Annotated in this window: 42 protein-coding genes, 1 tRNA gene, 1 pseudogene, 1 riboswitch and 1 other annotated feature; of the genes and pseudogenes, 24 read left to right on the top strand and 20 right to left on the bottom strand. The window is 28.7% G+C overall.

Going from position 1 to position 46,442, the window contains the following annotated elements; all coding sequences use genetic code 11:
* The 8 genes and pseudogenes from CHL78_RS21465 to fsa form a co-directional block, all read left to right on the top strand.
* Positions 1-134: pseudogene (locus CHL78_RS21465) on the top strand (thioredoxin); the annotation flags it as partial.
* A gap of 110 nt (positions 135-244) precedes the next feature.
* The gene (locus CHL78_RS02045) at positions 245-1,531 is read left to right on the top strand and encodes a glycine/sarcosine/betaine reductase component B subunit (protein ID WP_094369330.1); all 1,287 of its coding nucleotides are present in this window, start codon (positions 245-247) and stop codon (positions 1,529-1,531) included.
* 37 nt (positions 1,532-1,568) lie between these two features.
* A complete protein-coding gene (gene grdA / locus CHL78_RS02040; RefSeq protein ID WP_094369331.1) occupies positions 1,569-2,048 on the top strand; it encodes a glycine/sarcosine/betaine reductase complex selenoprotein A in 480 nt (159 codons plus the stop codon).
* A 25-nt stretch (positions 2,049-2,073) separates the two neighbouring features.
* Complete coding sequence (grdB, locus tag CHL78_RS02035) at positions 2,074-3,417, top strand: glycine reductase complex selenoprotein B (RefSeq protein WP_116041174.1); 1,344 nt, start codon at positions 2,074-2,076, stop codon at positions 3,415-3,417.
* A gap of 170 nt (positions 3,418-3,587) precedes the next feature.
* A complete protein-coding gene (grdC, locus tag CHL78_RS02030; RefSeq protein ID WP_094367605.1) occupies positions 3,588-5,120 on the top strand; it encodes a glycine/sarcosine/betaine reductase complex component C subunit beta in 1,533 nt (510 codons plus the stop codon).
* Between the two features lie 10 nt (positions 5,121-5,130).
* Positions 5,131-6,276, top strand: a complete 1,146-nt coding sequence (grdD, locus tag CHL78_RS02025; protein ID WP_094367606.1) for a glycine/sarcosine/betaine reductase complex component C subunit alpha — start codon at positions 5,131-5,133, stop codon at positions 6,274-6,276.
* A 131-nt stretch (positions 6,277-6,407) separates the two neighbouring features.
* Positions 6,408-6,509: riboswitch (purine riboswitch) on the top strand.
* A 145-nt stretch (positions 6,510-6,654) separates the two neighbouring features.
* Positions 6,655-7,227, top strand: a complete 573-nt coding sequence (locus CHL78_RS02020; protein WP_094367607.1) for a xanthine phosphoribosyltransferase — start codon at positions 6,655-6,657, stop codon at positions 7,225-7,227.
* A gap of 247 nt (positions 7,228-7,474) precedes the next feature.
* Positions 7,475-8,125: a fructose-6-phosphate aldolase gene (fsa, locus tag CHL78_RS02015; RefSeq protein ID WP_094367608.1), complete on the top strand. Its 651-nt coding sequence runs from the start codon at positions 7,475-7,477 to the stop codon at positions 8,123-8,125.
* Between the two features lie 65 nt (positions 8,126-8,190).
* On the opposite strand, the gene CHL78_RS02010 is transcribed toward fsa, so the two are convergent.
* Entirely contained in the window at positions 8,191-9,459 is a 1,269-nt protein-coding gene (locus CHL78_RS02010; protein ID WP_330408563.1) for a dicarboxylate/amino acid:cation symporter, read from the bottom strand.
* 401 nt (positions 9,460-9,860) lie between these two features.
* Between CHL78_RS02010 and CHL78_RS02005 the strand changes: the two genes are divergently transcribed.
* A complete protein-coding gene (locus CHL78_RS02005; RefSeq protein WP_094367610.1) occupies positions 9,861-10,436 on the top strand; it encodes a hypothetical protein in 576 nt (191 codons plus the stop codon).
* A gap of 62 nt (positions 10,437-10,498) precedes the next feature.
* Here the strand turns inward: CHL78_RS02005 and CHL78_RS02000 are convergent, their stop codons facing one another.
* The gene (locus CHL78_RS02000; protein WP_094367611.1) at positions 10,499-10,843 is read right to left on the bottom strand and encodes a RidA family protein; all 345 of its coding nucleotides are present in this window, start codon (positions 10,841-10,843) and stop codon (positions 10,499-10,501) included.
* A 211-nt stretch (positions 10,844-11,054) separates the two neighbouring features.
* On the opposite strand from CHL78_RS02000, the gene CHL78_RS01995 reads away from it, so the two are divergent.
* Positions 11,055-12,341: a Gfo/Idh/MocA family protein gene (locus CHL78_RS01995; RefSeq protein ID WP_094367612.1), complete on the top strand. Its 1,287-nt coding sequence runs from the start codon at positions 11,055-11,057 to the stop codon at positions 12,339-12,341.
* A 50-nt stretch (positions 12,342-12,391) separates the two neighbouring features.
* On the opposite strand, the gene CHL78_RS21460 is transcribed toward CHL78_RS01995, so the two are convergent.
* Positions 12,392-12,802: a YrvL family regulatory protein gene (locus CHL78_RS21460; protein ID WP_243446352.1), complete on the bottom strand. Its 411-nt coding sequence runs from the start codon at positions 12,800-12,802 to the stop codon at positions 12,392-12,394.
* A 306-nt stretch (positions 12,803-13,108) separates the two neighbouring features.
* On the opposite strand from CHL78_RS21460, the gene CHL78_RS01985 reads away from it, so the two are divergent.
* Positions 13,109-13,699 carry a DUF3867 domain-containing protein gene (locus tag CHL78_RS01985; RefSeq protein WP_094367614.1) on the top strand — a complete coding sequence of 197 codons (591 nt, stop codon included), beginning with the start codon at positions 13,109-13,111 and terminating at the stop codon, positions 13,697-13,699.
* Positions 13,700-13,800: 101 nt separating this feature from the next.
* Here CHL78_RS01985 and CHL78_RS01980 read toward each other — a convergent pair whose 3' ends face one another.
* On the bottom strand, positions 13,801-14,442 hold the full coding sequence (locus tag CHL78_RS01980; RefSeq protein ID WP_094367615.1) for an isochorismatase family cysteine hydrolase: 642 nt from the start codon (positions 14,440-14,442) through the stop codon (positions 13,801-13,803).
* A 207-nt stretch (positions 14,443-14,649) separates the two neighbouring features.
* Positions 14,650-16,029, bottom strand: a complete 1,380-nt coding sequence (locus tag CHL78_RS01975) for a YjiH family protein (protein ID WP_243446351.1) — start codon at positions 16,027-16,029, stop codon at positions 14,650-14,652.
* Between the two features lie 56 nt (positions 16,030-16,085).
* Positions 16,086-16,319, bottom strand: a binding site (T-box leader).
* A gap of 304 nt (positions 16,320-16,623) precedes the next feature.
* On the opposite strand from CHL78_RS01975, the gene CHL78_RS01970 reads away from it, so the two are divergent.
* Complete coding sequence (locus CHL78_RS01970; RefSeq protein WP_094367616.1) at positions 16,624-17,436, top strand: SEL1-like repeat protein; 813 nt, start codon at positions 16,624-16,626, stop codon at positions 17,434-17,436.
* Positions 17,437-17,562: 126 nt separating this feature from the next.
* Here CHL78_RS01970 and CHL78_RS01965 read toward each other — a convergent pair whose 3' ends face one another.
* The 3 genes from CHL78_RS01965 to CHL78_RS01955 form a co-directional block, all read right to left on the bottom strand.
* Positions 17,563-18,075, bottom strand: a complete 513-nt coding sequence (locus CHL78_RS01965; RefSeq protein WP_158540617.1) for a GerMN domain-containing protein — start codon at positions 18,073-18,075, stop codon at positions 17,563-17,565.
* Between the two features lie 146 nt (positions 18,076-18,221).
* The gene (locus CHL78_RS01960) at positions 18,222-20,144 is read right to left on the bottom strand and encodes an ABC-F family ATP-binding cassette domain-containing protein (RefSeq protein ID WP_094367618.1); all 1,923 of its coding nucleotides are present in this window, start codon (positions 20,142-20,144) and stop codon (positions 18,222-18,224) included.
* 27 nt (positions 20,145-20,171) lie between these two features.
* Positions 20,172-20,888, bottom strand: coding sequence for a M15 family metallopeptidase (locus CHL78_RS01955; RefSeq protein ID WP_094367619.1), 717 nt, complete (start codon positions 20,886-20,888; stop codon positions 20,172-20,174).
* Positions 20,889-21,053: 165 nt separating this feature from the next.
* Between CHL78_RS01955 and CHL78_RS01950 the strand changes: the two genes are divergently transcribed.
* Entirely contained in the window at positions 21,054-21,839 is a 786-nt protein-coding gene (locus CHL78_RS01950) for a sugar phosphate isomerase/epimerase family protein (RefSeq protein WP_094367620.1), read from the top strand.
* Between the two features lie 32 nt (positions 21,840-21,871).
* On the opposite strand, the gene CHL78_RS01945 is transcribed toward CHL78_RS01950, so the two are convergent.
* Both CHL78_RS01945 and CHL78_RS01940 read right to left on the bottom strand, forming a co-directional pair.
* Positions 21,872-23,323, bottom strand: coding sequence for an aminotransferase-like domain-containing protein (locus CHL78_RS01945; protein WP_094367621.1), 1,452 nt, complete (start codon positions 23,321-23,323; stop codon positions 21,872-21,874).
* 21 nt (positions 23,324-23,344) lie between these two features.
* Positions 23,345-24,241 (bottom strand): D-alanine--D-alanine ligase, encoded by an 897-nt coding sequence (locus CHL78_RS01940; protein ID WP_094367632.1) that lies wholly within the window; start codon positions 24,239-24,241, stop codon positions 23,345-23,347.
* A 245-nt stretch (positions 24,242-24,486) separates the two neighbouring features.
* Here CHL78_RS01940 and CHL78_RS01935 point away from each other — a divergent pair.
* The 3 genes from CHL78_RS01935 (at position 24,487) to CHL78_RS01925 (ending at position 26,687) form a co-directional block, all read left to right on the top strand.
* Positions 24,487-24,560: transfer RNA gene (locus CHL78_RS01935), tRNA-Cys, on the top strand.
* 94 nt (positions 24,561-24,654) lie between these two features.
* A complete protein-coding gene (locus CHL78_RS01930) occupies positions 24,655-25,890 on the top strand; it encodes a competence/damage-inducible protein A (RefSeq protein WP_094367622.1) in 1,236 nt (411 codons plus the stop codon).
* 11 nt (positions 25,891-25,901) lie between these two features.
* Complete coding sequence (locus tag CHL78_RS01925; RefSeq protein WP_094367623.1) at positions 25,902-26,687, top strand: HAD family hydrolase; 786 nt, start codon at positions 25,902-25,904, stop codon at positions 26,685-26,687.
* A 17-nt stretch (positions 26,688-26,704) separates the two neighbouring features.
* Here the strand turns inward: CHL78_RS01925 and CHL78_RS01920 are convergent, their stop codons facing one another.
* Together CHL78_RS01920 and CHL78_RS01915 are read right to left on the bottom strand one after the other, a co-directional pair.
* Positions 26,705-27,292, bottom strand: coding sequence for a zinc dependent phospholipase C family protein (locus CHL78_RS01920; protein WP_094367624.1), 588 nt, complete (start codon positions 27,290-27,292; stop codon positions 26,705-26,707).
* 201 nt (positions 27,293-27,493) lie between these two features.
* Positions 27,494-28,879, bottom strand: a complete 1,386-nt coding sequence (locus CHL78_RS01915; protein ID WP_094367625.1) for a sigma-54 interaction domain-containing protein — start codon at positions 28,877-28,879, stop codon at positions 27,494-27,496.
* Positions 28,880-29,131: 252 nt separating this feature from the next.
* Between CHL78_RS01915 and CHL78_RS01910 the strand changes: the two genes are divergently transcribed.
* Positions 29,132-30,058, top strand: a complete 927-nt coding sequence (locus tag CHL78_RS01910; protein WP_094367626.1) for a DMT family transporter — start codon at positions 29,132-29,134, stop codon at positions 30,056-30,058.
* 106 nt (positions 30,059-30,164) lie between these two features.
* Here the strand turns inward: CHL78_RS01910 and CHL78_RS01905 are convergent, their stop codons facing one another.
* The gene (locus CHL78_RS01905; protein ID WP_094367627.1) at positions 30,165-31,103 is read right to left on the bottom strand and encodes a TIGR01212 family radical SAM protein; all 939 of its coding nucleotides are present in this window, start codon (positions 31,101-31,103) and stop codon (positions 30,165-30,167) included.
* Between the two features lie 155 nt (positions 31,104-31,258).
* On the opposite strand from CHL78_RS01905, the gene CHL78_RS01900 reads away from it, so the two are divergent.
* Complete coding sequence (locus CHL78_RS01900; protein WP_094367628.1) at positions 31,259-32,893, top strand: VanW family protein; 1,635 nt, start codon at positions 31,259-31,261, stop codon at positions 32,891-32,893.
* A 129-nt stretch (positions 32,894-33,022) separates the two neighbouring features.
* Here CHL78_RS01900 and CHL78_RS01895 read toward each other — a convergent pair whose 3' ends face one another.
* Both CHL78_RS01895 and CHL78_RS01890 read right to left on the bottom strand, forming a co-directional pair.
* Positions 33,023-33,568 (bottom strand): DUF308 domain-containing protein, encoded by a 546-nt coding sequence (locus tag CHL78_RS01895; protein ID WP_094367629.1) that lies wholly within the window; start codon positions 33,566-33,568, stop codon positions 33,023-33,025.
* Between the two features lie 184 nt (positions 33,569-33,752).
* Entirely contained in the window at positions 33,753-33,938 is a 186-nt protein-coding gene (locus CHL78_RS01890) for a hypothetical protein (protein ID WP_094367630.1), read from the bottom strand.
* Positions 33,939-34,091: 153 nt separating this feature from the next.
* Here CHL78_RS01890 and CHL78_RS01885 point away from each other — a divergent pair, with 153 nt between their 5' ends.
* Both CHL78_RS01885 and CHL78_RS01880 read left to right on the top strand, forming a co-directional pair.
* The gene (locus CHL78_RS01885) at positions 34,092-34,520 is read left to right on the top strand and encodes a DMT family transporter (protein WP_116041171.1); all 429 of its coding nucleotides are present in this window, start codon (positions 34,092-34,094) and stop codon (positions 34,518-34,520) included.
* Between the two features lie 30 nt (positions 34,521-34,550).
* A complete protein-coding gene (locus CHL78_RS01880) occupies positions 34,551-35,201 on the top strand; it encodes a Dph6-related ATP pyrophosphatase (protein WP_116041169.1) in 651 nt (216 codons plus the stop codon).
* A gap of 67 nt (positions 35,202-35,268) precedes the next feature.
* Here CHL78_RS01880 and CHL78_RS20950 read toward each other — a convergent pair whose 3' ends face one another.
* On the bottom strand, positions 35,269-35,415 hold the full coding sequence (locus tag CHL78_RS20950) for a hypothetical protein (protein ID WP_199533971.1): 147 nt from the start codon (positions 35,413-35,415) through the stop codon (positions 35,269-35,271).
* Positions 35,416-35,497: 82 nt separating this feature from the next.
* On the bottom strand, positions 35,498-36,835 hold the full coding sequence (locus CHL78_RS01875) for an MATE family efflux transporter (RefSeq protein ID WP_094366887.1): 1,338 nt from the start codon (positions 36,833-36,835) through the stop codon (positions 35,498-35,500).
* 81 nt (positions 36,836-36,916) lie between these two features.
* Between CHL78_RS01875 and CHL78_RS01870 the strand changes: the two genes are divergently transcribed.
* The gene (locus CHL78_RS01870) at positions 36,917-37,726 is read left to right on the top strand and encodes a MerR family transcriptional regulator (protein ID WP_094366886.1); all 810 of its coding nucleotides are present in this window, start codon (positions 36,917-36,919) and stop codon (positions 37,724-37,726) included.
* Between the two features lie 298 nt (positions 37,727-38,024).
* Positions 38,025-38,981 carry a SpoIVB peptidase S55 domain-containing protein gene (locus CHL78_RS01865; RefSeq protein WP_158540616.1) on the top strand — a complete coding sequence of 319 codons (957 nt, stop codon included), beginning with the start codon at positions 38,025-38,027 and terminating at the stop codon, positions 38,979-38,981.
* 12 nt (positions 38,982-38,993) lie between these two features.
* Here the strand turns inward: CHL78_RS01865 and CHL78_RS01860 are convergent, their stop codons facing one another.
* On the bottom strand, positions 38,994-40,409 hold the full coding sequence (locus tag CHL78_RS01860; RefSeq protein WP_094366884.1) for a CehA/McbA family metallohydrolase: 1,416 nt from the start codon (positions 40,407-40,409) through the stop codon (positions 38,994-38,996).
* Positions 40,410-40,553: 144 nt separating this feature from the next.
* Entirely contained in the window at positions 40,554-41,543 is a 990-nt protein-coding gene (locus tag CHL78_RS01855) for a zinc dependent phospholipase C family protein (RefSeq protein WP_094366883.1), read from the bottom strand.
* Positions 41,544-41,662: 119 nt separating this feature from the next.
* Between CHL78_RS01855 and CHL78_RS01850 the strand changes: the two genes are divergently transcribed.
* Positions 41,663-42,175, top strand: a complete 513-nt coding sequence (locus CHL78_RS01850) for a hypothetical protein (RefSeq protein WP_094366882.1) — start codon at positions 41,663-41,665, stop codon at positions 42,173-42,175.
* Between the two features lie 74 nt (positions 42,176-42,249).
* Here CHL78_RS01850 and pdaA read toward each other — a convergent pair whose 3' ends face one another.
* Positions 42,250-43,077 carry a delta-lactam-biosynthetic de-N-acetylase gene (gene pdaA / locus CHL78_RS01845; protein ID WP_094366881.1) on the bottom strand — a complete coding sequence of 276 codons (828 nt, stop codon included), beginning with the start codon at positions 43,075-43,077 and terminating at the stop codon, positions 42,250-42,252.
* A gap of 152 nt (positions 43,078-43,229) precedes the next feature.
* Between pdaA and CHL78_RS01840 the strand changes: the two genes are divergently transcribed.
* A complete protein-coding gene (locus CHL78_RS01840) occupies positions 43,230-46,331 on the top strand; it encodes a helicase C-terminal domain-containing protein (protein ID WP_094366880.1) in 3,102 nt (1,033 codons plus the stop codon).
* Positions 46,332-46,442: the final 111 nt, after the last annotated feature.

The following is a 46,442-nucleotide window of genomic DNA, read 5'->3' as shown; positions in this document are numbered from 1 at the left end:
GGTTAGCTATAAAAGAGAAAGTATTAGGTCTTCCAACTTTAGCTATATATAAAGATGGTCAAAAAATAGATGAAGTTACTAAAGATGATGCTACAATACCAAATATTGAAGAAATGATAAAGAGAAACCTTTAAGAGTACTTGGGGAATAGGTAATAGTTATGTTATAACTTTGAGATTAAACTCCATTTTGAGTTTAATCTCAGGTATATATAAATTAAGATTAAATATTGGGGGGTGCACTAATGCGTCTTGAATTAGGGAAAATATTTATTAAAGATGTACAGTTTGGACAAGCAACAGAGGTAAAAGATGGAGTATTATTCATCAACAAAGACGAAATGTTAGAAGCTATAGGTGGAGATGAGCATATAAAATCAATAGATTTAGAAATAGCTCGTCCAGGTGAAAGTATAAGAATAACACCTGTAAAAGATGTTATAGAACCTAGAGTAAAGGTTGAGGGAAACGGTGGAATATTCCCAGGGATAATATCTAAAGTTGACACTGTAGGGGAAGGAAGAACTCACGCATTAAAAGGTGCAGCTGTTGTAACTACTGGTAAAATAGTAGGATTCCAAGAAGGAATAATAGATATGACAGGTGCAGGAGCAGATTACACTCCATTCTCTAAATTAAACAATGTGGTTGTTATTGCAGAGCCAGTAGATGGATTAAAGCAATATGATCATGAAAGAGCTGTTAGAATGATAGGATTTAAGGCAGCTACATATTTAGGAGAAGCAGGTAGAAATCTTACTCCAGATGAAGTATCAGTGTATGAAACTAAGCCTCTTCTTGAATCTATAAAAGAATATCCAGAACTACCGAAGGTAGGATATGTATATATGCTTCAAACACAAGGATTACTTCATGATACATATGTATATGGAGTAGATGCTAAGCAAATAGTACCGACTTTATTATATCCAACAGAATTAATGGACGGAGCTATAGTAAGTGGAAACTGTGTTTCTGCATGTGATAAAAATCCAAGTTATGTTCATATAAACAACGGAGTAGTTGAAGATTTATATGCACAACATGGAAAAGAAATAAACTTTGTAGGGGTAATTATAACTAATGAAAACGTATACTTAGCGGACAAAGAAAGATCTTCTAACTGGACTGCTAAATTATGTAAGTACTTAGGTCTTGATGCAGTTATAGTTTCTCAAGAAGGATTTGGAAATCCTGATACTGACTTAATTATGAACTGTAAGAAAATAGAAATGGAAGATATTAAAACAGTTATCGTAACTGATGAGTATGCAGGAAGAGATGGGGCATCTCAATCATTAGCTGATGCTGATGTAAGAGCTAATGCGGTTGTAACTGGTGGAAATGCAAATCAAGTTGTTGTACTACCAAAACTTGATAAAATAATAGGCCATATAGATGTAGTAGATGTAATAGCTGGTGGAGCTGCTGGAAGTTTAAGAGAAGATGGAACTATAGAAGTAGAAATTCAAGCTATAACAGGTGCTACTAATGAAACAGGATTTGGTCATTTAACTGCAAAAGCATACTAAAATATAGAAAAATATTATTAAAAATAGGGGGATTATTATGAGCGTACTTGCTAATAAAAAGGTTCTTATAATAGGTGACCGTGATGGTATACCAGGACCTGCAATAGAAGAATGTGTAAAAACTGTAGATGGAGTAGAAGTTGTATTTTCATCAACTGAGTGTTTTGTCTGAACGGCTGCTGGGGCTATGGACTTAGAAAACCAAAACAGAGTTAAAGAAGCTGCTGATAAATTCGGAGCTGAAAATGTTGTGGTTTTACTAGGTGCTGCTGAAGCCGAAGCTGCAGGTCTTGCAGCAGAGACAGTAACTGCTGGTGATCCAACTTTCGCTGGACCACTTGCTGGAGTAGAATTAGGACTTGGTGTATACCATGTTGTAGAAGATGAAGTTAAATCTTTATTTGATGAAAGTGTATATGAAGATCAAATAAGTATGATGGAAATGGTATTAGAAGTAGATGAAATAGTAGATGAAATGTCTGGTATAAGAGAGCAATTCTGTAAATATAACGCGTAAACTAGTTTAAAAGGGGTGAATATATATGGGGAAACTAAGAGTAGTTCATTACATTAATCAGTTCTTTGCTGGAATAGGTGGAGAAGAAAAAGCTGATACAAAACCACATGTGGCAGAACAATTACCACCAATAAGTGCTAACTTAAACAAGTTATTAGGGGACGATATAGAAGTAGTTGGAACTGTTGTGTGCGGAGATAGTTACTTCAATGAAAATATAGAGAGTGCAAGTAAAGAAGTATTAGAAATGATAAAGGGATTTGAACCAAATCTTTTCATAGCTGGACCTGCATTTAATGCTGGTAGATATGGAGTAGCAGCAGGAACTATAACTAAAGTTGTTAAGGAAGAATTAAACATACCTTGTTTAACTGGAATGTACATAGAAAATCCAGGAGCTGACATGTTTAAGAAAGAAGTATATATAATGTCTACTTCAGATTCTGCAGCAGGTATGAGAAAAGCACTTCCTACAATAGCTAAATTTGCAAAGAAATTAGTTACAGGAGAAGAAATAGGATCTCCAGCTGAAGAAGGATATATAGAAAGAGGAGTAAGAGTTAATTACTTCCACCCAGATAGAGGATCAAAGAGAGCAGTTGACATGTTGCTTAAAAAGATAAAGGGTGAAGAATTCGTAACTGAATATCCAATGCCTAACTTTGATAGAGTAGATCCAAGCCCTGCTGTAGCTGATTTATCTAAGTGTAAAATAGCACTAGTTACATCTGGCGGTATAGTGCCAAAGCACAATCCAGATAGAATAGAATCATCTTCAGCTTCTAAGTATGGTGAATACAGTATAAAAGGGTTAAATGACTTAACTGAAGACAGTCATGAAACTGCACATGGTGGATATGACCCAGTATATGCAAACTTAGATTCAGATAGAGTGTTACCTGTAGATGTGCTTAGAGACTTAGCAAATGAAGGTTTAATTGGTGAATTACATGAATTATTCTATACTACAGTTGGTAATGGTACTGCAGTTGCAAGTGCTAAGAAGTTTGCAGCTGAAATAGGTGAGAAATTAATAGCAGATGGCGTAGATGCAGTAATCTTAACTTCTACGTGAGGTACTTGTACTCGTTGCGGTGCAACGATGGTAAAAGAAATAGAAAAGACTGGTATACCTGTAGTTCACATGTGTACAGTAGTTCCTATATCATTAACAGTTGGAGCTAATAGAATAGTACCAACAATAGCAATACCACATCCACTTGGAAATCCAAAGCTTGATCCTGCAGAAGAAAAAGCTCTTAGAAGAAAGCTTGTTGAAAAAGCTTTACATGCATTAACTGTTGAAGTTGAAGGTCAAACAGTATTTGAAGAAGATGTAACTTTAAAAGATGTATTAGCAAAAGCTTAATATACTAAATAAAGATTATATTGCAGTTTATTTAGATACTAATATTTAAATAAATTGTATGAAAATAAAAGTTATACATAAGTGCTACATCAAAATATGCAAATTATTTTGATGTAGCACATTATATGGTTACTTTAAAAATTAAGAAAACTTAGCGGGGGTGCAACAAAATGTCTTATCCAATATTAAAAGGGGCTAGCTATGTACTTATTCATACTCCAGATATGATAGTACAAAATGGAAGTACTTGTGCAGTTGAAAGAGCAACTCATCCAGAATCAGAATTCTTAAAGGAAATAACAAATCATATTAGAAGCTATGAAGACGTAGTAAACTACTTACCAAACCAAGTATACATAGGAAACAATAGGCCAGAAGAATTAAAAGAAATAGCACTACCATGGTGTGAACATAAAATAGAAGGAAATAGAAATGGAAAATTAGGAGAAATAATGCCTCAAGATGAATTCTTCGCATTAATTCAAATATGTGATGCTTTTGACCTAGTTAAATTATCTCAAGCGTTTATCGATGTAGTAAAACCTAAAATTGAAAATAACTACCCAGAGCTTGCTCCTTTTATAGGAAAGCTAAAGGGTGATGATATAGAAGAAGGAAAAGAATTAGTAGAATCTCATATAGCAGAAGGATTATTCCATGAAGGCAAACTTGTTGGATATATAAAAAGAGCTCATGATGTTGATGTAAATTTAAATGCTCACACTATGCTAGAAAACTTAGTTGTTAAGGCATCTGGGGTTTTATCTGCTATTCAATTATTAAGAGCTAAAAATATTGATCCATTAAGTATAGATTATGTTATAGAATGTTCAGAAGAGGCTTGTGGAGATATAAATCAAAGAGGTGGAGGAAACTTTGCAAAATCTATAGCTGAAATGGCAGGTCTTATGAATGCTACAGGTTCTGATACAAGAGGATTCTGTGCAGCTCCAACTCATGCATTAATACAAGCTGCAGCGTTAGTTAAATCAGGAATACATAAAAATGTAATGGTGGTAGCAGGAGGAGCAAGTGCAAAACTTGGAATGAATGCAAAAGACCATATCAAAAAAGGTCTTCCAGTACTAGAGGATGTTGTGGGTGGATTTGCTGTATTAGTATCTGAAAATGATGGAGTAAACCCAATAATAAGAACTGATTTAACAGGTAAGCATACTGTTGGAACAGGTTCTTCTCCTCAAGCTGTTATGACGGCACTTATAACTTCTGGTCTTGATAGAGCGAACTTAAAAATAACAGATGTAGATGTATATTCTGTTGAGATGCAAAATCCAGACATTACAAAGCCAGCTGGAGCAGGAGATGTTCCAGAAGCTAACTACAAGATGATAGGTGCGCTTGCAGTTAAGCGTGGAGATTTAGAAAAGAAAGAGTTAAAAGACTTTGTATCTAAAAAAGGATTGCCAGGGTGGGCTCCTACTCAAGGACATATACCATCAGGAGTACCTTACATAGGATTCTTAATAGATGATTTAACAAGTGGAGATAAAAATAGAGCTATGATAGTTGGTAAAGGAAGTTTATTCTTAGGAAGAATGACTAATTTATTTGACGGAGTATCTTTCATAGCTGAGAGAAACACAGGGGTTACAGAAGAGACTTCAGGAATATCTAAGGATGAAGTAAAGAAAATAATAGCTGAAGCAATGAAAAAACTAGCACTAGACATGATAGAAGAATAGGGGTGAGGATATGTCAAAAAAAGTTATATCAGATGTATTCTTAGAAATAGCTAATGCAATAGAAAGTGGAGAGTTTGGAAAGAAAGTTAAGATAGGATTAACTACACTTGGAAGTGAGCATGGAGTAGAAAATCTTGTAAATGGAGCTTATATAGCTAAGTCAAATTTATTTGAAATAGTACTTATAGGTCCTAAGGTAGACACTGATCTAGAAGTAGTTGAAGTAAATGATGAAAAAGAAATGCATGTTAAAATGGAAGAGTTATTAGATTCGGGATACATAGATGCATGTGTAACTATGCATTATAACTTCCCTATAGGTGTATCTACTGTTGGTAGGGTAATAACACCAGCTAAAGGTAAAGAGATGATACTTGCTACTACTACAGGAACTAGTGCAACTAATAGAATAGAAGCAATGGTTAGAAATGCAATTTACGGAGTATCTACTGCTAAGTCAATAGGTATAAAAACACCTAAGGTAGGAATACTTAACGTAGATGGAGCAAGACAAGTCGAAAAATGCCTAAAAGAATTACAAGCTAATGGATATGATATAGATTTTGCAGAGTCTATAAGAGCAGATGGTGGTTGTGTAATGAGAGGAAATGATCTTCTTGTTGGAGCACCAGATGTTATGGTTACAGACACTCTTTCTGGAAATATATTTATGAAGGTATTTTCTTCTTTTACAACAGGAGGAGATTATGAAGCTCATGGATTTGGATATGGTCCAGGTGTTGGAGAAAATTATGACAGAAGGGTACTTATATTATCAAGAGCTTCAGGGAGTCCTGTAGTAGCTAATGCTATTAAATATGCTTATGATATAGTAAAAGGCGATATAACAAATATATCTAAGAATGAATTTAAAAACGCTAAAACAGCTAAATTTGATGATATAATAAGCTCTCTAACTAAGAAAGAAGCTAAGACAAATGTTGAAGAAGTTAAGATGCCAGATAAAGAAGTAGTTACTCGTCAAATCTCTGGAATAGATATAATGGATCTAGAAGAAGCAGTAAGCGAATTATGGAGACAAGGAGTCTATGCTGAGAGTGGAATGGGTTGTACAGGACCTATAGTATTAGTTAATGATGCTAAAGGGGATATAGCTGTAGAAACACTTATAAAAGCAGGATATACAGCAAAATAAAACTATTATAAGTTGTTTTAAAATATGTATGAAATTATATATATTTTAAAGCAACTTTTTATTTGTAGTAAATTTATAAATAAATGTAAGTATTTGTTGAATAAACTAAAATAATAATATATAATTAGAAGAAATAATTTAATAATATTACCTGTATATTTTTGATAATATGGTTCAAACGTTTCTACCGGGCTACCGTAAATTGCCTGACTACAGGAGTGATAAAAGTCTACAACTTGTATTATAAATCAAGTTAAATATATTTATAAAAATGTATTAAATACTTTTGAAGTTTTAACTCCTGTCTAGAATTATAGATAGGAGTTTTTTATTATAAGGAAATTAATATAGCGACAATACTATTAGGAGGAATTTATTATGAAGTCATTACAAGAGAAAATATTAAATGAGGGCAGTGTGTCTGGAAGTGATATATTAAAAGTTGATAGCTTTTTAAATCATCAACTTGATGTAGCTTTTTTAAATGAAATAGGAAAAGAATTTAAAGAAAGATTTAAGGATGAAAAAATAGATAAAATACTTACAATAGAGGCGTCGGGGATAGCAATAGCATCTATAGCATCTCAGTATTTTGGTAATGTGCCAGTAGTTTTTGCAAAAAAAGCAGAGTCTAAAAACTTAGATAAAGAGGTATTTGAAACTAAAGTATATTCTTTCACAAAAGCAAAAGAATATAGTGTAAAAGTATCTAAAAAATACTTACATAAAGGTGAAAATATATTAGTATTAGATGATTTTTTAGCTAATGGTAGAGCTGCATTAGGTCTTAAAGATTTAGTAGACCAAGCTGGGGCAAATTTAGTTGGGGTAGGTATAGTTATAGAAAAAGGATTCCAAGAAGGTAGACAGCTTCTTTTAAATGAAGGAGTTAAATTAGAGTCTTTAGCAATACTTGAATCTATAGAAAATGGAACAGTAAAATTTAGATAATAAAATATTTAACCTGCATTAAATAGAGTTTCTCTGAAACTTTACTTTAATGCAGGTTATTTTTTATATCTTGAACTTTAATATATGAACTAAAATAACTAATATACTTTAAAAAATAACATAAAAACAATAAAATGTTAAATAAAAGATTAACATGAAAAAAATAGTGAACTGTGGTAATATTAATAAATAAACGAGGAAAACTAAATTGTAAAACAAAAATATTAATATTATGGAGGTTTATGAAATGAAATTTTTTATAGACACAGCAAACATAGACGATATAAGAGAAGCTAATGAATTAGGTGTTATATGTGGGGTAACAACAAACCCATCTTTAATAGCTAAAGAAGGTAGAGATTTTATAGAAGTAGTAAAAGAAATTAGCGAAATAGTAGATGGTCCAATAAGTGCTGAAGTAATAAGCTTAGAGCATGAAGGGATGATACTAGAAGCAGAAAAGTTATGTAAGATACATAAAAATATAGTAATAAAAGTACCTATGACTGCAGAAGGATTAAAAGCTGTTAAGGTATTATCTTCAAAAGGTATAAAAACTAATGTTACATTAATATTCTCAGCAACGCAAGCACTTTTAGCTGCAAGAGCAGGAGCTACTTATGTAAGTCCATTTGTTGGAAGATTAGACGATATAGGTCAAAATGGATTAGAGTTAATTGAAGAGATAGTAGACATATTTAGTGTAAATGCTATAGAAACTCAAATAATAGTTGCAAGTGTTAGAAACCCAATACATGTTTCTCAAGCGGCTAGAATGGGTGCTGATATAGCTACAGTGCCTCTTAAGGTTATAAACCAAATGATGAAGCATCCTTTAACAGACAAAGGAATTGAAAGCTTTATGAAGGATTGGGAAGGTTCTTCATTAACTTTATAATATAGTAATAAAAAACAAGTATTTAATAATTAAATACTTGTTTTTTATTTTAAGTAAATTATAATTTATTTAGATACTTGCTGATCTTTGCCATAATATAAATCTAAATCTAACTCTTTCTCACTATTACTTACTATTAGTGTACAGGCACAGTCACCCATTACATTAACAGTAGTTCTAGTCATATCTAATAATCTATCAACGCCCATTATTAAACCGATGCCTTCTATTGGAAGTCCAACAGAAGTTAGAACCATTGATAGTGTTATCATACCAACACCAGGAACACCAGCAGTACCTATAGAAGCTAAAGTAGCTGTTAGAATTATTGTAAGTAATCCGCTAAAACCTAAATCTATATTATATATTTGAGATATAAATACACAAGCAACACCTTGCATTATAGCTGTACCATCCATATTAATAGTTGCTCCTAAAGGTATAGTAAATGAAGCTACAGAGTTATGAACTCCTATTTCTTCCATGCTTTCTATACTTAAAGGAATAGCCGCGTTACTAGAAGCTGTTGAAAATGTTACTGCAGCAACATTAGCAAATTTCTTATAGAAAGGTTTTAATTTAAGTCCAGTTGTAAACTTAACTAAACCTGAATAAACAAGGAATGCTTGTAATGCTAGTGCTATTAATACTGCAAGCATATATTTTAGTAAAGAAAACATTGCATCAAATCCAACTGTAGCAAAGGTATTAGTTATTAATGCAAATACACCGTAAGGAGCTAAGTGCATTATTATTGTAACCATCTTCATACATAGTTCATTTGCAGATTCAAAGAATTTTTTTACAGGCTCAGCTTTTGCGCCAACCATACTTATAGATACACCTAATAAAAGTGCAAATACTATTATCTGTAGCATTTCTCCACTTGCAAGTGATTGAATTGGATTTGTAGGTATCATACCTAAGAATATATCAACTAAAGATTTACTCTCTGCGATAGTAGTTTCTTGTGTTATTAATTCAGACATATCAAGACCTATACCTGGGTTTATTAATTTACCAATTCCTAAAGCTATTGTTATTGCAACAGCAGTAGTTATTAAATAGAAGCAGATAGTCTTTACACCTATTCTACCTAATTTTTTTACATCACCTATTGACGAAGCACCACATACTAAAGAAGCAAAAACTAGCGGAACAACTAGCATTTTTATAGCATTGATGAAACCTGTTCCTAATAACTTTAAGATTCCATCTAATAATAATGTATTTTTAAATCCGCCATCTGGCATCCCTTTTAATACTAAACCGAAACAAACCCCCAATATTATACCTATGAAAATTTTAGCCGTAAGTCCTATTTTCTTTTTCAATAACATCTCCCCCTTAAAATAATATTATTAATAAATAATTATTGCTTTCTTATTAAATAATAGCATGGTTACTTATAATAATGCAAGAATTAAAAATAAAAATTCATAAATTAGAAAATTGGTGAAATTTAACGGGGTGAGAATAATAATGATATACACTTTATATAACCGTAGACGTAAGGAAAGTGTGATTTTGAGTAGCATGTTTACAAATTTTGAGAAAGTTAAATTTGAAAGATTATAAAAAGTTACACCATTGTTACTTAGGATTACGACTTTGTAATCTAAGGTAACAACGGTGTAACTGTTATGTAGAAATTTTGTATGATATTATTGAAATATAGAAAAGGAAATAAAAGAAAATTAATATAAATATTACATATTGAAAGAAGGTATAAATTATGAAAAGAGGAATAATAACACTATCAATTTTATGTTCAGGAATATTAATGATTAGCCCGATAAGCAATCTTTCATTTGCAGAAGACGCAAATAATAAAGAAGCAATAAATGGACAAGTTATAATACAAAATACAGATGAAAAAAACAATCAACAATCTAATATACAAGATGAGAATAAAGAAACAAATATAGTAAATACAAATAAATCAGAAGAAACAAAAGGTAAGGATGAAGAAGCTAATAAAGAAGTAGTTAAGCAAGAGGAAGTAAAACAAGAAGTACCAAAGCAAGAAATTGAAAAAATAGAGGAAAAAACTGAAAAAGTAGAAACAAGTGTAGAGGTTGTAAAACAATTAAATAAAGAACAAGCTAAAGAGCTTCTTGAATCTCGTAATCAAGGGTTACAATTTGAATATCAAGGAGATGAAAATAATTTTAGCACTTTAAAAGAAAAAGGATTAAGTGGATATGTATTTTTGCCAAATGTTGATGGTGATATGGGATACTTTGTAGATAAAAACACATCTAATGTTTATTACTTCCATCCAAGCGGATATATGGATTTAATGATATAAAAATATAAGTAAAAACCCTATAAATTATAAAAGAGCTTCTAAAAAGAAGCTCTTATTTTTTATTATTTTGTAGCAGCAACAACTGACATTTCAACTAATAGACATTCTCTAGCTAATTTAGCTTCAACACAAGCTCTAGCAGGTTCGTGTCCTTTTTCTACCCATGCATCCCACACAGAGTTCATATCAGCGAAGTATTTCATATCACTTACATATATAGTTACAGATAATATGCTCTTTTTGTCAGAACCATATTTATTTAATAAATCTTCTACTTTATCTAATATAGCAGTAGTTTGCTCTTTTGCATCTCCTTCAGCGTGAACTTGTCCGCATAAGTAAAGAGTATTATTATGTATAACAGCCTTGCTCATTCTTCCATTATTTTCAAATCTTTGTATTTCCATAGTTAGACCTCCTAAAGTTTTTGACTATTAAATTATAATATAAATTTATATAACATTCTAGATTTAATGATTAAAAAGATTATAAACCTAAACATATTGTTGGCAAAAATAATGTAATTAACCTACAATAAATATATACGTTTTAGTTTAGCTTAAAGGATATATGACTAATCAAACTACAAGAAAATATATTAAGAAGAGGGGAATATAGATGGAAGTAGTTAGGATTTTTGTAATAGGAGCAGGACTTAGAGGTATGTATGGATACGCACCATATATACATGAGAATCCAAACTTATGTAAGGTGATTGGTGTAGCAGAAATAAAAAAAGGTAGAAGAGATTTATTTAAGCAGAAATATCAGCTAGATGATAATTATGTTTTTGAAAGTGTGGATGATTTTTTAAGTCTTGAAAAAATAGCCGACGCAGTAATAATAGCTAGTAGTGATGATAGACATTACGAGCATGCTAAAAAATGTTTGGAAAAAGGATATCATGTTTTGTTAGAAAAACCAGTGGCAAATAGTTTAGATGGACTAGTTCATTTGAATGAATTATGTGATAAATATGATAAACAAATATTTATGACTTGTCATGTACTTAGATACACTAAATTCTTTGAAAAATTAAGGGAGATAGTAAATGGTAAAGGGTTAGGAGAGCTAATAAGTATTCAGCATAATGAAAATATAGGGTATTGGCATTATGCACATAGCTATACTAGAGGGAACTGGAGAAATAGTAGTGATACAGCAGCATTAATATTAACGAAGAGCTGTCATGATATAGACATACTTTCTTATATTTCTGGTAGTAAATGCAAGAAGATCGCCTCATTTGGAAATCAAAAATATATGAATAATGCTAATTTTGATGATAACATGAGTGAGAATTGTTTAAGTTGTAAAAATGAAAAAGATTGTCCTTACTCAGCAAAAAAAATATATATAGAAAATAGTAGAGATATAAATCACGCAGTTCACATTAACCCGACCGAAGAAAATTTACTTGATATTCTTAAAGATGGACCTTATGGAAAATGTGTTTATAATTGTGATAATAATGTTGTTGATAATATGGTTAGTATATTAGAGTTTGAAAATAAGGTTACAGCAACGTTTAACTTATGTGCATATACAAAAGAATGTGATAGAACTATAAAGCTAATGTTTAGCAAAGGTGAAGTTGGAGGAAGTCTCTTAAAAAATGAGATAAGAGTCAAAAAATTTGGGGAAAATGAGGAAATTATAATAAATCCAGGTATAAATATAAAAGGTCATGGTGGAGGGGATTTACGACTTATAGAAGACTTTATAAAGCTTATAAAAGAAGGCAGAGTAGAAGACTCTAGAACTAGTGTTAAATATGCAATAGAAAGCCATATTGTTGCTTTTGCGGCAGAATATTCAAGAGTAAGTGAAAGTGTTGTATACATAAATGAATTTTATAAAGAAGCTATTGAGATGACTGAAAAAATAGAAGACACATTATTTTAGATAAGATAAAAAGAAGCTACTCTAAATAAAATATTATAGATAGCTTCTTTTTAAATTTTATTTCTTTCTTTTCTTAAAAAATCACTACATTGAGATAGCATATAAGAAAGTATTGAGAATAAAATACCTGTAGTATATGGAATACATATTGAAGACATGAAGTAGTCAATAACATTAATGGTAATAAAAGTTATACTAATATCAAGTAGAGACTCTAAAAGTTTATACAATGGATGAGGCAACCTACTAACATATTTTGCGATATCCAAGAAAAATGTACATACAAAGTCTACGGGAGTATTTACACAAAAATAAACTAGAAAGAAAAATAATACAGATTTAACAGAGTCATATTCAAACCCTAAAAAGGATAAAAATCCTATTCCAACGACCGTAAAAATACAAAATGCAATCAGTGCTAATACTGAGATAAATAGAATAATAAAGATTAATTGGAACAAAGGAATTTTACTTTTGATTTTAACGACCCCCTAGAAAACATACTTATATATAGAGTATAAAATATTTCAAATAAAATATAAACTTAAAAATATAAAATTTAATCATAAGATGGACTTACCAAAAATAATAATATAGAAAATACTATCACAAGCCGAAGTGACAATATAACACCTCCTAAGTGGTATTTAGGTAATATATATTCTCGTTTCAAAAATATATTACAAAAATAAATTATATTACTATTTAATTAGATTAAATATGGTATAATCTAATACAAGTAAAAACTTTAGCTAGGAGGAATAGATATGTCTGATGATAGAATAATTGATTTTAATGAATTAAAAAATAAAGTTAAAGACTCTGATGTAGATAAATTTGAGCAGTATATATACAACTTGTATTTTTCTGTTATGGATGGAAGTATGACGATGGCTGAATTTTCAAGAAAAATACTTGATTATATGAAAGAAAATAATATATCACAAGAAAAGTTTATGAATATACAAAAGAGGTTTATGGAAAGATATGGAATGGACAATGAAGAAGTTGAAAAGCAATTAAAAAACTTCGGAATAGATCCATCTACTGTTGGATTTGGAAATATGGATTTAAATAATATTACTAATGAAAACATAGAAAATATTCAAAAGACAGCAGGGTTTTATGAGAAGTATGGAAGTAAGATACAACCTAAAAGTTGTATAAGCACATATGTAAAAAATGATACTAATGACATAGATATAATAGTAGATCAAGAAAAAGTAATGCTTTATAGCAATAAGAAAATAAATCTTATGGATGCAGAGTTAAATGAACTTTTACTAGCATATAAAAATATGTTTAATAAAAAAATAAGAGTAGTCTTATGTGAAAGTTCAAATGAATATGATTATTAAATGTTAGATACAATAAAAAAGTCTATACATAACTTAAGATAAAAGTATATATTCTGTTACTTTCAGAGGAATACTTTTTATAAGTTAAGTATAGGCTTTTACTATTTTAATGATAGAGATTTTAAAACTTTAATACCATTTTGTATTAAGCTGTTAAGAAATACAATATTTAAAAGCTCAGCTGGATGCACATTTGGAATATCATATGTATCTACTAAATCCATTGGAACTATAATATTTTTATTAATATTGTTTTGATTGAAGTATGATTTTAAAGTTATTGCAAATTGATATATACAAATATCTGTACAATCACCAACTATAATAATATTATCTATACCTTTGAAGCTAATATCATCCAAAGCAAAAAAACCATTAGTTGAGTTTTTAGGTATAACCTGTATGTTATCTATTTCTTTAAGTTCATCAACTATTTCACTTTCATAATCACCTTCTATACAATGAGAAGGGTAGCTTAAAAGTTCTATAGCATTTGGTTTATGGCAGTCTGTAAATGCGATGATCTTCTTAATTTTAGAAGATAACTCTCTTGTAAAATTAGCAATAGGATGCACTAGATTTTCTATTCTCGGCGAGTATAAAGAACCTTGTTTTGCAAATCCATTATTAATATCTACTATAAAAAGAGCAGTTTTATCAAATTCAAAATCTGATATATTTTCTGTAGGTAAATTTTCTAAATTATTCTTTAGAGACTCTAATTCATGTAATAACTTATCCATAAGGCACCCCCATTTGTGATTTAATAAGATTGTACAATATATATAAAACAAAAGTCAATACTAGTGTAAAGACAGAAAAAAGACTACTTTGAATATATTATTAAAAGTAGTCTTTTTAAGAGATTAAGTTATCCGCATAGGTCGAATACTTCTCTCTATAAATATTATGCTTTTATATCTTAATTTGATACACAAATTAGCTGTATCTTATCTAAAAATTAATTTTGCAACTATTGTTATAATAGGTAATGCTATTGCTGTACGCATTATAAATAATATAAATAAATCTTTTATATTAAGAGGTATATCTGATTTTAATATAACTGCACCAGTTTCAGTTAAGTATATCAACTGAGTTATAGACAATGCACCAATTATAAATTGAGTAACTTGGCTTATATCTGATCCAGATACCATTATAGATGGTAAGAACATATCTGTAAATCCTACTAACACTGCAGGTGCAGCAGCTTGAGCATCTGGTATTTGTAGTAAGTTCAGTACAAATACTACAGGTATAGATATTATATTAAAGAAAGGAGTGAATTCAGCAACTATTAATGCTAAAGTTCCCCAAGCCATAACTAAAGGAAGTAACCCTAAGTACATATCTATTACTGTTTTGAATCCATTTGATATTATAGCTCCTACAGATGGAGCAGTTTCAGCTCTTTTTATAGCTTTATTTAAACCAAAGTTGAAAACGTTAGCACCCTCTGGAACTATTTCTTCTTTTAAATGTTTGACATTGTTATAAGTCTTATTCGTAAATCCTTTTAATGGATAGATACGAGGTAAGATTAAAGCACAAGCTAATGATGCTAAACAAACTGTAGCATAAAATGGAACGAATAAAGGCATAAACCCTAATTGATCAGCTATTACAGTTGAAAATGGTAAAGATACTAATGAGAAACAAACAGATATTATTGCAGCTTCTTTAGCTGTATAGAAGCCTTGTTTGTATTGAGTATTAGTAATCATAATACCAAGAGTACCATCTCCTAACCAAGATGAAACAGCATCTATAGCAGAACGTCCTGGAACACTAAATAATTTATACATTGATTTAGATATTAATGTACCGAATAAATCCATAAGACCAAAGTCTACAACTAGTGGTAATAAAAATCCTGATACTAAGAAAATTGCAAGTAAGCTTGGTAAAAGGCCTAGCATAGTTTGACCTGTTACTTCTGAGTTTATTGCTTCAGGTCCAACTTGGAAGATTGTCATAACAATAAATACTGCCCCTAATATTCTAAATGTTAGCCAAAAAGGTGATACATTTAAAAGGTTATTTAAAAAGTCATTTTTTATATGTACGAATTTGCTAATAATAGATAGTAAAGCTGATGCTACTATTACTACTAATGCGATATTTTCAAGGTAGTTAGCGCCAACTATTTTTACTAGCTCTGCTAAAAACCCAATTCCTATATTGAAAGGAGATAATCCTTCTAAAGGTATCATACTTCCATAAGGTAGTGGAATGATGAATAAAAATAATCCAAATAACGATGGTATTAAAAATTTAAATAAGTTCTTATTGCTAGTCTGGATACTAGCAGTTGTATTAGTTTGCATATTACTTCCTCCTGATTAATTATATTTAAAAATAAAAAAGTCCCTTGGTCAAAAGACCAAGAGACGAAAATTTCCGCGTTACCACTCTCGTTGATAAAATTTAATTATTTTGCCGGCAAATTATTAAACTTTATCCACTCAATCTCTTAAGGCGAGATAACCTATTGCCATACTTAGGTTCAAGCAATATTCTCCAAAGCTCTCTTCAATCAAATTTCAATGCCAAGCTTCCACCATCCTCGGCTCTCTAAAAAATTCATTTAATTTACTCTCTTTTTCATAGAATGTATTCGTATTAACTTATTGATATGATTTTAAAATAATTTTTTTGAAAAGTCAACATATAAATTTAAAAATTAATCAAAAACTAATGACTGTTTAAAATATTCAGAAGAATATGTGTGTGATTAGTAAATATTAAATATACAAAAAAATTAATAGATTTTATATTTTAAATATAGTGTTTGCAATATATGGGAACTTTCAAACTATTCTTATTAGCAGTGGTTACATTAAGATAATGTATCAATCAAAGTAACATAAACTAAATTTATAAAATATTATAAAATATAACAAAATTATGGGGGCGAGAGTATGGCTATTAATCAAATATTTAGAGAAATGTTTAAAGAGCAAAAAAGACAAAGAGAGCTAGAGTACCAAAAGGAAATAATAAAAAGAGCAATAGAAAGCCAAGGTAGTAGTTTAAGTGATTTTGAAGAAGGAATGGACTTATTAGAGAAAGAACGATATGAAGAGGCTCAAGTTTTTTTAAGAATGTGTGCAGATGAAAATAACTCTCAAGCGCAGTATGAAATAGGTAAATTACTTAAGGATGGACTTGGTATAGAACAAAACAGAGATGAGGCAAAAAAATACCTAATGGAGTCCTATAAACATGGATTTAAAAAATCGGGTTCAGTTTTAAGGGAGATGAGATTTGAAGAGAATGAAAGAATAGATAAATTACTTAATGAAAATTTTAATAATAAGGTTAGTAATCTAGGGTACAGTATTGATATGCCAAGTAATTGGGTAGAATTAGAATCAAAAAATAAGAACTGCTTTGATACTGTAGCTATAGATGGATATGACGGAGACGTTATTTTTAATATAAAAATGCAGGTATTTTTGATAGAGATACCTGATAATATGGCTAGTTGTGTGTCCTTAGATAGAGTAGCAAATAATATGGGATGTATAGAGTCGGTAGATTTTAATAATGGGAATTGTAATGGAAAATTAATTTGTGGAGAAGGATTAGATGGAACTTGTAACTATATTTTTATAGCAAAAGGGAGAAGAGGAGTATATGATTTAAGAGTAATCGTTGATAAGCACTTAGAACCAATTTATGAAGAGATAATTGATCATATAATATATAGCTTTAATATAATTGATATATAATATTAATGTTATAAGATAGCCGTGAATAAGCTAATAATTATTTATAGAGTAAGTAAAATTCAAAAAAACAGTAATTAAACTAAAGGAGCCAGTATGATATGTAATAAATCTACTGGCTCTTTTAGTTTAATTAAAGCAGTCCTTAGTAAAATAGTCATCATCGTCAAATAGAATATGGCCACTTTGATATTCTTCACCATTTACTAATATCTTAAATTTATCTAAATTGAAATTCTCTATGTAAGTTTTGGCTATAGAATCTAGCATTATACTTTCATAAGAAGAACCTAAATTAAAATTATAAAATTCATTTGAAAAATCTATGATCCCAACTGTTTGATTATCGGCATCTTCATATTTATCAAATTTGTTTAGTTTAGTATCAGGTACTATAATATCAACATTTTTTAATTCTTCAAAAATAGTGTTAGCAGTTATTTCGCTTAGAGTTACCTCTTTATTAACAAGGTTCTCAGCATTTTTATCCGATGTGTAGATAGTAGCTACTACGCTATTTTCAGAATTAGACTTTGGTGTATTATCTTCTTCAGACTGAGGGAGGTTAGAGCTATCACTGCACCCCACAGTAAAAAAACTTAGGCATAAAAAACATAATAAAATAAAAGTGAACTTTTTCACACTTATACATCTCCTTTAAATATAAATTTACTAGTACAAGTCTATGAATGGAGAGTATAAAATATAATACAAAAATTAATATTCTTTATATTTATTAATATTCTTTATATTAATAAATATAAAGAAGCTGTCCATAAGGACAGCTCTTAGTTTTTAGATGCATTAATTTCTTCTGATAAATTATTTAGGTATTCCCATCTTTCGTATTTATGCTCAAGTTCTTTTTCAAGACTAGCTTTTTCGTCTAGAATTTCTTGAAGTTTAGTAAAATCAGTAGCATATTTTGATGTGATTTCTTCAAGAGATTCTATTTTTTGTTCTAACTTCTCAATATCACTATCTATAGTATCGAACTCTCTTTGTTCGTTATAAGTAAATTTAAGTTTTTTATCATTTTTAGGTTTTTCTTTTTTAGGTTCAGAATCTACAGATTCATTCTTTGTATTTTTTTGTGATTCTTCAAACTCGATACCTTGTATTTCTCTATATAATTGATAATCGCTGTAGTTACCAGTATAAATATGAATTTTTCCATTTCCTTCGTAAGCAAAAACTTTATTACAGATTCTATCAAGGAAGTATCTATCATGCGAAACTGTTATTACAATACCTCTAAACTCATCAAGGTAGTCCTCCAGTCTATTAAGAGTTTCGATATCAAGGTCGTTAGTAGGCTCATCTAATAAAAGTACATTTGGAGCCATCATTAATGTTCTAAGCAGATGAAGTCTACGCCTTTCACCACCAGAAAGCTTGCCTATTAGAGTATATTGCATAGTACCATTAAATAAAAATCTTTCACACATTTGAGATGCAGTTATTTTACTTCCATCAGAAGTTTCTATATAGTCACTAGCCTCTTTTACATAATCTATAGCTCTCATTTCCGTATTCATATGAGAGTCATCTTGTGTGAAGCAACCTATTTTTACAGTTTCTCCTATTTCAATATGTCCACTATCTGGTTTTAATTGACCATCTAATATTTTTATTAGGGTAGATTTTCCAAGACCATTCTTTCCGATTATACCAATTCTATCAGTACGAGCTAAAGTATATTCTAAATTATCTATTACAGTTTTATCATCAAATCTCTTAGATATATTGTGTATCTCTATAATTTTGTTTCCAAGTCTACTTGAGCCAACAGAAATATCCATTTTATCATCAGTAGAAATAGGATTTTTGTTTACTAAATCATCAAACCTTTGAAGTCTTGCCTTTTGCTTTGTAGTACGAGCTTTTGCACCACGTCTAACCCAAGCTAACTCAGTTTTTATAAGGTTTTGACGTTTTTCCTCCATACTAGATTCTAAAGCAAGTCTTTCCATTTTCTTTTCTAAGAAAGAAGAGTAGTTACCATCATAGCTAAATAATCTACCCTTATCCAACTCAATAATTCTATTAGTAACACGATCTAGGAAATATCTATCATGAGTTATCATTAGTAGTGAGCCTTTTCTTGAATTAAGGTATTCTTCTAACCAATCTATAGTATCATTGTCTAAGTGGTTAGTAGGTTCATCTAATATTAAAAGCTCACAAGGAGTGATAAGAGCAGAGGCTAAAGAAACTCTTTTTCTTTGTCCACCTGAAAGTTCTTTAATTTTTTGATTAAAGTCATTTAAACCAAGCTTACTTAAGACAGATTTAGCTTCGCTCTCTAAGTCCCAAAGGTTTAGGGCATCTATTTTTTCTTGTAAAGATAATAGTTTTTTATTTAAATTATCATCATAATTAGTATTTATTTTTTCCAAAGTATCTTGATATTCTCCAAGTAACTTCATCTCATCTGAAGTACCTTTGAAAACCTGTTCTAAAATAGTTATAGTTTCATCATAATCAGGATTTTGAGGAAGATACTCAATTCTAACTCTATTTGCTTTTGTAATAGTTCCCTTATCAGGCTCTTCGCTACCTGCAATAATTTTTAATAAAGTAGATTTACCAGTACCATTTACACCGATAATACCTATTTTTTCACCTTCATTTATTCCAAAGGAAATATTTTCTAATAATATTTTCTCAGAATAACTTTTACCTATATTTTCTAAAGTCATTAAGTTCATATAATTATCACCTTTATATTATAAATTTTAAATTGATTTTTCAAAATGTTGATAGTCAGGGTTTTTCCAATGTCCTCCCCAGCTCCAGCCTCTGCTAGTAAAAGCATTGTAGCAATCATCGCCAACTTGTATCATACCCATTTTTGTATTAGACCTATCAGCATATGCATACCCACTTTCAGGGCTGGTCTTATTGCCAATAACGTGAGGATTTTGTAATGGATTTATATCTATTGCAAGTCCTTTTCCATGATTTGATACAGTGTTAGTATTAGCTATAGTTCTATAGCAGAAAGAAGATGAGTTATTATCAGACATAGAGGACTCATCAATAGCATCATATTTATCTATTAATTTTATTTTTTCGATAGAGTACTTTTTTTCATAAAGTTCCTTAAATATATCTACAACTTCAGCTGCAACTCTTTTATCTACTACCATTTCTCCTATATGAGTTTTTTCATCAAATCCATAGTATGTTATCCTTAAATAAGATAAATTATCAAAACTCAGTGGTTCATGTAAAGGCATTGATTTTCCAAGCATATCTTTCTTTATATTTTCTGGAATAGAAGAATAAGAGAAAGTTTCTACTATTTTTTCTTCCTCAGCAATTATAGCTTCATTGGTATTAGAATTTTCATTAGAGGAAGATGTATCTTTTAAATTATTACTACATCCTAACATAGATAACATCAGAGTTGCCATTATTAGTGATGTTGATAAACGTTTAATTTTACTCATTTAAAATCTCCTAACATTATACTGTACTCTTGAAATCTCTTTATATTATAACTCATTAGGACATTAGAGAGTAGAAGTATTTATAAATATAATTTTGTTGAAAATTGATTAATTGAGTTATAGAATTAAGTTATATGAAAAATTTTAGCTTGGAAGGAGATACTTGTGAAGATTTATATTTCGCAATTAAATGAAACTAAAGTTGTTCTACCGATTATAGAAGAGTATGATGTTGGAATTGAGGCTGTTATATTTGCAAGCCCATTTATTTTAGATGATAAAGAAAAATATATAAAAGAATATAAAGATGAACTTGGAAATTTATGTGATAATATAGAAATATCGCTACACGGACCTTATGCGGATTTGATACCAGGAAGTCGAGATAAACTAATATCTCAGGTGGCAAATTATAGATTTGAACAAGCTTATCAGGTAGCTAAAGATTTAGGAGCAAAGAAGATAGTATTTCATAACGGTTATGCCCCAAACACCTATTACGAAAAAGAATGGATAAGAAATTCGGCTAACTTTTGGAAAGACTTTATGAAAGATAAAGATGAAAGTATAGCAATACATATAGAGAATGTTTTGGATGAAGATTATAAGTGGATAAAGGCTTTGATTGATGAAGTAAATAATCCAAATCTTTCTGTATGTCTAGATATTGGCCATATAAATGCTTACTCTAATCTTAGTGTTAGAGAATGGATAGATGGACTAGGGAATAGAATAGGCCATTTTCATATACATAATAATGATGCTTCTAAAGATAGTCATTTAGGGATTATTAATGGAAGTATTGATGTTCTAGAGATACTAAATTATATTGATAGCAAATTAAACGATGTAAGTATATCTTTAGAAATAATAGATATTAACGAACTAAAAGAATCTATGAAGATATTAAATAATAATAATTTTATTAAAAAAAGAAACAAAGTTAAATAAATAGCCCAAGTAAGTTTTAACCTGGGCTATTTTTAATTACTCAATTCTCTTATAGTATCTCCTATTATTTTAATTCCTTTTTCTATATCCTCAATTGATATCCTTGAAAATCCAAGCCTTAATGTATCATAGACTTTATCATCAACATAAAATACATCACCAGGCATAAATATTACACCCTTATCGTAGCACCTAAGGAGTAGTTTTCGAGAGTCTATATTTTTTAGTTTAATAAATAAGTGTAATCCACCGTCGCCAAGTATATAGTTACAAGGTATATATTTCTTTACACAGTCGTAAGCAAAATTGAATTTATCGCCATAGAATTTACGTATTTTTTTTATATATTTTTCAAAACATCCATTACTTAAATAATCATAAAGAATTCCTTGATCTAAGAAAGACACATGAATATTTCTACATCTTTTAACACTTTCTAATTTACTAACTACATTTTTATCTGCCAGTATCCATCCTATTCTTAAACCTGGAAATAATATTTTAGAAAAGCTTCCAATATAGACAACTCCATTATTTAGATTATCTAAAGAACAGATAGGAAATATGTGAGAACTAGAGTAGAGAAGTTCTTCGTTGAATCCATCCTCAATTACTGCTATATTGTATGTCTTCATTAAATTGTAAAATATAGACCTACTTTCTGGAGGCATTACTACACCAGTAGGGTTATGATAAGAAGGAGTAATATAAGCAAATTTTATTTTATCTTTATATAGCTTTAGCTTTTCTTTTAACATATTAAAATCGAGGCCATCTTTATTAATATCTACACCTATAATATTTATACCCATAGCCTTCATAACTTTAATAGCTGTATTGTGAGTAGGATTCTCACAAATTATATAGTCCCCACGATTCATAAAGGAAGATAGTATAAGGTCTAAGCCCTCTGTAAATCCATTAGTAATTAATATTTCCTTATTAGATGTATCAACTCCCTTAAGACTCATATAATCATGAAGATAGTCTATAAGAGGTTTATATCCTTGGGCATAGCCATAGTTAAGTAGTTTATGACCTTCTAAAGAAATTCTATTTAAAAAAGATTTTTTTAATTCATCTATGTCAAACAGCTCTCCATTTGGAGAAATACTCTTAAAAGAGATTAAATTGTTTTGCCAAGTAATTTCATTTTTTACAATATCTAATTTATTTGCAGTCTTAGAATACTCATTTTCAAAGCTATCCCAGTTTAGCTGCCAAGTGGAATTAGGAGATATATTATTAGAAGATGCAAAAGTTCCCTTACCAGATATAGAGTAAATAAAACCATCACTTTTAAGTTCCTCATAAGCAAGCATTACAGAATTTCTGCTGACTCCTAACAACTGACTAAGCTCCCTTGAAGAAGGGAGCTTACTATTATTAGGAATTAATCCCTTTGATATCATAGTACTGATATGATTTTTTATTTGTATATAAATTGGTTCATCATTATTTATATTTAGTTTTGAAAATAACAACTCATCACCTCTAATTTTAATTTAGTTTAGAGAGTATTCTATTATTTTATCTAATAGCTCACTAAAATCTACACCATTAGCTTTTGCGCTTCTAGGAATTAAACTAGTTTGAGTCATACCTGGAAGAGTATTTAACTCAAGCACATAAGGTACATTATTACTTATTATAATATCAACTCTTACATATGCTTTGCAATTAAAAATATCCCAGCAAGTCTTAGATATTTCGTTTATTTTATTTTGAAGTTCTTCTTCTAGGTAAACAACTTCTTCATGAGCTCCATTTGAAGAATATTTAGCTTCATAATCAAAGAATTCTGTTGGAGATTTTATTGATATAGTAGGGAAGACTTCTCCATTTAGTACGAACGAAGTATATTCTCCACCAGGGATATATTTTTCGATCATAACACAATTATCGAATTCTAAACCTTTTTTTACTGCCTCACATACTTCTTCCTTAGAATGTACAAAGAATGTAGCAACACTTGAACCGCCACTATTTGGTTTTATAAAAACAGGATATCCTATTTCTTCAATTTTATTATAATCTATTTCATCAACTGATTTTACTACTAACCAATCAGCAGTAGGAAGGTTAGCCTGCTTTAGTAAAGTTTTAGCAATATTTTTATCCATACACAATCCACTTGTTAAAGGACCACAACCAGAATAAGGTATATCCATAGCCTCTAGTACTGACTGTATACAACCATCTTCACCAAACTTACCATGTAGTACTATAAATGCAAAATCTATATCATCAGTTATCTTAGTAAAAACATCTTTTTTATTATCTATCACTATTTTTATAACTTCATATTTATTTCTATTAAGGTTATTATAAACTTCTCTACCTGAATTAAGTGAAACGTCTCTCTCAGAAGATATACCACCCATTATAACTGCAACTTTCATCATAATTATCACTCCAATATATTTTATATTTTAATTAACCTTTGCAATCAATAACTTGAAATTACACTGGTTTAGGATTTTTATATTTGTAATTTAAGTATATGTAAAAATATAAGTACTTGAAAGTACCACTAAGGAGAGAGTTTTTGATAGTTGTGGTTTTTATAATTAAATTTTAAAAAAAGTTTTTCTAAAAAATAGTAGATATCTATATGAAACTGTACTATAATTTACTTATAAAACAAGGCGGCATAGCCAAGTGGTAAGGCAGTGGACTGCAACTCCTTGATCCTCAGTTCAAATCTGGGTGCCGCCTCCAATAATAAAAAAGCTTAGCATTTGCTAAGCTTTTTTTGTATTAATTACATTAATTATATAAAAATGAAAAAATTATAGCTAGAAAGGGTGAAATTATGAAAGCAGAGATACTAAGTGTAGGAACAGAAATACTATTAGGTGATATAGTAAATACTAATTCTCAATACCTTGCACAAGAATTAGCGAGTCTTGGAATAGATGTATATTACCAAGGAACTGTAGGTGATAATGAAAATAGACTTCTAGGTTGCTTTGAAGAAAGTTTAAAAAGAAGTGATATAGTGATTGCCACTGGAGGCCTTGGACCGACCAATGATGATATAACTAAAGAAGTTGCGGCAAAATTCTTTAACCAAAAGCTTGAGTTGCATGAGCCTTCTTGGGATAAGATACAAAAATATTTTGAAAGACTAGGTAGAGTAGCTACTGCAAATAATAAAAAGCAGGCATATTTTCCCAAAGAGGCTATAATCCTTGAAAATAATAATGGAACAGCTCCAGGGGCTATATTTAATAAGGATAATAAAATAATAATTGTACTACCAGGACCTCCAAGAGAAATGAAATTAATGTTTGATAAGTCAGTAAAACCATACTTACTAAGTTTAACAGATGATATTTTATTATCAAAGACAATAAGAACATTTGGAATAGGTGAGTCTACATTAGAATCTGAAGTAATCGATATAATAAATAAGCAAACTAATCCAACTGTTGCACCATATGCGAAAGAAATGGAGGCTATATTAAGAATTACAGCTAAGGCAAAGACTGAAGAGGAAGCTGAATTATTAATAGATCCTGTTTTAAATGAAATAAAGTCTAGAGTGGGTGATTTTATTTATGGTGAAGGAGAAACTACATTAGAAGAAGTAGTTGCAAAATTATTAGTAGAAAAGAAGTTAACAATAGCAGTAGCTGAGTCTTGTACAGGAGGTATGGTATCTTCATCTCTAATCAACTATCCAGGAATATCTCAAGTATTTATGGAAGGTTGTGTTACTTATTCAAATGAAGCAAAAATGAAAAGATTAGGTGTGAAAAAGGATACACTAGAAACTTATGGAGCAGTAAGTGAAGAAACAGCTAGAGAAATGGCTGAAGGGGTATCTAAGATGCTAAATACAAATATTGGTTTATCTACTACAGGAATTGCAGGTCCAGAAGGTGGTACTGATGAAAAACCAGTTGGCTTAGTATATGTTGGTATATATATAAATGGAAAAACAATGGTAAAAAAATATAATCTTAGTGGAGATAGAGCTAGAGTAAGATTAGCAACTACTAAGAATTTATTAAATGACTTAAGAGTAGAGTTAATAAATATTTAAGGAGGTCATAAATGATTAGACATATATTTTGTGACTTAGATGGTACTTTATACCATGGTGGAATTAGTGAGGAAGATTCTAGAGCCATAGAAAGAATAGAAGAACAAGGCGTTAAGTTCCATGTAGCAACAGGTCGTATATTTAAGCAGGCATATAAGATGGTAGAAGATAGTTTTGATTTAGATGGATACTATATATGTGAAAATGGTGCATTTATACACAATAAAGATGGTGATATGGTTTTTAAGAAAACAATAGATGATAATTTAGTAAAAAAAGTAATTAATAGATTTGAATCTAATAATGCACATTTATATTTTAAATATGATGGAAAAATTGTTATACCAGAAGATACAGATGCTTTTAATATATATAGTACTGACGTAATAATAGATAAAAAATTTGTAACTAGAGATAGATTTGATAATTTAGTCGGTAATATCGGAGTTGTATCAGAAGATGTAAAAGAGCTAAATCGAATAGAGCTATACCTAAAAAGTGAATTTAATGAAGTTTTAGATATTTATTTTTCTAGTTCAAATACTTTAAACCTTGTACATAAAGATGTATCAAAAATAAAGGGTATAGAGTATGTATGTACTCTACTAAATGTATCAGAAGATGAAATTGCCACAATTGGGGACTCTCCAAATGATATAAATATGCTTGAAAATATTAAATATAGTTTTGCAATGGAAGGTGCAAGAGAGGATGTTAAAAAAAGTTCAAATTATACTTCTAAAAGTGTAAGTGAAGTAATAAAAATTATAGAAAAAATTAATGGTGTTGAATGTTAACTTCAACACCATTTTTATTATCCACAATTTATTAAAGTATAAGAATTTGCAGTGTTTAAAAGAATGCAATCTAAAATATGATTCACTACACTATTACATATATATGTAGAAAATAATAAGTCATTCTTACATCCAATGCTAGTTATATATTCTTGATAAAGTTTATTAAAGAATGTATCAAAACAACCTTCTGATATAACATCTCCTTTAAACTTAGATAAATTTGTATTTTTAGCAGCAATATGAAGCTCTTTTTCATAAATTATGTGCTTACTCATGCTGTGGTTAAGTTTCCAGCGTTGGCTATGAGCGACACAGAAAAAATCACATAAAAAATGGCATATTACGCCTAGCTCTTGGCTTATTTTACTAACTGAAAAATATTTAGAAATATCATCCAAAGTAAGATTACATAAGTACTCTATTTTAGATTTTATCATATCATAAGATTCATCAAGATAGTGTTTTTCTAAAAAATACTTAGATACAGCATCAGGCTTTAGATTACCGTAAATAAAATTATTTTCACTAAAAAAAAATGATTTAGTAGGATCTATGTTGTCAATTACTGATTTTGCTATTGTAAAGTGAGTACTCATTAACATATTTACACCTCTTAAAACTTAATTAATCTAAATTAAGTAAATTATTAAAATATGGTAGATTATACATATAAATTATTTATTCCCATTATTAAATAAATAATTCAAATCAGTTTAATAGTAGCAATAAAAACAACTATTTACAATATGTAAAATTTGTTAATTGATATATTGTAAGTATTATTTTTCTATATTGAACTTATATTAGTAATCACTGGTATATTTTCTTATAAGTCTGCTAGCTCTAGACTGAGATATTTTAAGCTCTTTTGCAACTTTATAAGAGCTTCTATACTTATTGTATGTTGTAAGTATTATATTCTTTTCATATTCATCCATCATTACATCAAAGCCTTGATTGTACTCATTGTTGTTAGTGTAAAAATCATCCATATTCATATTTGAAAATAATAAGTTAGGTAAATCTTTAGTAGTAATATGATTAAAACTACAAGTGATTAAAATACTTTGTATTATATTTTGTAACTCTCTTATATTACCAGGAAAGTTGTATTTAGATATAACATCTATTGCTTCGGGAGAAATTGTTTTATTGAAATTAAAATCTCTTGAATATTTATTAAAGTAGTATTTTATAAGTTCTACTAGATTCTCATTTCTATTTCTTAATGGAGGAAGTTTTAGCTGAACTACATTTAATCTATAATATAAATCCTCCCTAAATTTTTTTTTATGTACTTTTTCTAGTAGGTTAACATTAGTAGCGGATATGATTCTAACATCAACCTTCTTTTCTCTTATAGCCCCAACAGGTGTGAATGTTTTATCTTGAATAAATTGCAAAAATCTAACTTGAAGATCTTTAGGAAGTTCTCCAATTTCATCCAAAAATAAAGTTCCTTCATTTGCTAGTTCAACTAGACCGATTTTACCTTTTGAATTAGCTCCAGTAAAAGCACCAGGAGCATAGCCAAAAAGTTCTGACTCTAGTAAGTGAGGGGAGATTGTAGAACAATTAATAGTTATAAAAGGTCCTTTAGATCTATTACTTTTATGGTGTATATGCCTGGCTAAAGAGCTTTTACCAGTACCAGATTCACCTAAAAGAAGAACTACAACATCAGTTTTAGAGATTTGATTTGCCATGTGCATAATAGGCTTCATGACACTTCCATTCATTATTATATTATCCTCTTGTTTGAGAGTAGTTCGATATAAGCTTTCCACCTCATGTTTGTACTTCTTAACTTGTTTTTTAGTATCTTCTAATTTATTTTTTATATTAATTAGTTCTGTAATATCCCGGCAGTTTTCTACTATAAATTCAATTTGATTGTCCTCATCAAATCTTGGTGTAGCAGTAATTATTAGCTTTTTTCCGGTACTTGTTTCTTGTTCTAAAGATATTTGGGACTTAGTATCTATAACCTTTTGTATGGGGCTTTGGGTAGCATATCCAGATTCCATCAAGTAGGAAACATTTTTGCCTATGATATCATCTCTTTTTATCCCATAATTTTCTTCAAAAGATTTATTGCAATAAATTATTGTACTATTTTTATCTATAACACATATTTCATCATGTGAAGTTTCTAATACTTTTTTATAAAATTCAATATCATGAATCATGAATTAGTCCTCCGTAAACAATTTATATAAGTCATAATTAACTTAATATCAAACAGTAATTAAGATTTATATTGTATTTAAGTCAAATGTAACTTGAGTATAATATGGTTTTGAGTCAAATTCAACTTAAAAAGAATAAAAATAAAAATATAAAGTATCAAAGTGTTGGAACTAGTATAATTATAAGAATAATAATGCTGGCATGGAAATTGCTTATATAAAATTAAATATAATTTAATAAGGAAGTGTGTTATGAACGAAATAAAAAAAGGATATGTTAGTATTTTTATTGCCGGATTAGCGTGGTCAACGATAGGACTGTTTGGAAACACTATCATGTCAGCTGGTGTAGCGCCAGAACAAGTAGCATTTATTAGGCTTTTCTTAGGATGCTTAGTGTTAGTAATTTATTGTGGAATTAAAAATAGAGAGCTACTAAGTATAAGTAAAAAAGGAATTATGTATTCTATTATAATAGGTATTTTATGCCAGGCAGCTTTTAATTTATTCTACTTTAACGCAATTAATAAGTTAGGTGTGTCTATGGCAGCTGTACTTCTATATACATCACCTTTATTTTTAGCGATTTTTTCTAGATTAATTTATAAAGAAGAGTTAACAAAAAATAAGATTGTTTCATTAGTAGTATGTTTTATAGGCGCGTTGTTAGCTGTTACGGGAGGAAAACTAGAGCTAACAGGAATTAGTATCTTAGGATTAACTATAGGTGTGCTGTCTGCTATAACTTATGCGCTTATGCCTATAATAAGTAAAACAGCCTTGAAAGAAAACTCTAGTATAACAATATTAATTTATGGATTCTTATTCGGTGCTATAGTTATGATACCATCAGCTAAACCACTTGAAATATTAGCTTATGTAGGGGATATGAAGCTCTTAGGGGCTATGATTATGCTTGGAGTATTACCATCTGCACTTGCGTATATATTTTATACAGGTGGAATATCTAAAGGTGTTGAGTTATCAGTAGTAGGTATTGTTGCATCAGTTGAACTTGTGGTATCTGTAATTATCGGATGGACAATAATCGGAGAAGATTTTTCTATAATAAAACTACTTGGAGTACTTCTAATGGTAGCGTCCACAGTTATTGTATTAAGAGGAAATAATGATGAGCATAACTATATAGAAAGAAATTCTAAAGTAGAAATTGTATAAGTAATGTATGATACTATCTTTAAACTAAATATACTTAAGTGTTAATTTTTATATAAAAAGTGTGATATTTAGATAGATATGCATCTATCTAAATATCACACTTTTACTATTTATTAAATTTAACTCCCTGATAAGAATTACGAGATTTTAATGTATCATCTATTTGATTTAATACTTCCCATTTCTTTAAGCTCCATATAGGACCTACAAGTTCATCTCTTTTTCCATCTCCAGTAAGTCTATGAACTATCATAGTTTCTGGCAATATCTCAAGTTGATCACACACTAGATTTACGTACTCATCTTGAGTCATTAGTTTTAACATACCCTTTTGAAGCATTCTTTCCATAGGAGTATCCTTTATTACATGTAGTAGATGTATTTTTATTCCATCAACTCCAAGATTGGATACAGCTTTTGCAGTTTCCATCATCATATTATAATCTTCACCAGGAAGGCCATTTATAATGTGTACTATAACTTTAATATTTCTATCTTGAAGCTTCTTTAATCCATCAAGAAATGTTTGATAATCATGTCCTCTATTTATAAGTTTTGAAGTAGAGTCGTGAATAGTTTGAAGACCAAGTTCAACCCATAAGTTTGTTCTTTCATTAAGTTCAGCAAGATAATCTACCACATCATCAGGAAGACAATCGGGTCTTGTGGATATAGAAAGACCTATAACATCTTCAAGTTCTAGCACTGTCTCATATTTTTCTTTCAGTACCTCAAGAGGGGCATAAGTATTTGTGTATGCTTGGAAATAACCTAAATATTTTGCTTGCGGCCATTTTTTATGCATCATGGCCTTTATTTCGGTAAATTGGTTTATAAGGTCATCCTTAGGGTTACCAGCAAAATCTCCAGAACCTTCCTTACTACAATAAGTACATCCTCCATAAGCTACTTTTCCATCAATATTTGGACAAGTGAACCCTGCATTTATAGATACCTTAAAAACTTTTTCTCCAAATGCATTTCTAAGATAGTAGTTCCATGTATGATACCTTTTATTATCAAAGGCATATTTAAATTTTGTCAATATCATCACCTATTTCTAATAGTTATTATATACAAAGATATATTAACATAAATAATTTAGATATACAAATAAGTTACAAAGGTTACATTTTAGAATATATATCCATAAGTTTAATAGAATTTATTAACATGAATTTTTGAAGGGGGATACTATTTATGGATAAAGAAAAAGATGGGGCTACTGGAACTAATAATGACAGTAATGAGGAGATAGACGTGTATAGTAGTGGCGGTGATGTAAATAATAAAGATATAAGTAAAGATAGGGATGAAGAGGTACAAGCTAAAGAATGTAACGATACCTCTGATGCAAGTGATGATAAGTCGGTAGATGAAAGTATTTTAGGTGATATATCTTCATCACAATGTAATAAAAAAATAGTAGACGATAACAAGTCAAAGAATGCTAACGAAGAACAAATAGCGCAAATAGATGTTGATAAAGAAACAATAGAAATGAATAATATAAAAGAGAATGAACCATTAGATGAACAGCAACATACTGAACTTGAAGATGATACAGTACATCTAGTAGATTATAATGTTGAGGATAATAATAAAATAAAAAGTACTAAAAATATTAAGAAAATTGCTTTAATTATTGGAGGCATGCTTGCTATATTTGTTTTGGTAGTTGCAGTAACAACATCAGCATATAAGAACAAAGTATATCCAGGAGCTAGTCTTTGTGGAGTTGACTTATCAAAAATGGATAAAGAAGAGTTAAATAAAGAGATAAAATCAATATCATCTAAAATAGAAAAAAATACTATGTATATAAAAGCTAGCTCTAAAAAATACGATATAAAAATATCAGATTTAGTTGAAGATTATAATATTAATGGCTTAGAGCAAAAAATAATGAACTATGGAAAAGAAAAAAATATATTTGAAAAATTTATGATAATATTAAATAGCAATGAAGTTAAATATGGGTTTGATATATCTGTAGATAAAGAAAAAATAAATAAATTGATGGATGATATATCAAAAGAAACTAATAAGTTACATGAAAATCCGAAAGTTATAATTAACGGAGATGATATAAAGTTAGAAGTAGGCAAGGATGGAAAGAAATTAAATGAAAATGATTTAATAAAAAAAATTAAAGGATTTACAAATAAAGTAGAAACTTTAGATGATAATGTATCAATAGCAGCCGTTTATGAAGATGATAAACCAACAATGAATATAAATGACTTAAAATCAGTAGATACTAAGATGTCAACTTACTCAACTACATATGGATCAGGTGGCGGAAGAGGTAGTAATGTAGAAAATGCAGCTAAGAAGCTAGATGATATGATTCTTATGCCAGGCGAAGAATTCTCATATGAGAAGTCAGTAGGACCAGTAGAATTAAATAATGGATATACTTATGCACCTGTAATAGTTAATGGAGAACTTCAAAATGGAGTTGGAGGAGGAGTGTGTCAGGTGTCTTCAACTTTATACAATACAACTTTGATAGCAGGAATACTTCCAACAGAAAGAAGAAACCACTCAAAGGCAGTAAGTTATGTACCAAGAGGATTAGATGCTACATTAGCAAGTGGACTTATAGATTATAAATTTAAAAATACTTACGATTATCCATTGGTATTAAATACTAATACATCCGGTGGAAAACTAACTATTGAAATTTGGTCAAATAAGGATGCAAAAAAAGGAATAAGTTATGAGGCAAAAGGATATGCTAGCGGAAATAGCGCAAATACTTATCTTTATGGCTATGACAAAGATGGAAAAAAAGTATTTGAAAAGCATATAGATACAAGTGTATATAGATAAATCTATTAAATGATATATATTTAACAAATTTACCTTTGATTGTAAATAAAAGCCTATGGTTAAACCTATAGGCTTTTTACTTGATAAATATAAACATATTATAAGATTAAATTACATACTGAAGAATAATTAACCTCTAAGTCTATTTCCAAGAGAGAATAGATAAAGTCCCATAGCTATTATTAAGAAAGAAATAATTGAAGATATAAATTTAGATAAGAATAAAGGAGATCCGATTAATATTAATCCAAATATAAACTCAATCACATTCCATAATCCTAACTTATAGTATGGATTGTCTTTGCTTTTAATAATTCTAAGTATTTGAGAAACTACTAAGTAAATCCCTAAAATAGAGGACATAAAGCTTTGAATTCCTTTAGGAAATAAAAATAGTAATGCTATTACTATCAATAGTATAGTTTGGTTACGTTTTATAGGTGCTATTTCTTCCTTAGGAGCGTATCTTTTAAGTTCATTAATATTTTTTAGATTTAGATAAGCTAAACATAATAAAGCTACGCCTAAACTCCAAGATACTATCTTAATACCAAGGTTCTTATACAATAGTGAAAAGATACCTAAAATAAGTAGTAAAGACCCTATAAAAATAAATCTAGTTGAATTTTCTTTTTTGTTTAATTCGTTAAAGTTAAAATTAAAATATTGAAACATTATCTCACCTCAAATTAAAAATATGTATTAAATTAATGTAATTATAGCAAAAAAATAAGGAGTATTAAATAGATTAACAAAAAGAAAAAGGTCATTATAAATTATTTTTAATATAAATACAACTTACAAAAGCTATAATTACATTAAATCTATTATATGACCTTAGATATTATTATTATTATTATTATTTAAGTGATCCATTAGATGAACCTTTACGCTCTATTCTCTGGTTAGATTTTTGTATTGCTCTAGACTTATTATCGGAAAAACTTGATACTTCAGAGGTATTACTCGAAGCATTTACAAAATTTATTACATCGCCTACAAATAAAAATGATAGCATTAATAATAAAGTTATGGTTTTTTTCATAAAATATCTCCTTTATAATATAAATATATAAACTATTTACTTTAATTTTGCCCTATTGTATAAATTTTACTAATTAAATTAAAAAATATTTAAGTAATTAATGTACATGTTGTATCATACCCTTTATTAATGAGTAATAGAGGGGGGATGAAGGTGTCTCAAATAGGAGCTATAATGTTTGCAATGCTAGCTGGCATATCGACTGCACTAGAAGCTTTTATAAATGGAGAACTTGAGAGAAATACAACAGCATTAATTGCTACATTTATAAGTTTAGTAGTTGGAGCTATATTTTTTTTAATAAGTATATTAGTTTCTGGAGATTTTAAGGAACTTATAAATGTTGGCCCTATAAATCCGAAGTTATTGATAGGTGGAATATTTGGAGGATGTATTATCTACTTTACAGTGAAGGCAATTCCTAATCTTGGAGTGTCTAATACATTGACTTTAATAGTTATCTCTCAGATATTAGTAGGGTTCTTTATTGATAGCGTGATTATTGGACAAGAAACCATACATTTATATAAATTTATAGGTGCAATTTTATTAGTTATAGGAACTTTTTTTATAGTAAACTAAATACTAAAGAATAAAATTATGGAGGCATATATGAATAACAAAAATTTTGTAATGTCATTTAGTGGAGGTAAGGATAGCACACTTGCATTATATAGAATGATTAATAGAGGGTATAATCCAGTTGCAATACTTACAACAATAAAGAAGAACGAAGATGAATCTTGGACTCACGGTTTAAGTGATGATATGCTTCAAAGAGTCAGTAAAAGTTTAAATATACCATTACTTAAAGTAGAGTGCGATGTTTGTGAATATGAGAAAAGATTTGAGGAAGTATTAAAGGAAGCTAAATCTATGGGTGCTAGTATTTGTGCATATGGCGATATAGATATAGAAGATCACAAAAAGTGGGGTATAGATAGATGCACAAATGCTGACTTAGATTATGAATTCCCACTATGGCAAGAAGATAGAGAAAGCTTAGTACATGAATTTATAGATAGCGGATTTACAACCATAATAAAAAAAGTAAATTTAAGTTTTATGGGTGAAGAATTTTTAGGAAAAAAGCTTACTAAAGATGTTGTAGAGGATATAAAAAAGACTGGATCTGACCCTTGTGGAGAAAATGGAGAATATCATACATTTGTTGTTGATGGTCCTTTATTTAAAAGTCCTATAGAATTTGATGTTAAGAAAATAGTATTAGATCATGGATATGGTCACTTAGAAATATTATAAAAAGTACATATGTTAAATAAAAAGGTCTTAAAATATAAATATTTTAAGACCTTTTTATTTAATAGAATTAATGTAATCTTTTTTCCCAAGCTATCATTACGAAATCTTTTCCAGTTTCTTCTTTTATAAGATTTTCAGCTTTCTTGATAGCATCTTCTTCTTTTTTTCCAATACTGGCTATTTCAAATTTTGATTGACAGCTGTTGTTTTCCATGTTGAACCTCCTAAATATTGAACTATTAATATATTGCACATCTAAGTGAAAAATATAAATAAAAGAGATTTACAGTTTTATATTAATTTGTAAATAATGATAAATTTTTCTTTAATATTATTATTGAAATAAAAATACATATAAACTCGGATATTGTGCTAGACATCCAAATTCCATTTCCTCCAAATATTAATATAGTAGCTACTAATGATACTACCATTATAACAAGACCTCTTGCTAGAGAAATTATAGTAGAGTATACTGGCTTTTCTATTGATGCAAAGAATCCAGAGATTAATACATTGTAGCCCATAAATAAGAAAGATACAGAGAATATTCTAAATACGTCCATGGACTTTTTGAATAATTCTACTTGATTAGGACTTATAAATAGTGAAACAATATTTGGAGTAAAGAACATACAAATAGCAAATATAAGTACTGATGCTACAATAACTGATACTATACCCATCTTAAATAGCTTCTTTACATTATCAAGCTCCTCACGTCCGTAGTAATAACTTGCTAGAGGCTGCATACCTTGTGTAATACCAATCATTGTCATTAGCACTAATGTATTTACATAACAGATAACACTATAAGAAATAAGAGCATCTTCTCCTATAAATCTAAGTAGATTTTGATTAAATAGCATTATTATTATTCCGCCACTTAATTCAGTAGTACAATCTGGGAAACCTATAAATAGAATTCTCTTAATCGTGTTGAAGTTAAACTTAAACTTTGACAGTTTAAGAGTAGACTTACTTCTAAAGAAATGTGATAGGAAAAATATAGTTGAAAACACTTGTGAAATACCAGTTGCTACTGCAGCTCCCTTTACACCCCATCCGAATTCAATTACAAAAAAATAGTCTAATATAACGTTACTAATTGCGGAAATAAGTACCCCTACAGTTGCAAGGACTGGGAATCCGTCAGTTTTTACTATGACCTCTAATGAATAAGAAACAATGAAAAATCCATTGAAAATAATTATTATACCTAAATACTCTTTAACCATCGACATTGTAGAATCTGTTGCACCTAAAAATGTAGCTAACTTATCAATGTTTAAAAGAGTAAATATTGCTATTAAAATTGATAGAATTATTATTGTTGCCATATTTAAGGAAAAAGTTTCGTTTGCAGATTTTATATCTTTTTTTCCTAAGTAAATTGCTATTATAGTTGAAGCACCTGTTGAAAATAGTATAGAAATTGCAAAGATAAAATTAATAAATGGCATTGAAATATTTACAGAAGCTAAGGCTAACTCGCCTGCACCTTTACTAACAAATATTCCGTCCACCATTGTATAAAGGGAAAATACCCACATTGCAACTACAGATGGTGCTAAAAACTTAAAGAATTTTTTGCCTAAACTTAAATCTTCATTGATAGACAAATTTGTATCCATAATTATCACTCCTTTAATATTAATAATAAACTATGGTATAATACCAATGTCAAAGGGAATTTTAAATTTATGGAGGAAAATATGAAAGATTATTATAAAATAGGTGAAATATCTAAAATATATGGCATTGGAAGAGATTCTTTAATGTACTATGAAGAAATGGGTATACTTAAACCATTTAGAGATATAAATGGATATAGAATGTACAATATATCAGATATTTGGAAGCTGAATTTGATTAAGGAACTTAGAAGCTTAGATTTTCCTATGAAAAAAATTAAAGAGTACCTAGATGATAGAACTATAGAATCAACGAACAAGATATTAGAAGAGGAAATTGACTTAATAAATGCTAAGATAGATCTACTTATAGGCCACAGGGATAATATAAATAAGAGACTTAACTCGATAAATAATACGATGACTAAATCAATATATGATGAAATAAAAGTAATACATATACCAAAGCGAAAAGCTTTAAAATTGAATGTCGATATAAAAAGAGATGAAGAGTTTGATTTTTTGATTCAAAAACTACAAAAAGAGTATGAGAACAGATTTGATATACTAGGTAATAACAATTTGGGATCAGTATTTAATTTTGACTCTGTAAAAAATGGTGTATTTAATGAATTTAAATCAATATTTTGTTTTTTAGATGAAGTAGAAGAGATTTATAATATAGTTGTAGATGAAGGTTATTATGTAACTATTAGCTATAGAGGAAGCTATAATAATAATGGTCATTACCTAAAAAAAATACTAAATTTTGTTGAAGAAAATAATTATAAGATTTTAAAAGATCCAATAGAAATTTACAAAATTGACATACATGAGACTGGAGATGTTGAAGAGTTTATCACTGAAATTCAAGTTCTAGTAAAAAAATAAAAAATGTCTAAATATGCACAAAAAGATAAAAAAATAATATTATAAAGTATAGATATATTATCTATACTTAAAAATGTCTTGGTTAAATATAAAAATGAGCGGATTAATTTTTATAATAATGGTACTTAATACTTAAGTACCATTATTTTTATTTTTATAAAATGACTCACTATTATAATGACTTTATATTTACATATAATAAGATTACACATAAAGATTAAAAAATAAAAGAAAGGAGATATACATGAATCAATCCAAAAGGATTACCATCAAAAATCTTTTTTTTATTATTTTTTTAATGACATTAATATTATTACCAAAAAATATTTATTCAATGCAAAAACAAGAAAAACTCCCACAAGAAGTGATAGTCGGAGGAGAACTTTTACAAATAAATATCAGTACAAGTAATCTTATGTACTACAAAAAAGATAATGAAAGTAATAAATTTGAACAATATGATTTAATTGAAAGCATTGAAGGTAAAGCAGTTCAAAAAGCTTGTGGAAAATATAAAATAGTTGATTTAAAAAGAAAAGATATATTAGAGATAATACTAAATATGGATGAAGAAGAACAAATAGAAGTTAAAGTAAAAAGAAATAATGAAAATAAAAAAATATATATCGGTAAAAAAGAAATTAGTCCTTCGTATTTTACAGAAATAGTTCCTTTTTCGGCTTCATTAACTTATATTAATCAAGAAGATAACTCTTTTGCAGCTGTAGCACATGATGTAGATATAAGTGATAGAAATAATATTTTAATAGACAAAGGTGATATTTTTTTATGCAACTCGCCTATTATAACTAAATCAAAAACATCTGAGATTGGAAATATATATGGAGAAAAGAAGAATTCTAGCCAAGGTAATATAAATAAAATAAATGAGTTTGGAGCGAAAGGAAAGATAATAGGAGATAATATACTAGAAAATAAAGATATATATAAAGTTGCTTATGCTAAAGAGGTAAAAGAAGGACTAGCAAATTTAATAATTGAAGAACATCAAGAAAAGAAATCTTATAATATAAATATAACCAAGGTTCATAAGCAAAAATTTGCTGAGACTCAGGGTTTTGAATTTGAAATAGTAGATAAAAACTTGATAGAAAAATACGGCGGAATAGTTCAAGGTATGAGTGGATGTCCGATAGTTCAAAATGGAAAGTTAATTGGAGCTTTATCTCATGTTATTTGTTCAAATCCAAGTAAAGGAGTTGGATTATATATTCAATGGATGATGGAAGATTAACTTCCATCATCTTTATTTTTTTGTCCAAATAGGAGCAGTTACAGAGATTTTATCATTATTTTGAATAACTTTAACATAATAAAATTTATTTTTGGCATATTTAATACTGAAGTCTAGTCTAGCTAGATTTGAGTTAAAAGTTTGACTTTTAATAATCTCTCCTTTGTTGCTTATAACTTGTATCTCTTTTATCTTATCACTATTGTCATTATCAATTGCACATATAGAAAAGTTAAGCTTTGCCTTATCACCTAGAGTAGATCCCATAGGACGATCATTTATTGTATAATCTATTCTTAAATTTTTATCTTCAGTGGCATAAACTCTCATTTTCTTTATTGAATCAAAGATAGCATCTTTGGTTAGATCAGTTGACAAAATAACTGTCCTAAATTCATTTGCAACTCCAAAATCTACTCTATGATTATCTTGGTTACAAGTTGGCGCAACATGCCATCCGTTATCAAGGGCAAGTTGATACATATCATGACTCCTGATATTTTTACTCATATCGGCATTATAGCCATTTCCAACTTCTATTAATGATATGGCGCGATCTCCATGAGGAGAATATTTTAAGTTATTAAATTTTCCGAATTTATCGCAAGGGTGATTAAGCTGACCGATTAAATCTTCTTCACTATATAATAGTTCATAGAAATTTTCTAAGGTCATTTTATCATCAACATAAACAAATCCATCTGAATTATAAACATTTATATGGCCAATAGGATTTTCTTCTTTATGATTATAAGTCATTTCAAAACCATTTAAAGCTAAGAAATCTTTATTTTGGTTAAATTTATCACGACATTTAATAAGATTATTCCATTCTTCGCTGTTATCTGCATTATTAATAGAGCAGCTTTCTTTATTGTCTAATAGATTAGAGTGCTCAGTTATAGCAAAGAAATCTAAATTAGATTTGTATTTTGACATATAATAGGCGTCATCATAAGTACCATGACCATCACTCGCGCTAGTATGAGAATGAAGTAGCCCTCTATATTGATTATAAACAGGAGTTCCTACTGTAAAATACCATTCATACACTTGTTTATTTTTATTTGTTGCTAAATCAATAAGCTCGATTTTTACTATTTGATTTCCGCGTTTGAATTTCTTCCTAGGTGTATATGTTATTTTTTCTTCATCAATATTACAGTTTTCAGTTACATCCTCATAGTTTACATACATCTTTATGCTTTTAGAATCTATATCACTTTTATCTTTGAAATAAGCTTCTATAGTGGGTTTGCCTATAATATATTGCTGACATTTTGCAGGTATTATAGTTTTTATAGTTGGAGCGGAGGTACCTTTAGTTGCAGTCTCAACCTGATTGTCGTTATTTTCTATAGCATAAGATATAGAGCAAAAAATAATTACAAATCCAATTAAGCTTAATACTATTTTTTTATAGATCATATAAGTCATCCCTTAAAAGTAAATTTACATATATTTTTAGCAAAATTTATTAATAAGATTACTGGAAAAATATATATTAATTATGATTTAAGTAAGTACTTATATTTGAGAAATTAGTAATGAGTAAAAATATATACTTTAATATTAAAATAGTTTTACATCATAGTTATTTTTATAATTCTCATTAGTGAAATAAGATTTATCATTAATCTCAATAAGAATATCATTCATTGTTATTTGATTACTTAAGTATGAGTTTAATAACTTTATTATTTTTATATATTCATCTATGCTGTTATTATATATGTCTAAAAGTGAGGATGAGCTATCTTTAAGAGTAAATGGGTTTTTCCATGTTAAATTATCCTCATTTGATAAGTCATTGACACAATGTTTATGGTTGTCATAAATCTTGCTTTCAATATGACTAGTTTTAGAAGTTCTATTCTTAACGAATAAATAAGGTCTTGAATATACTTTATTATGAGTATTAAGCATACTCTCCGTCTTATAAAACATGTTAATACATTTTGAAATATCATTATATATAATCGATTTTTTGTAGACTGAGCTTATTAAAAATCTATACATATCGCATAAGAGTATTAACTCGTCATTACTTAAGTCTAAATATGTGTGTTCATTGAAATCCTGTGGATTTAGATTTTTTAGTTTATCTAGAAGGAGACTATCTATATGCGTTTCAATACTTTTATGTAAGGCGCGTGAATTTTTACTATATTGATCTTGTAAGTCAATTTGTAACCTATATATATATGGATGCATATTTTTATCTAATATATAGTGAGATAAAAAACCATAAATATAAGATATAGTAACTTCAAAGAGGTTATTATTACTGAAAATTGATTTAATACAGCTGTTATCCATGGAGTAAGAAATCATATTTTTAAAAAATAAGTTAATATCTCTATTATGTATTAGGTCACTTATAAGATTTAGATTTTTATTATTAACAAAAGAGTAATGATTGCAATAATTAAAAAAGTTAGGACCTTGGCATCCGAATTTATACAAATTTATATTATTAGAGATAATATTTTTCATATTATTATCTTCTATTTTATCATAGCAATCTATTGCAAATAAGTAGTGTGATATAGTGCGTGGCATAATAACCTCCAAATTAAAAATATAATATATATAATATGTAATTTTTAATTGTACATACATTAAAGTAGTACCTAGACTAATATAATTTATAAAAGTAAAAAACATCACAGGAGGTATTTATGCTAGTTGAAGTAGTTGGTATGAAACTTAAGAAAAAAGAGGCAATAAAACATATATTAAGGAAGATGCCTTTAATGAGTAAAGTAGCTCAGTTCAATGCAGTTGCCGAAGATATGCATTTAGAATATGTTGAGTTTAAAATATTAAAGTACGAAGTGACTAGTAAAACAAAAAGTAACACACTATTTAGAAATGGTAGTAAACAGCATGATATTACTATGCTTGTAAATACATATGATGGATACTCTGAGTCTGTGGAAATACTGCCTGATACAGAAAAGAGATACGTGGCTAAAAGTTGTATAAAAAAATCTAGAATAAAAGATGACGACATCATAGAGGGAGTTAAAGATCAAATAATTTACTTTTTAGGAAAAAAATATAAAAACGATGGAATGGATAGACTTAGCGTTCAAAATATAAATATCAGAGAGGTTAAGAGTATATATAAGCCATACTGGGTAGCCAATTTTAAAGGAAAAAACATATATATAGATGCTTGGAAAATTTAAAAAATAAAAGGTGATTACTCAAATATTAAATAAATGTGAGTAATCACCTTTTTTGATACAAACAAATTACTATATTACTTTTTCTTAGTTAAATAATCTAAAGTTTTTAATGTATATCCTTCTTGTTCCCAGTGAGTTAATACTTCATCTAATATCTCAGTATTAGTTTTAGAATTAGGATGAAGTAAAACTATTGCACCTGGATGAGTTCTAGAGTAGATTTTATCCTTTGCATATTCGTGTGTTGGCTGTTTATTTTCATACCAATCAACGTATGCGAAGCTCCAAAATATTGAACTATAACCTAAGTCCTGTGTATTTTTTAAAGAAGTCTCGCTAAACTTGCCCATAGGTGGTCTAAAATATTTAGGCATTTCTTTTCCGGTAACCTCTTTATATGCTTCAGAAACACTTAAAATCTCTTTTTTAAATTCATCTAAATCATTAATAGATGCCATAGATTTATGGCTCTTAGAATGATTACAAACCAAATGGCCTTCTTGTTCCATTCTTTTTATTATATCAGGGTTATTCTTGATATAGCTCTCAACAACGAAAAACTGTGCTGGAGCATTATGTTTTTTTAAGGTATCTAAAATATTATTTGTATTTCCGCTTTCATACCCTGCATCAAATGATAAGTATATAACTTTTTCATTTGGATCACCAACATAATAGGAACTATAATTTCTAAAAAAATTAGCTTCTTGTATTGGATTTGGCTGTTTACCATCATTTCTAGGATTAAAGTACCAGTTGTATTCCTGAGTGCTAAGCGATGGATTTACAAGCTGAGTCATAGATTTTGAAGTTAAGCTAGAATTAATAGTTATTAAGGTACCAAAGAGAAGCATACAAACTCCTATTATTAAATAATTTCTAACTTTGTTATTTTGATTCATATTGTCACCTCTTATAATGAATATTGTTACTATATTTTTACCTAAGTTCAAAATTTTATTTAAAATTATTCCTTAATATGATTTTTGGGAAGCTTATATTATAATAGTAGTTACGAACTTTTATAATAAAGTTGATTGAAAGGAAATATGAAATGAACTTAAACATTATTAGTTTATTAGACAATGTTGTTTTTTTAGATATAGAAACAAGTGGATTAGATCCTATAAACTCTGAAATATTAGAAATAGGAGCTATAAAAATAAAAAATGGAGAAATCTCAAGATTTTATACATTAGTTAAAAATAACAAAGAAATACCACTAGAGATACTTTCTCTTTGTAGTGGATTATCTGAGGAAGATTTTTCTAAAGGAAAAAAAGTACATGATGTAGAAGTAGATCTTTTGGTATTTCTTGAAGATTATAAAGTAATTTGCCATAATGCTAGCTTAGAAAAGAGTTTTTTAGAGTTTTACATGCCTAAGATTAAGAATGAAATTATTGATTCTATGGAATTAGCTGTAATTTTAGAACCGTACCATAAAGAGTACAGCTTAGATTATTTAAAGAAAGTATTAACGAATGAAAAAATAGATGAAAAGCATAGAGCATTAGATGATAGTCTAGATGCTGTAAAGGTTGTTAATGCTCTTCTTATGAGACTTAATAGAAAAGAGAAAAGCAGTCTAGAACCTATATCTTTTAAAATTAACTCTCAGCTAGGAAGATTTAGTTTGCCTCCATGGCAATGGAGTGAGTTCATTGAAAATGCCGACTACAAGTTGGGGAGTAATTTAGATGTTATATATGAAGAGGAAATACTCAATAGTGAAAATATTTCAAAAGAAAAGGAAATTATAAGAAAGATTTATAGTCAAAATAAACAGTATGAAGAACTTTTAAAAGATAAAGAAATATGGGCTAGTAAGGAAGGGTTTATATATGAATATAGACCAGGTCAGTATGAACTTACAAAAACTATAAGGGAATTGTTTGATGGTAGTAAGGCAGGGCCAAAGATTGCTAGTATAGAAGCTCCTACTGGAATTGGTAAGAGTGTAGGGTATCTTCTTCCTGCAATATTAGAAGCGCATCTTAATAAAAAAAGGATAATAATCTCTACAGATACCAAGGAGTTACAAATTCAATTAATAAATAAAGATATTCCAAATGTAATAAATTCTCTAGGTTTAAATAAGAAGATAAGCTATGGATACATTAAGGGTAAAAATAACTATATATGTGTCGAGAAGTTGGAGTCTTATATAATGGACTATTCTCCATCAAAAAGTAGCAGTGAAGATATTATAGCGCTATTGTACTTAGAACGATTAGTTGAAGAAGGTTTATATGGGGATATTGAAGAAATTAACTATTGGATTATAAATCATTTTGATAGTTTGGAGAATCATATAAGACATATTAGCTGTGATCCTAATTTATGTAGACCTAAAAAATGTATTAAAAATTGTCTATATAAAAGAAGAGTAGAAGAGCTGAAGGAAGAAGATATAACTGTAATAAATCACTCACTGCTATCTAAATGGCCATATAAGGAAGAGAAACCTATAGAAAATATTATTGTAGATGAGGCACATAACCTAGTCGAAAAGGGATATGACTTTTTTTCTAGTATTGTTGAATCAAGATCATTAAGATATTTTTTACAAGAGATATATCCCTATGAAAATATAAAAAATAGTCCTTTTGCTTATGATTTAGCAAATAAAAGATTTAAAAGAAATAAAAGTTTTGATAAATTTTATAATCATATAGGAATTACAAGAGAGGTCAAAGATAAGATAAGTAGAAATATAAACTTTATAGTTGAGGAAATGAACTCAATACTTGATTTTGGAAACCACAGTGATTATAAAGATATAAGTAGATACAACTTGAGATGGGAGTTGAATCTTCAATCTGACGAAGTTGCAGGAAGTGTTTATAGAGATAATCAAAAAAAAGAAATATACTATAAGGAATATAGCGAAAAGATAAAAGCTAGTTGTGAAAGTATAATTAGAAACTTGGCCTCAACTATAATTACTATAGAAAACTATATAGATGATGATAATGTAGATAAAGAAGAAGATATCTATAAATTTGGTAAGTCTAGAGTAAAAGATATAGAGGATATAAAAAATACCTTGCAAATATTTATGGAGTATAGTGAAGAAGATGATTTTGCAAGAATAGTAGAAATAGATAAAAGCTATAAAAATTTTGAATTTAGAGTAGTTCCACTGAAGTTAGCAGATTTATTTGAAGAAAATATATTGGCTACATTATCGAATGGAATATTCTTATCAGCAACATTAAGTGTACAAAATAGAATGAATTACTTTAAGAATACTTTAGGAATAAATAGAGTTGATAATATTGAAAAAGTAATAGAACCACTTTATGATTACCAAAGTAGAGTTGGAGTGATAGGTGTATCAGACATTTGTAGTTATCAAAATAAAGATTTTACGAAAGAGATGAGTGATTTTATCGCAAATACTGCGGAAACTACACAAGGTCATATGTTATCACTGTTTAACAGCAAGGAAAGGCAAGAAAAGACATATGAAGATTTAAAAGATAAACTACACTTAAAAAATATTGAGATATATATGAATAAAAGAGGGATAAAATATTTAAAAGATATTAACAAAAGATGTGTGGTATTGGGTTCAAAAGGATGCTTTGAAGGAGTGGATGTTCCTGGTGATGGATTAACTTGTGTAACATTAGATAAAATACCGAATCTAAATCCTAGGGATCCTCTATATTCTACTATAATAAAAAAATATAATAAGACCTATAACTCCCTAAATTATCCACAGATGGCTATAAAAGTAAAACAAGCTATGGGAAGGCTTCTTAGAAGCAAGTATGATTATGGATGCTTTATAATTTTTAACACAGGAACAAATATTAATAATTTAAAGAAGTTAGAAAAAGATTTACATGGTTGTAAAATATATAGTATGAGTATTAAAAATATTGATTATTACATTAATAACCACTTTAGACGATGTAGGTCAATGATTTTGAAGTCATCCGTAGTAGATGTATTTGAAGAGCTGGAATATATAAAGAACAAAGAAGAAACTGAGCTAGAAAAGTATATAAATAAAGAAATGAAAAATAGGAGTATTAAAATACAAGCTTTTAATATGGATGAAAGTAGAAAAACTTTCAAAGTAAAGTATTTTGATATAACTTATTTAATAAATAAGGATAAAATAAAATTAGAGTTAAAAAAATAAATGATGTCATTGTATGTAAAATGAAGGATTTATTATAAATAATTCAAGAATATGAAACTTAATAGAAAAATATAAAAGAAAAATAAAGCCTAGTATATTATAAATACTAGG

Origin of the sequence: Romboutsia weinsteinii, assembly GCF_002250835.2 — a bacterium.
GTDB classification, from domain to species: Bacteria; Bacillota; Clostridia; order Peptostreptococcales; family Peptostreptococcaceae; genus Romboutsia_A; species Romboutsia_A weinsteinii.
The sequence above is the reverse complement of the archived record's forward strand: the minus strand, read 5'-3'. Positions and strand labels throughout refer to the sequence as shown.

What these genes read in the sequence shown, in the direction of transcription:
- CHL78_RS01865 (WP_158540616.1), top strand. Translation starts at nt 38,025, where the DNA reads ATGACATTAATATTATTACCAAAAAATATTTATTCAATGCAAAAACAA.
- CHL78_RS01890 (WP_094367630.1), bottom strand. Translation starts at nt 33,938, where the DNA reads ATGAAAAAAACCATAACTTTATTATTAATGCTATCATTTTTATTTGTA.
- grdD (WP_094367606.1), top strand. Translation starts at nt 5,131, where the DNA reads ATGTCAAAAAAAGTTATATCAGATGTATTCTTAGAAATAGCTAATGCA.
- CHL78_RS01840 (WP_094366880.1), top strand. Translation starts at nt 43,230, where the DNA reads ATGAACTTAAACATTATTAGTTTATTAGACAATGTTGTTTTTTTAGAT.
- CHL78_RS01910 (WP_094367626.1), top strand. Translation starts at nt 29,132, where the DNA reads ATGAACGAAATAAAAAAAGGATATGTTAGTATTTTTATTGCCGGATTA.
- CHL78_RS02020 (WP_094367607.1), top strand. Translation starts at nt 6,655, where the DNA reads ATGAAGTCATTACAAGAGAAAATATTAAATGAGGGCAGTGTGTCTGGA.
- CHL78_RS01860 (WP_094366884.1), bottom strand. Translation starts at nt 40,409, where the DNA reads ATGATCTATAAAAAAATAGTATTAAGCTTAATTGGATTTGTAATTATT.
- CHL78_RS01960 (WP_094367618.1), bottom strand. Translation starts at nt 20,144, where the DNA reads ATGAACTTAATGACTTTAGAAAATATAGGTAAAAGTTATTCTGAGAAA.
- CHL78_RS01925 (WP_094367623.1), top strand. Translation starts at nt 25,902, where the DNA reads ATGATTAGACATATATTTTGTGACTTAGATGGTACTTTATACCATGGT.
- CHL78_RS01920 (WP_094367624.1), bottom strand. Translation starts at nt 27,292, where the DNA reads ATGTTAATGAGTACTCACTTTACAATAGCAAAATCAGTAATTGACAAC.
- CHL78_RS01930 (WP_094367622.1), top strand. Translation starts at nt 24,655, where the DNA reads ATGAAAGCAGAGATACTAAGTGTAGGAACAGAAATACTATTAGGTGAT.
- CHL78_RS01875 (WP_094366887.1), bottom strand. Translation starts at nt 36,835, where the DNA reads ATGGATACAAATTTGTCTATCAATGAAGATTTAAGTTTAGGCAAAAAA.
- CHL78_RS01880 (WP_116041169.1), top strand. Translation starts at nt 34,551, where the DNA reads ATGAATAACAAAAATTTTGTAATGTCATTTAGTGGAGGTAAGGATAGC.
- CHL78_RS01970 (WP_094367616.1), top strand. Translation starts at nt 16,624, where the DNA reads ATGGCTATTAATCAAATATTTAGAGAAATGTTTAAAGAGCAAAAAAGA.
- CHL78_RS02005 (WP_094367610.1), top strand. Translation starts at nt 9,861, where the DNA reads ATGAAAAGAGGAATAATAACACTATCAATTTTATGTTCAGGAATATTA.
- CHL78_RS01900 (WP_094367628.1), top strand. Translation starts at nt 31,259, where the DNA reads ATGGATAAAGAAAAAGATGGGGCTACTGGAACTAATAATGACAGTAAT.
- CHL78_RS01980 (WP_094367615.1), bottom strand. Translation starts at nt 14,442, where the DNA reads ATGGATAAGTTATTACATGAATTAGAGTCTCTAAAGAATAATTTAGAA.
- grdC (WP_094367605.1), top strand. Translation starts at nt 3,588, where the DNA reads ATGTCTTATCCAATATTAAAAGGGGCTAGCTATGTACTTATTCATACT.
- CHL78_RS02000 (WP_094367611.1), bottom strand. Translation starts at nt 10,843, where the DNA reads ATGGAAATACAAAGATTTGAAAATAATGGAAGAATGAGCAAGGCTGTT.
- pdaA (WP_094366881.1), bottom strand. Translation starts at nt 43,077, where the DNA reads ATGAATCAAAATAACAAAGTTAGAAATTATTTAATAATAGGAGTTTGT.
- CHL78_RS01985 (WP_094367614.1), top strand. Translation starts at nt 13,109, where the DNA reads ATGTCTGATGATAGAATAATTGATTTTAATGAATTAAAAAATAAAGTT.
- CHL78_RS01955 (WP_094367619.1), bottom strand. Translation starts at nt 20,888, where the DNA reads ATGAGTAAAATTAAACGTTTATCAACATCACTAATAATGGCAACTCTG.
- CHL78_RS02045 (WP_094369330.1), top strand. Translation starts at nt 245, where the DNA reads ATGCGTCTTGAATTAGGGAAAATATTTATTAAAGATGTACAGTTTGGA.
- CHL78_RS01915 (WP_094367625.1), bottom strand. Translation starts at nt 28,879, where the DNA reads ATGATTCATGATATTGAATTTTATAAAAAAGTATTAGAAACTTCACAT.
- CHL78_RS01895 (WP_094367629.1), bottom strand. Translation starts at nt 33,568, where the DNA reads ATGTTTCAATATTTTAATTTTAACTTTAACGAATTAAACAAAAAAGAA.
- CHL78_RS01855 (WP_094366883.1), bottom strand. Translation starts at nt 41,543, where the DNA reads ATGCCACGCACTATATCACACTACTTATTTGCAATAGATTGCTATGAT.
- CHL78_RS01995 (WP_094367612.1), top strand. Translation starts at nt 11,055, where the DNA reads ATGGAAGTAGTTAGGATTTTTGTAATAGGAGCAGGACTTAGAGGTATG.
- CHL78_RS20950 (WP_199533971.1), bottom strand. Translation starts at nt 35,415, where the DNA reads ATGGAAAACAACAGCTGTCAATCAAAATTTGAAATAGCCAGTATTGGA.
- fsa (WP_094367608.1), top strand. Translation starts at nt 7,475, where the DNA reads ATGAAATTTTTTATAGACACAGCAAACATAGACGATATAAGAGAAGCT.
- CHL78_RS01975 (WP_243446351.1), bottom strand. Translation starts at nt 16,029, where the DNA reads ATGCAAACTAATACAACTGCTAGTATCCAGACTAGCAATAAGAACTTA.
- CHL78_RS01850 (WP_094366882.1), top strand. Translation starts at nt 41,663, where the DNA reads ATGCTAGTTGAAGTAGTTGGTATGAAACTTAAGAAAAAAGAGGCAATA.
- CHL78_RS01940 (WP_094367632.1), bottom strand. Translation starts at nt 24,241, where the DNA reads ATGAAAGTTGCAGTTATAATGGGTGGTATATCTTCTGAGAGAGACGTT.
- CHL78_RS01870 (WP_094366886.1), top strand. Translation starts at nt 36,917, where the DNA reads ATGAAAGATTATTATAAAATAGGTGAAATATCTAAAATATATGGCATT.